The sequence below is a fragment of the Polycladospora coralii genome (genome assembly GCF_014773435.2).
GTDB lineage: Bacteria > Bacillota > Bacilli > Thermoactinomycetales > Thermoactinomycetaceae > Polycladospora > Polycladospora coralii.
The window spans coordinates 57,672-115,342 of sequence record NZ_JACXAG020000003.1 but is presented as its reverse complement, the minus strand read 5'-3'; the positions used below and the strand labels follow the sequence as shown (position 1 = coordinate 115,342).

Genomic DNA, 57,671 nt, shown 5'->3' with positions numbered 1-57,671 from the left:
GTAGAGCGCTCTATGGAAGCGCTGATGGACAAAGGATTAATTGATATTTCATATATTAATGAACGCGAATTTCCCTCTTTCTATATGGTGCGCGTGAAAGAAGTATTTACGAATTATGAGCTACCTGAACAAATTGAAGCAAAATATACCCATAGCTAAAAATGAGACAGCCTTCTCAATAATGAAGGCTGTCTCATTTTTGTTGTTGTATCCGCTTATAAATCTCTTCTACGAAATAGGAGGCGACACCCGGTGCAAGTGTGCCGGGTCCAAAACCGGCATCATAACCTAATTCCAGTGCTAACTCGTGATTAATACGCGGGCCACCACATATTAGGATGAGTCGTTCACGTATCCCCTCTGCTTCCACGATCTCTACTAGCTCGGTTAAATTCGTAATATGAACCCCTTTTTGTGTGACCACTTGTGAGACTAACAAAACATCTGCATCCATTTCGATCGCTTTAGCTACCATCGTTTCATTTTCCACTTGAGAGCCTAAGTTATACGCATCGATCTCAGGATAGCGCTCTAAGCCGTATTCAAAATTGTACCCCTTCATATTCATAATCGCATCAATGCCAACTGTATGTGCATCTGTACCCGTACAAGCACCGAGAACAACGAGTTTACGCCCAATTTTTTCTCGAATAAATGCATTAATTTCATAGAAATTCATCACACTACTCTCTACTTTAGGAACGCGAATATTGGAGAAATCAACTGTATGCTCACACTTCCCATATACGATAAAAAAAGTATAACCCTCACCTAAATCTTTCATGTGATACACTTGCGGTTCCACAATTCCCATTTGCGCCGTCAATTGTTTAGCCGCTTCTTTTGCTTCATCACCACTGGGCACAGGAAGTGAGAAACTAAACTGTATCGCTCCATCATTAAGCGTATCTCCATATGGCTTTACTCGACTCAAATCAATACTCATGACGAATCCCCCCTTCTTTTTAATCCGAGACGCTCTCTTAAAGCATCTTCTAACGGATTAAAATAATAGGCATTTTTTACAAATACGCCATGTAGCCCTTTACCACCCGTTAGAGCGCGTTTCACATCCGCCAGCATCCCGCGTTCTAATGTTTGAAAGAGACCAATTTCTTTTACTTCTTCTAGCATCTCTACAGCTTTAGCTAATACATCTTGCGCACGTTTTTCAATAAGTCCATCTTGCTTAAAGGTGATCTCATCGCTTAAATTACGTACATTATTAAAGATGTACTTTGCATTCTCGACGGCTAATTGCCGATCTTGGATGTGTGGCGTATGCATCGCTTCTGTCATCATACCTAATAGCTGAATCCCTTGCCCCGTTATGATACTTACCATATTAAACAGTGCATCTTGGATATGTCCTTTGAAGATATTGCCTGTCATATGTTTTGTAGGAGGCATATATTTTAGTGGCGCTTCTGGAAATATTTGTCTGGACATTTGTGCTTGCGCTAACTCCATTAAAAACCCATTCTCTAAATTCGGATTGATCTCAAAGGCATGCCCAAGTCCCATCTGGCGAGGAGGGAGCCCTGAAAGTAGTGCCAGTTGCTCATTAATAAATTGAGAGGCGAGTACGGTATGTGCTGCTTCTACTGCATCTGCTGTCGTTAAATAATTATCTTCCCCTGTGTTTATTACGATACCAGCGTAACTATTAATCATTCGGGAAAAGGATTGATCGATCAATGTTCTCTGCATATTAATATCGCGAAATAAGATGCCATATAAAGCGTCATTTAACATCATATCTAATCGCTCTAGTGCACCCATTGCCGCAATTTCTGGCATACATAATCCAGAGCAGTAGTTGCACAAGTGGATATAACGTCCCACTTCTTCGCCTACTTCATCCAATGCTTGTCGCATAATGCGAAAATTTTCTTGTGTGGCATACGTTCCCCCAAACCCTTCACGTGTTGCCCCATAGGGAACATAATCAATTAAGCTCTGTCCTGTACTTCGTATGACCGCCACGATATCAGCACCCTGACGTGCTGCCGATTTTCCCTGAATGGCATCTTCATAAATATCTCCAGTTGCAACAATGACATACAATTGAGGTGCTTTCCCCTCTCCCAATCGCCTGATCAACGCTGTCCGCTTTTGCCGTACGTTTTGAATATGATCTAAGCTCGTTCTGGCCCATTTTTCTCCTTCCGCGATTAATTGGTTTTCATCAATCCACGGTAGATCGGTCAAGCGGAATGATCCGTTAGCCACACGTTCAGCTACTTCTTGTGGTGTAAGCTTCAGTTGCACAACCGCATTGATCATCCATTTCGTTACGCCAATATCGAGCACATTTTGTTCAAGTAAATGCTCTACGACAACATTGGGTAGCGGTACATATTCTGCATCTACGCCATCTATCCCCAATAAACGTAACACCGTTCTTTCCACCGCTATCGTAGATCGATTTTTGATGTAGCTATCTACCCCGTGAGCAATCTGACTTGCTGCTTCGCGCGCTCGGTCAATCTGTGCCTGATCTAATAATAGTTTAGGGTTCATCCTACTCCTCCTCTCTTTGTTTACACATGAGCCGTCTAGCCATAGCTGTGATTGGAGTCGGTAACCCCAATTGTTCTGCCACCATAATAGCCTGATGCGGAATTTGGTCCCCGGCTTGTAAGGGTAAAATGCGATAATCCATATGTCGCTTTATAATATCTCCAAAAGACTCATGTGTCGCACGATCAAAGCGGCGCAAACCAACTACTTGATATTTCCGAATATTTTCTAATTTAATTACCGCTGAGTAGTGCGTAACGTGTACCGCCCACGCTGTATGTGTGGCCAAATAATGCGATATGGACACCGCAAGTGCCGAACCTTCTACCGGGTTGGTACCGCGTCCAATCTCATCTAGTAATAATAAACCCTCCTCTTTTCGTTTTAATCCGTCCGACAAACGCACCATTTCACCACCAAAACTACTAAGCCCCACATCTACTTCTTGATAGTCACCGATTAGACTGGTTATCCATTGAAACAAAGGGACTTTGCAAGTCTTAGCGGGTACAAAGAACCCCATTTGGGCAAGTAAGGCCATTAACCCGATTGTTCTTAGCGCAACCGTTTTCCCTCCCATATTGGGCCCTACAATGACTGTCATCCCTTTTACGATCGTAATATCGATAGGCGTAAATGCGTGGTTTTGCGTCATTACAGGATGAACGCCTTGCTTTATCACAAAGCAAGTAGGATCATAGACCGGCTTCACCCCTTGATAGCTGTGCGCCAGGCGAACTTTTGCCCACTGTAAATCAAAATGAGCAATCTGATTCTGCCATTTTTGCAAAGGTTTGACATATAAAGCGAATTGCTTACTTAAAGCATGACAAACTTCTGCTTCACATTCCTGAATCTGTTTTGTTAAGTCCTGACAAGCTGTCCATCGTTCGTTATCCAACTGCCTATCATCTAATTCATACAGTGCATCATAAATCGTTTCTCGAATTTTTCTACAAGTAGGTTCTTGTTCGAGTTGTTGTTCAACTTGTGATCCCTTTTTTACTACCCATTCACCTAGACGATTTCTCTTCACCAGGTAAGTTTTTTCAATATACACTACCCTTTGATGACGCAGATCGTTCAACATCTTCTCGCTTTCTTTAAGTCGGTCTCGTAATTTTTTTAAGGTAGGATCAAATCCATCTTCTAAATGAAAAGAAGCTCGCAACGGTAACGTCGGGTTTAACTCCTTCAGTAAACTTCTACAAAGTTTTCGCTCTGTCTGGGATAAATAAAAAGTTTCTGTAAATTCAGTTTGCTCCATCCAATGGATCCAATCCGCTATGTGGTAAAGAAATTGTTTTAATTGAAAAAGATCAGTTAAAGATAACCTTTGCTGTTTCGTCAATTTATTTAATATTTGCTCCAATTCTGGGATATGAATCAAGATATTCTTCAGGGAAGACAGCCGCTCTCTTCTCCTTTGTAATTCTTGTGCCATGCATTCCTGCTCATCTAATACCTGCATCCATTTCTCTTTGTCCACGACATGAAACGGTTTTAACATCTGCTTTAACTTCTCCCCTATAGGGGAGTAGGGGTTAAGATTGGTCATCAATTTGTCCCAAAGTAAACTTTCCCTCGTTCTTTCATCTATGAACACGAATCAGAATCCACCTCCTGTTCGATATCATGTACCCAATCCCAAACCGGGATCGAGCCACTCATCGCTTTCACTTTGTGTTTCATCTCACGCGCGTCAAATCCATATCCATCTGGTGAAGTTGGGTTAATCGCAATCCCCAGTATGGGAATCCGTGCTAACACCATCAGCTTTCCACCTATTTGATAAAACTGACGCAAGATTTCAAGGGTGATAAATAGATGGGTCGCATCCCGTACCACAATGGTAATCCCTGCTTTCTGCCTGATAAACAAGCGGAGTGTCTGATTGGTAAGGGCCCCTGGTAGAAAAAGTGTAGAACTATTGAGTAAAACAGATTCTTCTGATGCGGATACTTGCAACACAGACGAAAAAGGTAGGGAGACAGCTTGATTATTTTGTACAATCCAGAGTGATTGCTGATTTTCTGGAGTTTGAAAGCGCGTTGCCCATTTATCTTCATATCGTGGCAACTGAAAGAGATGGCTCCATTCTTGCCATTTTTTTAAAACCGTTTGCAGGGAACGAGCCAAACTGGCTCCGATCACAACGATCATTCCATCCGCTACTGTTGTGCATGCTGCTGCCATCCGATCATAGGCACCATCAATCAAAATGCGATGAACACCTAGAGACTTCATCATTTGAATGACTTGGCGTATACTTTCCTTTCTTTGCACGCCATCGAGCTTCACCTTCGTAGTACAGAGTGCTCGTGCAATAAACACACTGCCAAGGGACGATGAAACACGTGTATTTTTTAATATTTCCCAGTTACCCGGAAGTTGTTCATAGTGAACACCTGTTGTGGCAACAAAAGTTCCCGCTGGTACTTGAATGGCAGGTTTGGGACGAGCGCTCCATGCATCAACAGCTTCGCCATCGACGCCAATACTGAGAATACCTAGTGAAGCTACGCGTGCGTATTGCTGAATTAAACCATTTAGAACCGTTGTTTTTCCAGCATTTTTAGAAAGCCCTACCACAGCTAGCGTGTGGTAGGGAGTTTGTTTCTCTTTACTCATTGTTGTTTTTCAAGTGAAGCCGCTGTTTCAACAGCAGCACGACGATCTTCGCGTGATAACTGTTTAGGTTCTAAATTGATCCGCTCATCACTCATCAACGCAGCTACACCAACTTGGTCCCCTGCTTTTTGGCAATATTCACAAGTACTTGCTTCATGTTCTTTATAGTTTTGTGGCTCTGGATAGCTCGTGATAACCCCTTCAAAATTGCGTAAAATGGTTTTAGATGAGCTTTGTGAAATCAAGTAATTGGGATTAAGCGGTATCTTACCGCCACCTCCTGGCGCGTCCACAACAAAGGTTGGAATCGCATAGCCCGAAGTATGACCGCGCAAGTACTCAATAATCTCAATTCCTTTTGATACGGGCGCTCGAAAGTGACCAATTCCTTCGGATAAGTCACACTGATAAATGTAGTAAGGTCTAACTCGCGTCATCACTAACTCATGCATCAGCTTCTTCATTGTGTGTGGACAGTCATTTACTCCGGCCAATATAACGGATTGATTTCCAAGTGGTACACCCGCATCTGCTAGCATATGACAAGCTTTACGTGCTTCAGGTGTTAACTCTTTAGGATGATTAAAATGTGTGTTAATCCATACCGGATGATACTTTTTTAAAATATTGCACAAATTTTCTGTAATACGTTGTGGAAATACAACCGGTGCTCTTGTACCAATCCGTACAATTTCTACATGCGGAATGCTACTCAATTCTTTCATTAAATACTCTACGATGCGATCATTTACAAGTAATCCGTCTCCACCTGATAATAATACATCGCGAATTTGTGGATGATTGCGAATATAATCAATACACGCATCCATTTGTTTTTTAGGAACGCCCATGCCTACCTGACCCGAAAAACGTCTACGTGTGCAATAGCGACAATACATCGAACACTGATTGGTGATTAAAAACAAAACACGGTCTGGATAGCGATGCGTAAGACCAGGTACAGGTGAATCCGTGTCTTCAAGTAAGGGATCCTCCATATCATAGATCGTTTGATTTAACTCCGATGCGATCGGAACCGATTGCATCCGAATCGGATCAGAAGGATCATTTTGATCCATGAGCAGCGCATAATAGGGAGTGATATTGAGAGGAATCGTTTGATCAGAGATATCCACGCCACCCGTTTCCAAGTCAGTTAAATTGATTACCTTACTTAAATCTTCAATCGTGCGTATCGTGTTAGTCAGCTGCCACAACCAATCATTCCATTGCTCATCCGTCACATCTTTCCATAATTCTACTTCTGTCCAATGTCTTTGCATAGGCATGAACCCTCTCCATTCTATTTAATTTGGTCATCACCATAACGTTGTAAGAAAATATCATATAGAGGTTTAAAGGACCGCAATGTATCGAGTGCGAGGTCAGCGTGTCCAGGAGTATAACCATTACCAATCACCATCTGTACATCTTTACCCAGCCCTTCTGCCCCCAGAGAAGCTGCTGTAAACTGTACAGCAGTGCTAAAAAAGTAGACCAATCCTCGATCCCGTGTAGCTAAGATGGATGATAATTCTGAATAGGGTACATTAACACAGTTAATGGTGAGATCCACCATGCTACCATCCGTTATTTCTTTTACCCTTTGGTACACATGAACGGGATCAGTAGCATCGATTTGCACCACATGGTGAGCCAATCCTAGCTGTTCTAGTTCATAACAGACGGCTTCATTCGACTCCATCGCAATTACTTGACCGTTTTTCCCAGCTCGTTGCCAGGCATGATATAAGCTGAGTAGTCCAGCTTTCCCTCCTGCCCCCAGTAGAAGGACTCGATCGTCCGGTTTTACGATGCGGGCGGTTTGAGCAGGAGCTCCACAAACATCTAAAGCTGCCAAAGCGATAGTTTCTGGTAGATCTGGTGGTAATACAGCATATAATCCACTTGCAAATAATACAGCCGTACCTGTTACTTCAATTTGCCCAGTCTTCATATTCACCGAATGAATAGCCTCTAGCTTGAGTGGCGTCAAGGTAAGCGATACCAATGAAGCCACTTTTTCATTTTTACGTAAGGATTGATTGGGAAATTGCTTTCCTACATACTGAATCGATCCGATCAACATGCCCCCCGAACCTGTCACAGGGTTATGCATTTTACCTCTTTCATGAACAATCGATAATATTCTGTTTTTAAGCTGTTCTTCATCCTGTTTACATTCCTCTTTTAACTGTGCAAAAGAGGCTGAATCAATATTTAAACATGTGACTTGAATAAACAATTCATTCTCGTACACATCAGATTCGACATCTAACTTCCATGCCGGCTGTGGAAGAACACCTTGTGGCGTTACGACGCGATGTAGTCCATAGGGATTCCCCATCCTACTTTCGGCTCCCACTTGCAAATGGCGTTCACCTCCTTCATACTCTCACTTTAACAATTAAGCAATTTTAATGCCAATTCATGAAACACATTTAATTCGGTTTATTTTGTGTTTCATTTAGGATAGCCTGCCAAATTTTGAGCATATCTACTTTTTCTTCAGTTTATACTGTAAAGTTTGGCGTGGAATTCCTAAATATTCTGCTGCTTGCTTTACGTTTCCACGGGTAGCTTCCATCGCTTCTGTAATCATTTTCAATTCATAATCGAGTAAAGCATCTCGCAAAGAACGCTTTTCTATTTGATGTGGAGATATGTTTAGCATATAGCTTGGCAAATCCTTTAGGGCGATCGCATCTCCATCAGCGATCAACATTGCACCTTCAATCGCATTTTCTAACTCACGCACGTTGCCCGGCCAATGATAGCTAGCAAAGATATTTAACACCTCTTTCGTCATATGTGTCACATGCGATGAAGTTTTTCGTTTTACCTTCTCAATAAAGTGAATGCATAAGGGCATAAGGTCCTGTTTGCGTTTACGCAATGGGGGCAAATATATCCCTACCACATGAATGCGATAATATAAATCTTCTCGTAGTGCGCCTTCTCGAATACTGGTTAATGGATCTTGATTTGTGGCTACTAAAACACGCACATTAACCGAGCGTGTTTGGGTGCTCCCTACCCGCCGAATGCTTCCATCTTCTAAGACACGTAGTAACTTCGCTTGGAGGTCAATGGGCATGGCATGTATTTCATCTAGGAATAAGGTTCCTCCATCCGCCAATTCAAATAAACCTGGACGATCTTCTGCACCTGTAAATGCACCTTTGGCTGTACCAAAAAGAACCCCTTCTAGCAAAGTAGCGGGGATAGCAGCACAATTTTGCACGATAAAGCCTGCTTGTTTTCTCGTAGAAAATTGATGTATTGCTTGGACAACTAACTCCTTCCCCGTACCCGTTTCTCCTATCACTAAAACAGGAGCCGTAGACTTGGCGACTTGCTTAGCTCGCTCTAGTTCTCGTAGCAGTATCGGATCATTTGTAATAATGTCTTCAAAACGATAAAAAGCTTGTGTTTCTTGCGTTTTTTTATGTTTTGGACGATTGACTTGTTCTTGTAGCTTTAAAACAAGTTCTGACATCGCTTTAACATGTGTAATATCTCTAGACAATTCAATCGCACCCACGATTTTTTGATCAAGCTTAATGGGAAGTGTCTTATTTATGGTTGTAATTTTTTTGCCTGCACGGTTCTTAAAGGTTTGCTGTTGATCTTCTATCTCTTTCCCCGTTTGAATCACATTCATCAACGTACTGGTTTTTGTCGTTAGAGATGGAAAGGCATCAAGCACATGAACACCAAGTACATCACGCTGACTTAAACCATCTAATTCAGCCGCTTTCTTATTGTAAAAAATGGTTTTTCCATCTAAATTGATAATATGAATGCCGTCATCCAGTGTCTCTAAAATCGGATACAACCAATCTGCAGATTTCACGACCATACACTCCTTTTATAGTGCCGAAAAATGAGCATATAATGCCGAATAACAGGCCTTATGCTTGACTCACCATCTTAGTTGAGAATAAGCTTTAGTTGAAAAAGTAAAAATAGTCAGGAAAGATATTCTATGCCAGGTTCCTTCAGTTTTAAAGGTTTACTTTTGTCTGCTATCGTACTTATCATTCTTTTCTTTTTGTTACGTAGCATTATGAAACGTCTCAAAGGAAGATGATGGTCCACGCCTCCATTAGCATCACCATTTGAGGGGTAGACCATCGTCGGGCTTTGATGATGCGCCCATTCCAGTCGCGGGAAGACACGACTTACTTCCTTAGCATGAGTTGTTGTACTTCTTTGGTTTGAATTAAGCCAGTAGGATCTGATGCTGTCTTATACCGACAAAAGTCTTCTGCCCAAGCCGATGTACGCATTCTCAAAGGGAGAGGATGAGCAGACAATTGTTTTACAACCACTTCTGCTACTTGCTCAGATGTTTGCATGATCTCAGGTGGAAAATGTTCCCTACTTCCCAAATATGCATTTAATAATGGTTCATACTCATCTTTGTAGAAACCGCCTGATTCACTTACTTGTTTCATTACATGATTGGCAAATGCAGATGAAATGCCTGCTGGTTCAACAATCATAAATTCGATACCAAATTCAGGCGTGACATAAGTAGCCAAACTTTCGAAATACCCTTCCACTGCAAATTTTGTAGCACAATAAATTTCATTAAATGGTTGGCCCACGAGTCCACCAATAGATGAAATTGTCACCACTCTACCCTGCTTTCGTTCACGCATATGCGGTAAGACTGCTTTCGTACAACGAATGACACCAAAAACATTAATATCAAATACATTTTTATATGCTTCTTCAGTCGCTTGTTCAGTTGTGCGAATATAACCAATACCCGCATTGTTAACGAGTAGGTCGATAGTTTCCTCTCGCTTCATAATCGCAGCAATTGCATGATCAACTGATTCTTGTAATTGTACGTCTAGTTGTAAGCATTCGATATCTAATCCCTTATCTTGTAAATCTCGAACAGCTTCTCCTCTATCTAAATTGCGCATGGTAGCGTATACTTTCCATCCAGATTGCGCTAGTGCTTCACTTAAAGCAAGCCCTACACCTGATGAGGTTCCCGTTACTACAGCGACCTGTTTCTTCAAAGTAAACCCTCATTCCCGTTATATGATATCGTCATATTCACAACGATGGATAAACATCAATATAAGAAAAATAGAGACCTTAATCTTTAAGATCTCTATTTCCTTACCGCGTTATTCATCACAGAAGTGGGAGGAATGCTTTAATCGTATCTTAAACAGTCGATCGGATGTAACTTAGATGCTTTATTAGCTGGTAAAATGCCAAATACAACACCAAATAACATGGAGAAAAGCACACCACCGATAGCTACCCAAATCGACACACTAGCTGGGAAAATGCCGAGTAAACGAATCGTATAGATCACAAATGCACCCAGTAATATGCCCATTGCTCCACCAATGGAGGTTAGCGTAACAGATTCAATTAAGAATTGCATTAAGATATTTCGTCTCGTTGCACCAAGTGACTTACGAATTCCAATTTCACGGGTGCGCTCCGTTACGGATACCAGCATAATATTCATCACACCGATACCCCCAACGAGTAAGGATATACTACCGATGCTACCGATGACTAATGTCATGATGTCCGTTACTTTACTAATCATTTCTGTAAATGACTCAAAATTTTGTACCTCGTATTCTTGCTGGCCGGAATGGTTGTCATTCAATAAACTTATCGCCGACTCTCCCGCTACCTGAATTTGCTCTGCACTTTCAACTTGGACATCTATTTGACTTACATCGAGTGACCCAAAAATGTTTTGCCACGTTGGAGCTGGAATATATGCATTGGGGAAGTCAAACATCCCCTGTAAACCTGTCGGTTTTTGCAGAACGCCAATCACTTGAAGCGGTTGCGCGTGCACCCGCAAAATCTTTCCAACTGGTTCTTCGTCCTCGAACAGATCTTCCGCTACATTTTGGGAAATGATAATGCCATTACCACCACTCTGATAATCAGCGTCGGTAAACAAGGTTCCTTTGTCCACTATCGCCCCATATGTATCAAATGCACGATTACTATTCACACCAAAAACCATGGCACCTTCTACTGTTTTATCTTTATTTTGAATGGATCCGCTTTGCATACTACTATAGACGACTTCTTTTATTTCCGGAATTCGCTTTAGCCCTTCCAAGTCTGCAGGCGTAAAATACTGCACAGACTCATCGGGTATATACATTTCATTCTCATCAAATTTAGGAACGATCGTAATGCTATTTCCGCTGCCTGTAACGGATTCTGTCAGTTGTTCTTTCCCACCTTGTCCAATTCCGACAATAATAATCACCGAGGAAACGCCTATAACGATTCCTAGCATAGTCAGGATAGAACGTAGTTTATGGGCCCAGATGGAGTCGAGTGCCATGCGTATGCTTTCCCAAATATTCACGGCATCTCCCCCTCTACTGGTCGCCTTTTCTCCTCGATAATTTCTCCATCCCGTATGATAATTTGTCGCTGCGCTCGCGTTGCAACCTCTGCATCATGCGTAATCATGACAATCGTTTTACCTTCTTGATGTAACTGATCAAACAAATCAAGTACAACTGCACCAGATTGGGTATCCAATGCTCCTGTCGGTTCATCCGCAAGAAGTAGGGTCGGCTCCGTTACCATAGCACGTGCAATCGCTACGCGCTGTTGCTGTCCACCTGATAAGGCAGAGGGTAAATGATGCATCCGGTCTTCCAATCCCACTTTACGTAAGCTTTCGATTGCCCGCTCTTCCCGCTTCTTGGCAGGCAAACCTGCATAAATTAATGGAAGCTCTACATTACGTTTAGCTGTTAAACGCGGGAGTAGCTGAAATTGCTGAAAAATAAACCCAATCATGCGATTACGTAGTTGCGCAGTTTGTGGATCATCTAGCGACAGGACATCTACACCATCTATCCAGTAAGAGCCTTCCGAAGGATGATCGAGACATCCTAATATATTCATCAAGGTTGACTTACCCGATCCAGATTGCCCCATAATCGCTACATACTCACCTTGATTAACCGTAAAGTTAATATCCTGTAAGACGGTCATTTCTGACTCACCAGCTTGATAACGCTTATAAATTTGCTTTAATTGAATCATTGGACTTTCACTTCCGCCCCATTTGTTAATGTGGTAGAAGGGTTTTGGATCACTTTTTCTTCTTTATCTATTCCTGACGTAATCATTACGTTTTGATTATCTTGTTTGCCCATCTTCACTTCTTTTTGTACGGCTTTACCACTTTGAACCACATATACGATATCTTTATCCCCAGCTTTCTTTACAGCCGAACGTGGTAAAGTGAGTCCTTCCTCGGTATCTGTTACCACTTCAACGATTAATTTGGAACCAATTTTGAGTATCACTTCATCTTCAAGTCGGAGGGTTAACGGATATTTCACTTGCCCCCCTCCTCCTTGTGCTTGTTCCATCGGATTCTGGAGAGGAAGTTCGCCTACTTTCGTCACGACTGCACGCCAGCTCTTGTCTGCGATGGCGTCTGATTTAATAACAGCACTTTGATCTACTTTTACATCCATCACTTGATACTCAGACACACTCGATTCAATAACCATATTCTTGGGATCTACGATTACAATTACAGGTTCTTGTGATTGGCTTTGCTCAAGATCTTCTGCAATCTGGATCACTTTACCCGCAATCTTACTCTTGATCACCAAATCACTCTTTTTATCGCGCGCCAATGCCAACTGTTTGTCACTTTGTTCCTTTTCAATTTCGGCTAATTGAATTTGTTGTTTATAATCTTCGACAGTTGCTTTAGCAGCGGTTCGTTCCATTTCTGACTCTCCGCTATTTGCTTCTTTTTGTGCTTCTTTTTTCTTTTTATATAGATTATCTAATTGTATTTTTACGGTTTTTACTTGTAACTTCGCTTGTTCAATCTCACTATCCGTCACTGGGCTTTCATATTCAATAAGTGGATCGCCTACTTTGATATCCTGACCTTCTTCTACCAGGATATCCTTGATCTCTCCAAGCTCCATTTTGCGATAAATATTTTGTCTATTTTTAACGTTTAGTGTGCCCGAGAGTACAATTTTCTCATTCATGCGCTCCTTCTTAAGCTTTGTCACTTGTACGACTTCAGGGCCTGCATTTTTGTTTATAGCTACCGTAATCAATATCGCGATTACGATCACGATACCAATCCCTATACCGATCTTCTTTTTCATAAGAACCTCCACGACATGATTAAATACGGTTACATACCACCTGTTAGAGAGCTTACCATATCCGCTAGTTTTGTTACCGCAATAATAAACAATATTTGTAAGGTAAAACTGATTCCTACAATTGTCAACGCTTTTCCTTTAGAAAGATGAGCTAATATAATCAGACCTAGCGATGTAATAAAGAGCCCCCATAGATTAAACACATCAAACAAGCTTAGTATATTTTTCAACATACCCGGCTCACTGACGAATACTGCTAAACTAGCCAAACCCTCTCCATAAATGTCAGCTACAAATAGCAATACAGTCCCTATCAGTGTGCTTAGCACAGCAAATAGTAACAAATGGGCTTGTAATGCAAACATTTGCTTAAAAGTTGCTTTTCCACCAAATATTTTTTGCATCAACCAGTAAAAAAACGCCACAAACAACGGTACCACTGCAAATACAATAGGTGAAACAATAGCGCTGCCTATAAATTGCATATTTTTCATACTTTCATTCATTAAGTTTTGTGATTGTGAAACAGATTCCCGTTGCTCTGCTGGTAAGGTTTGTAAAATGACATCCGGGTTCTCATAGAGTGTGTAATAACTCTGGGCGATACTGAGTGCACTTAGTATTACGACATATATGATTAATGGTAACCAAAACGTAGGCTTTACTTTTAAACGTTCTAACTGTTCCTTCGGACTAGTCAAAAACCCAAGCATCGACGGCTTTTGCTCTTGTACTTGTGTATTTGTTTCCATGAAGACACCCTCTTTAGTTAAAATTTTAAATTTGAACCCAGTCGGCTTTACACTATTGTTGAAATTTATGTTCGACGTCATTTTATCAATATCGCGCTAGATCGTAAAGCTTAATTATTTATATCTAAAATAGAAAAAGTCTAATTTTTACGATTAAATGGGAATGATAGCTTAATTGATCGATGGGTATGTATGATGCTTTATTTCTATTCGAGTATCTTTGCTTTAATTTCCGCTTTAGATTTTCCATTAACCTCTTGTTTAAGCTTGTCACTATGATCATATCCATTCTGTGTAATTTCAATATTAGTTTTACTTACTTTCCCCTCTTTAATGATAGGTACGGTTTGTGTTTCTAATCGCAGGTCAAATTTGACCCATTCTGTTTTTCCCTCATCGGTAATCAAAATTTCACCGGGATAAATACTTGGAACATACACCCCTGGATGCTCTATAGATTTCTCTAGAAATAAGAAGCGGACGAATATAATACGGATGAACTGTACCTAAGTTCCATCTCGTTTTATGACGACCCCCCCACTAAAATCACGCTTTTTCTCAAGTCTCCTGTAAGAATCTCATTCACCTTAAACTCCCATGTTTCATTTAATTCGTCTGATTGTACAGATTCTTTCTTTCGTACGAGTAGACCTTCAACCACAACGGAAGCACGATCCGTCATATCATTCACTTGAGTTGCTGGAATAGGATAGCTTGTGATTGTAATTTTATTCGTAGATCATACTAATTCATACAGCACATACACAAAGATAACAATGCATATCCATCCTTCTAAATTTACAGATTTGTATCCATATAACTTTGTATGCTTCCATACGTCAATTACTTAAAAAAGAATAAAAATAATTGATTTATTGGCATTTATTTTGAATGTATAATTTTATAAAATTCAACTCATAAACAGTGTGACACTATAATTCAAATTGTAAGTAAATTCTATTGGGATTCTCTTTACATGCGAAAGGAGGAATTATCGAGCTGTATATATACTTATACACAGCTATTCGATCTATTTATAAGAAAAAATATATTTTTGCGAGGAGAGTTATTTTATGAAACAGCTCTGGATATCTATATTTACAATAACGGTGATCTTTAATTTGATTAGTACTAATAGTGTGAGTGCATTTACTGGAGATACTGTGATTATCAAAAGAATAAACAATACAAATGAGCAACTTATATCAAATACACCAGTATATGCAGAACCCAATCAAGATATTTGCTTAGAGGTGGCAAAAAGCAACTTTGCCAATCCTATTACAAGAGAAGTTTTTAATTTTTGTCGTAACAATATCTATTGGAGTAGCTTCACCTTTAAAGATGAAGGACTTACCCCTTCCTATCATCTTCACGAAAAAAAGACAGTAGAATATGATATTAATAAGACTGATCAAACGCATCTATATAGCATGTTACAAGGCCAAACACGAAAAATAACAACCACGTTAGAAAGCAGCGGAACAACCGTATATAGAGGAAACCTTTCGATCTCTGGTGAATTACAGCAAATCATTAATGCCAGTTTTGGTGCAGAGTTTTCAAAAACAGGTTCATGGAGAAAATCTACTCAAATTACCGAAACATTTTTAGGCCCTAAAGATCCATATCAAATACGTGATTATTATACTGCAACAGGTTGGGATTTAGTAAAAGTAAGCTATAGAGAAATGCAACGCTATAAATTGGGATTTGGTCATCATGGATTGAATATCATCGTTAAGGTGTTAGATGATAATGAGAAAAATATATATGTGGAGAAGCCTAAACAAATTCTGTACTATATTGATAGAAATCCTAATCTTCCCAATTAAAATGTAACAATTTGTAGTGAGCCACAATCCACGCTATAGCCTAAAGGTTTAGCGTGGATTGTTTTTTGGTTTACCCTTAAACGGCTCTATATGGTCGTAGAAACGCTATTTCTTATACATAACCATCACTTTTGTATTCTTCTTTTCAACGACAGGTTGTAAAAACAAAAATCCTTTCTTTTTAATAAGTATTAGAAGTGTTTTATAAGAAAAAATAGAAAAAACATAATTTTATTATAAATATTTTTACACAATGACTCTACTTAATAAAAGATCCAATTATTACTCTTCTACTATCTACTACTGTGCTTTAGTCAATCCAAAACTTTTCTCGCCATCGATTGCTTTGATTCTGCCATTGTAGCTAACTTCTGTTCACCCGGCCACTTCTCATTCTCTCTGTAAGATTCCCTTGCTACTCTAGCCAGTTTCTTTTCCTCGTCGTCCAATTTTTTTGGCTGTAATATTGACTACTTTCTCACTAAGTTTCGGCTGTTTTTCTAGTTCTTTTTCAAACTAAAATACCGGTGATCTCTTTGTTTTTCCATTTTTTTATACATAGATGTTTCCATCTCATGTTTTTCGTCGATCTGCGATCGGTCTTCCTTTTCCGCCTTTTCGTTTAGGTAAATAGGGTTCTATTTTCTGCCATTGCTTATCTGTAAGTTCATGTCTATCCATAATTTATAGCATACTCTATTTCTGATATTTCTCACCAAAATGTATATTTATGATTTTTGAAATGAGGCTCTAGCGACTCATCAAATGTTTAGCTCATACAACTAGTCATTTTTTGATTTTGAAACGATTTTAGGCTTACTCATTAAAGATTCCATAATGTACTATCCAATAAAAAGGATAGAAAAAATATAATATATATTCTTTTTTTGTTTTATGATTCTATATAACCTAAGTACGAAAGCAAATAAAATAAAGATAAGGAGGGGTATTTTCATCGAAGATGCGTACAATCAAATATTTTTTATTAAAAAATTATTTTAAAAGGAGAATTTATATGAATATAACCTTTAGTTATCAACGAGTATTAAAAAATTTGTTCATATCGACATTCGCATTAGCTATTGTAATGGTAGCATTCTCCTCAACTGCTTTTGCCGATACACGTAGCCTCCATGGTTACTATGATAGGACTACAGACGAAGGAAACTCTATCAGTACTTGGTTTAATTCAACTGTTAATATGAATTATTGGCAGAATGCTTCTGTTAATGGTTCAAGCTCCGCTTTTGCCTACGGGCCTTATCCTGATGAAATTGAATTATCAACCAAGTTTCAGTTTATAGGATTTACTCTGCAGATTGCGGCACCTAGTGTAGTCACATTGAACCAGGCAGAAGAATCAGCTACCTATAAAACGAAGGTTACCAATCGGAGGGAGAACGTCCAAGATTACAATAATATTACGGTAACCGGTAACGTAACAGGATATAAACAAGCCGTATATGCTTCCTTTAAATATGGCGGTAATTTTTACAATTTGAGTGCAGAAGATTCCTACTAGAATTAAATGAGCGCTGTGTGGCTGGGGTTGCAACTACTGAGTATGCTCCCAGCCATATGGTTTTCTGTAATAAATGACGGATATACAGTAATAGCTATTTAATCCGGAGGGAGAATAACATGTACAAAAAAATTATTATCGTTTATTTCTGTTTTTTTTTGTTGTTTAGTTTATTTACCGGATGTAATAGTAAAGATCATTCAAATAAAAACCAAATCTATCAAACGCTATTGGAGAAAGGGTATTTCGAAGAAAAAAGTAAAGCATTTTTTTACGATAACTTTGGTAATATACTGACGAATACTATTGATCCATATAAAGTATATTGGAACATAAAATTGAGTCAAAGTTTAGGAATAGATATAAATACTGGTTCTATGAACATGATTAAAGATAAGCTACAAAATCAAGAAAGAATATCTCAAGAGACAAATTTATACGATATTTATGTAGGTGCTTCTTTAGATAAACTTATAATGAAGGAGCCCAATAAAAAAAATAGAGATGCATATACTCAGGTTTTATTTGACAATCATTATGATCAAGAAGATGGTCTATTTTATTGGAAGTCAAAAAATGAATCAGTCGAAGACAAAATTACAGCTACAACACTGGCTGTAACGATAATTAAACAATTAGATACAACAGATATAGAGTTAGATAAAACGAGAACAACACTTGAAAAACTGTTTTTAGACGATGCCTATTTTACTAACAAGACCAGTGAAATGCAAAAGAACCTACTTAATAGAGGTGGAGCAATACTAAAGAGCTTGCAAGACTTGAATGTCTCACATGATCGCTTTCCACATTCAAAAGTAGAGCAACGCAAGAAGTGGGTGGATCATTGGTTAAATGAGATAAATCAAAAAAAAGAATTTGCAGATATTTTTGCTAAAAATGAAATGATTATTAATCTTTATCATGCTACTACGTATATGGAAATAAGATCAAAATTTAGTGAAAATTTATATAACGATTCAATTATATCTATTGTATCTACTCATAAGGATCCCCAGCTTCTATACAAGACTATATATGTAAATGCTCTAATCAAAACAAAAGAACTAACCGATGAAGAATTAAAAATTATAAATAAAATGAGAAAGAATTGGGTGTATAAAGGGAATATTCAATTTACATTAAAGGATAATTATTATGGTCTTATGACCGCTCAGAGCATAAATTTTCCGTTCAACAGGAAAAAATTATTAAACACCATTGACACATATACAAAAAACAGAGAGTTAACTGTAAGAGAAACTTTTTTCTGGGTACTTACTTTAGATGAACTAAATGAATTAGAAAAGAATAAAAGAAAGATATTAGATTCCTATAGGAAGATATCCTCCAAAGGCGAAGAAAGATTGGAAGATCAGTATTATTTAACATATATTTACCATATACTCAAAAAAAAGTTTAAAGATGTGGATATTAAAAAAATAAAAATTAATAAGGAAAAAATCAACGATTTCATACTGAACAGCAAGAATTCAAAAGAACTGTTTTACGCTTTTATGATTTATCATTACCATTATCCCAACATAAAGATAGAGAATATAGAAAGTCATGTTCATCAATATCGAGATGATAAAACAGGAGGGTATTACTTTAATAATGAGAACAGGATTACAAATATCATATCCATATACGACATGATACTTTTAAAAAAGCATAACGGTTTACATCTAAACCAACGTGAATTAAATCATCTAGAGAGCCTATTGAAGCAACACCAAGAAAAACATGGAGCCACTTTTATGACCATCCCCAGCTATAACACCAAAAATTTACAATTATATTATCAAAGCCAACTAACCCTAGAAACCATTTACTATGGTATTTTTATTAATCAATATATACTAGAAAATTTGTAGCCTTGCTTCGTTATGTATATGGCAAACCAATTTGAAATTCATCACATGAGTAGCTTAGTGAGAAACAAAATCGATGTTATGACCATCCAAAAAAACGACTCCTTAACATGTGAGGAGCCGTTTTACTTATTTATGTTTATACAGGTGTTTTTGTAAGTTTTATAGGCTAGTTCTATAGGAAAAACATTTTACTCACATCACATGGATAAATTCACTAACAAAAATTTCCAAATGAGTTGAAATATCTTTTAAAACATAGCATCTAAGCGAAGCATGGTAGATCTGAACACAGCTTCCTACGGTAATGACAACATGTGCGCATTTTAAACATAGACAAAACCAAGCCTGATCATTAACCAGAATATTTAATTTGAATAACGACGATTTTTTAATTCTAAAGGATTACAGAAAGGCTATTATACCTGAAAACCTAAGTTATACGCCTATAGTTAGAATGATGCAAATTATACAAAAAGAAGTCGCCAATCATCTCGACGACTTCTTTTTCTTTAAATAACTCATTTTGATTCAATAATAGTTAGAAATATGTTAGCCGTTAGTGGATCTAGAAGATCCTCTAACGGCTAACAAAAATCCTATATTTACAATTGGCGGAGAGGGTGGGATTTGAACCCACGGTGCGGGGGATACCCACACAACGGTTTTCGAGACCGTCACCTTAAGCCACTCAGACACCTCTCCCTATCACATTGATGAAATCCCTATCTATTATAGTCTACAATGATACAAAAATCAAGATTGCTCCCGCAAAGCTTGTTTTCTCCGTTTTCGGGTGATACGTATTTGTCGAAAAAATTGCGTTAAGATTTGGCTACAAGCCTCTTCACGTATACCGGAAATTACCTCGGTCTGATGATTAAATCGTGGGTCATTTAATAAATTCATTAGTGTTCCTGCACAGCCCGCTTTTGGATCCTTCGCACCATAGATAACCCGCTTTACCCTTGATTGTACGATAGCGCCAGCGCACATGGGACACGGCTCTAGTGTAACATATAAATCACAGTCGTTTAGTCGCCACCCACCGACTGCTTCCGATGCTTCTTTGATCGCAATCAGTTCTGCATGTGCCAGGGGATCTTGATCCGTTTCTCTTAGATTATATCCCCTCCCGATTACCTTTCCATCTAATACAACAACAGCACCAATGGGGACTTCGCCCCTTATTTCAGCTTGTCTCGCTTCAGCTATCGCCATATCCATATATACTTCCAACTGCATCATTTACACACCTCTATACTTCAAGACAGTAGTCTCTCTTGTCAATATTTCACAGTTTTTGGGATTTGCGAATGATGAGCTATTTTACCAGTTAAACAAGCAACACTATTCGTTTGGAAAGCGCCAAGCATTATGAATGAAAAATCGCTTGCTGAATTCAGCTTATGGCTTATACTTCAAGACAGGTGGTACAACGTCCATATACCTCAAATTTATGACCCGTTATGTGAAAATCAGATGGTTGTTCTATCACGGTATCCATCGGACAAGCATGTATAGTTTTCGTAATTCCACATCTTGTACATATGAGGTGATGGTGGTGCGTTTGACCATCACAATGTAGACGGTATTTACGCTCACCATCCCATTCTGTCCCTTCGATAATCTCCAACGTTTCAAATAACGAGAGATTGCGATAGATTGTATCAAAGCTCAAATCAGGATAAGCTTCTTGCATCGCTTCTAAAATTTCTTTAGCAGATAAATATCGCCCTTCTACGAGAAAAATATCGAGTAACCTTTTTCTTTTTCCCGTATACTTATATCCCTTATCCTTAAGAATGTCTAATGCTCGCTCTAAGTTCATCGCATTTCCCTCCAAACTCGAAAGATCGACTACACTTATTCCATTCTAAAATAACCAACCGATCTGATCAAGAAACAAACTTCATTCGTAGGCGCTTGATCAAAAAACCACTAAGAAGTAAAACGATTGCGACCAAAACAATAGTCCCACCAGAAGCCCAGTCTAAATAATAAGCTCCGAGCAATCCCATCAGCACGGAAAATTCCGCAAACACTATCGACCAAAACATCGTTTGTTTAAAACTATTACAAAATTGTAAGCTGGTAGCGACTGGTAAAGTCATTAAAGCAGAAACGAGCAGGATTCCGACTACACGCATCGATACCGCAATGACAATTGCAACGATAAGAGAGAATCCCAATTGAATCATCCGTTGCCGTACACCTGAGAGAATGGCATGCTCTTCATCAAAGGAAACAGCAAACATCTCTTTATAAAAGAGTGTAAAGAAGATCAGAACCAAACCACCTACTATAAAAATGGTGTTTAATTCGACCCGGCCTACAGCTAATATATTTCCAAATAAATAACCTGCAATATCTACATTAAAGCCGTCGGTAGCACTAATTAAGACTACACCCAAGGCAATACCACCTGATAATAGAATGGGAATCGCTAACTCTTGGTATGATGGATACCGTTTTCGTATCTGCTCGGTAAATAAGGAGCCCCCGACGGCAAACAACATTCCAGTATACAGGGGCTGCACCGCTAGTCCAAACTGCTTTTGTATAAATAGGCCGGCAGCTATTCCCGACAGTGTAACATGTGAGAGTGCATCTGCGATTAGTGACAATCGCTTCACGACGAGATAAATGCCAACTAATGGAGAGATCAAACCAATCATTAAACCGGCAAATAATGCATTTTGCATAAATTCATATTGAAAAAGATCCAACATGCTTATGATCCTTCTTTCTGCGAACACGAAGTCATCCTATCTTATTCATGCTGATGTAAGACCATCTGCACTTCATGTCCATATGTGTTAGTAAATATGGTTTCTTTATTATGATCAAATTCTGCTGGTGTTCCGTGAAAATGAAGTTTTTTATTTAAACACACCACGCGATCCACATAATGGGTTATAGCTCCGATGTCATGTGTCACCAAAATAATGGTTAGCCCTAGCTTTTGATGGAGTTCTTGTAGTAAGGCATAAAATTGATGAGAAGAGGATGCATCTACTCCAACTGTAGGTTCATCTAACACCAATAATTGCGGATCACTCACCAGTGCACGAGCAATAAAAGCACGCTGTTGCTGCCCACCAGAAAGCTTACCTATATTTTGATCTTGAAGAGATGCCAACCCCACTTTTGTAATCACTTCTTCTACCTTCTGCCAATCGCGTGCTTGCATCATACGAAATAAACCTTTCATCCCATATCGCCCTGATGCTACGACTTCTCTTACTGTGGCTGGGAATCCACGATTAAAACTATTTGCTTTTTGCGATACATAACCAATTTGTGCTTTTTTTTGTGCGATCTTGGGGGATTCCCCGAATATTTGAATCGTACCGGATTGCGGTTTTAATAAGCCAAGTATCAACTTCGTCAATGTCGATTTGCCTGAGCCATTCGGACCCATTAAGGCTAAAAATTCGCCTTGATAAACCGTTAAATCAATCGATTCTAATACAGGTTGTGTTTCATACACAAAGTTTAAATCCGTAATGTCAATCACTTTCTTATTCATGGCTTGACACCTAACCCTTGCATGAGATGCTCTTTATTTCTACGCATAACGGTAAAATAGTCATCTTCATTTGCCATCTCTATTTCTGTCAAACCTTCTAACGGATTTAATACACTTGGTGTTAACTTCAGCTCGTTTTGAACAACTTCAGCTAGTTTTCCACTAACCAATGTTTCCAAATAGATCACACCAATCTTTTTCTTGTCGGCTTCTTCAATAATTTTCTTCAATGCTTGTGGGCTTGGTTCATCAGATGGTGAAAGCCCTGAAACCGAGATTTGCTCTAAACCATACCGATCAGCTAAATGTGTGAACGCCGCATGAGAAACTAGAAAAGATTTTTGAGTCGCCCTCTGGACCATATCGAAATACTCCTGATCTAATTGATCCAATTCTGCACCTAGCTGTTCATAATTCTTATCATAAGTTGATTGATGTGTTGGATCACGTGCCACAAAAGCATCTTTTATCACTTCAGCTTGTTTCTTAGCAAGCAATGGATTAAGCCATATATGCGGATCATCAAGTGCTTTGATATCTTGACTTGTGTTTATCACTTCAACTTGGTTATGATCGATAGACTCAATATTTTTTTCTAACCACGGCTCCAAGTTTCGACCATTGTACAAGACCATATCTGCCTCATTTAATTGAATTACATCTTTTGCCGACAATTCAAAGTCATGCGGCTCCACACCGGGCGGTACAATCGTGTGCACATCCACTTCCTCACCACCAATGCGCTCCGCAAAGTACTGCAATGGATAAATACTACTATATACTTGAAGGCGTTTACTCTCCATTTTATCCGCAGGGACACATCCTGTTATAATTAAAATAGAACATATCACCCCGACTATAGAGAAAACAGCTGTCCTTTTCATTCTTTTCTCTCCCCTCTCACTTACGATCTTAATTATAGTCAAGAGTGGAGAGGTTGTAAATCGTAAATATTACGTTTTATGTTTCTTGTATCTATAAAAAAAGAGCGATTAATTAAAATCGCTCAAATCACTTCACTTCATATGTCATTAAAAGTCGCTCCGTTTCGCAACTAGTAACTGCGCTTTTTTATGCGGCAAACTCAAAATATCTCCTTTTCTAAAGCCAGCGGCATTTGCGGATGGAATAATGATTTTGTTACGTTCATCAGGTTCTCCAATTATTTTATTTGTGTCTCTATACCGATCGAATACAAAACCCAGTCCAAATTTAAAATATGGGACTGTATACTTCTCATCAATATATTTTCGTTCCCCAATGACAATATGTACACCAATATCTTCTTCTTCGAAGTCTTCATAAAAATCCTTTAATATTTCATTGTTAACTTTATAGGTAAGTAAGAAGCTAAATGGCTCACCATCTAATTCAAACATAAAATGCTCTCTATCAGGCATACTCATCGTACGAGCCAAATAACGATCAAAATCTTCGGTTGATATATCCATTTTCCAAAATTTAGAAATGTATGGCCTTTTCATCCAATCATGTAATACATCAAAATCTCGTTCTTTCGTTAGATATCTCACCGTAATGTTTTTATCAATCCCTTCCAAGTATGCACTTCTCAAAATTTCATTTGATCCTGTCATAAATATCCCTACCTTAAATTGATAATGATAATCTTTTTCATTTAATTGAATTATAGAAGAGTTGAATGAGAACTTCAATAGAAAGTTTAACGAAGTATAGGCTATTATCATCTTAATAGTGAAATGGATCTTTCAACTTTTGATATATCCTCATATATTCCTGCTCTTTATTAGCGTCAATTCCGATATAGCACATAGATAGTTTAAAATACACCTCAACATATTCAAGTTTGAGGCGATTTTTATGTTTAATAATATAATTTACTTCTTCAAAGTACTGAATGGCTTTCTGCGATTCTTTCATTCTATACATCAAATCTCCTATAGCGACTAATAGTTCGATATACTTACCACCAGAGTATTTTTTTTCCATACAAATATTCGTGCCACTTTGATAATATTCCATGGCTTTACCAAACTCACCTTGTTTGAACATCAGTTTCCCTAATGAAACATAAGCGTGGACTGTATTAGATATATATTGTTCGTCAAGCGCACTCGATAATTCAATAACAGCTTTATAACTAGACTCCGCTAAATCTAAATCATTTACTTCCATAAGTATGTTTCCTAAAACATTACATATTGACAAGTATTTCCTAAAATGTGAAGAGCATAATGCATATGAAATACCCAATAAGGAGGATTCAACCGCAGACTCGTAGTGTTTACGCCGATATTCGAGCTTCGCTTTTAACTCGTATACGCCTGTTTTATATTTATCTATCATTAGGTCAATATGCGTTATCAGACGATTAATTACCTCATCACATTCATAGTAGCGCTTTAGCTCCTCCAAATAAGAGGCCTTGTTAATCAATATCGCCCAGTAAGTAGAGGTTCGTTGTAATGGTGGAGCATCTTCTGCTTTACTTTCATATTCATAACCAAGTAATGCTTTTTCAATCTCCTCTAATGCACTTTCTATGTCTCCCTTATAATACATAATTTGACTAATTGTATGATGACAAACCGCTGTCATATTTAAGTACTGAAAATCAGGATAATGTTTGTTTATATTCAAGGCTTTCATCAGTTCATTCTCTGCTCGTTCATAATTCCCTTTGTGATATTGAAAAAGCCCTCGTAAGTAGAAATACATAATGCCATAACCCGAGTTACGATTAAAATCTAATTTATCCAGTTGTTCCATGCTATGTAAGTTGATTCCCATCTGATGTTCCAATTCAATCTTATGTTCAATCGAATTAAACAAATATTCTGTTTTAGTTCGATCTTTAGTATTAAAAACTTTAAAGTTAATATGATCGATTTCAGTAATGCCAAGGCTTTGAATATCCCCTCCTAAAACATTGGCAAACTGCGTGATGTGATGCAAGTATCCGTCATCACTACGCCCGACTTTATGTCCATGTTCAATACGATTTAGTTTATTTCGATTTATATCTGTCAATTTCGCAACTTGATCAAGAGACAATTTCTGTTCATCTCGCAACTGTCTAAGATACTGACCAATTTTTTGACGAATAACACTATGAAATGTTTTCATTTTCCCTCATCACCCTCAATTTGAAGTTCTTATTCTATTTGTGTCTAAATTGTCACACCATAATAAACAAAATACTTCTCATCTTATATCTCGCTTTTATTTTAATCTAAAATATCCTAAATAACAGCAGTTAAACAAAATCAGTCAAAATTGAATTGAGATGTAAGATGAATCATGTATCAATTCTCTTTAATTTATGTTTTTAAATATGATATGTAAATATTTACTGTTGATCCATCTCTTTTTATTCACTACTATATAAAAAAATAGGATATAAAGCATCATTTGTTTGCCATGAACGAATGATACATGTATGAAATCTAATTACTATATCGTTTTTAGGATTAGGATGCGTCTTGAAAAAATAGGTATGAATGGATCTCACATCAATTTCTATCCACAGTTACTTTTTATCACGATTTTAAATCGGATTTTCTTATTTACAATTTAAATTATATATATATTTATATTTTTTAAAAATCGGAGTGGACACTATTATGACAAATGAGAAAATCCCACAATGGAAGCCTTGGATGCCTAGGAAATGGAAGACGCGTTATGTGCGAGGTGAACCCGAAAGGTTTACCGCCCAAATGTCAGTGGGGTCTTCAGTAAAGAATACCGATATAGTTCATTACAATGGCGCTTTATACAGAATCATTTCTATTCAGCAAATTATAAATAGACGCTCTATTGTAGAAATAGAAGGGGTTTGGCAACGCCTAAGCGAAGAAGAGTATTGTATACATGAATATGAGCAACGCATTAATTACAGTGTTACAGGGGTAAGATCATAATTTATAAATCTCCATCACTTATTGGAAAATAGCCAAGTATATCCTATACATTTTTAATGATCGTATTTACTATGTAATAAGATCATTAAAAGTATACAGAAAGAAGGGTTCAGATGGTCGTTCATAAGGATAATTGGAAAGAAGTTAGCGCTGGCACGTTAGGAGAAGCTTTGGGGATTGAATGGGTATCCGCCACCGATGACGAAATCATATTTAAGATGCCAGTGGGACCGAATACGCGCCAACCTATGGGATTATTACATGGCGGAGCATCCGTAGCACTTGCTGAAACCGTAGCTAGTATTGGTGGCGTAAATAAAGTAGCTCCTTTAGGTAAGACTGCGGTTGGACTTGAAATTAACGCCAACCACATCCGCTCTAAGCGTGATGGAATGGTAACGGCAATTGGCTCTCTGATTCATGAAGGTCGTACTACCATGATCTGGGAAGTAAAGATTGTAGATGAATCAGATAAATTAATTTGCATCTCTCGTTGTACACTAGCTATTGTAGATGTGAGATGATAGTGGTTAGGAAATACACCCCCGCCACCACTTAGGTTTGAACTGGGAACGCCGCAAGGTTTTAGTGAGAGGTGTGTATTTTGAATAATCTACACCACTGTTAGTGAGGCTTTAGTCAGGTGGAGATTCCACTCCACCTGACTCCCCGCTGTCTTAGCCTTTGTTAAAACACATTCACTGTTTTCTTAATTTCAACTTGCTCATCTGCTTCTGAAGCATCGGCTTTACCAACCGCAAGTGAATCCGTGTAATTGAAAACGAACCAATCATAAAACCAATTAATATATACGCGTCTTGTACTACTGCTGCTGTATCTCCACTAGATATGATCGCACGTAGCCCATGAATCGAATAAGTCATCGGTACATAGTCATGTATAGCCTTAAATAGATCAGGCAGCAGTTCAACCGGATAGGTTCCGCCACTTGAAGTCAATTGCAACATGAGAAGAATGATTGCAAAGAAGCGGCCTGCATTTCCTAGTGTAGCGACTAACATCTGATTAATTGCAATAAAGGTAATCGATAGTAAAATAGCAAATAAAAATAATATCCATGGTAGCTCCGGCTCAATCGGAATGCCGACAATAAGGATCGAAATGAGAATAATCGCCTGCCCAACTCCGATTAATGCACCTGAAGTAAGGGATAGTGGAGCCCCATTAGGCTTATCTAATACCCCATATAAATCAACAATGGTAAAGAGTAGCATAGCCCCAACCCATAATGACAGCGAGATAAAATACGGTGCAAATCCAGTCGCATAGTTGGGAACGGAATGAATGCGTTTTTTATCTACATCTACTGGGTTTGCGATCATTTCTTCTTTTTCCTTACTACCTTCTAACCCCTGTTTAGCTTCATCTACACCTTTTCCTAGTTCTTCCGCTAATTTAGATTGGCCATCAGCCAATTGATCTAAACCGCTTTGAAGCTGATTTCCACCTGCCAATAATTTTTGTAGTCCTTGTAGTAGTTGTGATTGGCCGTCAACAAGCTGTTTGGCACCATCTACGGCTTTACCAACATCTTTGAGTTTGTCATCTAATTTAGCGAGTGAATTCATCCCACTATTTAACGTGTTTGTGTATTGATTGGCTTGTGATGCAACTAACTTTCTTTCCTCTTCATATTTTTTCAGATTAGCCTCAACTTGAACTACACCATCAAGCGACTTTTCATTTAATTCAATTGTCTTTGCGAGATTATCATTGCTTTCTTTTAATAAATCATATAATTTTTGTGTTGCAGCATGATCTGATACACCTTCAACTTGCTTCTCCAAATCGTTCAGTAACATGGGGGCTTGTTCTAGCTTCTCTTTTGTTGGAACTAATCGATCTTGTTCGGTTCCTAATAAATTCTTTAAATCTGCTACTGTAGTAGCCAAGTCAATGTTTACAGGTTCTCCCTTAGCCCATTTTTGAAAGTCACGGTTAAGGTCGTTTACCTTTTTCTGAATCTCTTTCGCTTTGTCATATTCATCCATATAAGCACTTTTTTTATTTCGGATTTCTTGATTGGCTTTATCCAGTTCATTCGCCATCTGCTGATTACCAGCTAGAAGTTTTTCTGCACCACTTTCTGCTACTCCAATTCCTTTAGTGAGTTCTTCTGCTCCCTGTCCAGCTTTCTCTGCACCCTCAGCAAGCTTTTCTGCACCTTCAACTGCTTCAGCCATTTTTTGAGTAGACTCATCTAATTTCTCAAAAATTTGTTCGACATATATTTGCGTCAATTTTTCTTGTAAATTATTTTCAATTCCCGTGATAATGGATTCTCCCATTTGACTACTAATGTAATTGTTACTTTCATCCACGATATAGTCTAAGTGCCCTTTTAACGGTTTGGAATCACTTACTGAAATCGCCTTCTCAGAAAAATCTTCAGGAATAACCACCCCCAGATAATAATCCCCTTCTTGTAAACCTTTATTAAACGCTGCGCGCGATACGAATTCCCATTTCAGCTTATCGTCTTCTTTTAATTTCTCAACCAATTCATTACCTACTTGGATCTCTTCATCATGAAATGTAACGCCCTTATCTTCGTTTATAATGGGTACAGGGAGATGTTTCATATTTTCGTAGGGGTCATAAAAGGCACTTAAATAGATAAAGCTATAGATCAGTGGTATGAGCAAAAGCCCAGCAATCGCTATTCTCATCGGCTTATATGACCATATCTGATAGATGTCTCCAAAGCCGAAGTTATAGTTTGAAAACTTGTCTTTCACCCTGCTAATTCGTTTCATATACACACCTCCGATACATGAATTGAAAAGATAAGAACTGACCAGTCAGTACAATTGATATTATAAACATTCCTCGTGTATTTACAACGATAGCTATTTCATTTTAATGACACTCTTCATAATCATTTCTAAGGTACTCAGAATTGCAGGAGTTTGCGCCTGCAGTTCTTCCTGCTTATCTATATCATGTGCATAAATTTTATGCAAAACCATCACACTGGCAGCACCGAACAAAGCGACAGCCAGTTCTTGCGAATGCTTCACTTCAAACTCTCCGTTGCGTACACCAGTCTGAATAACTTGATCAATGACAGAAATATAATTTCTCACTTTAGCTCGAAATTGCAATTGGCGCTCTTGGGTGTCGAAAGCCTCATTAAGTAACAGCTTGGCTAGCTTACCATTTTCGACAAAAAACTGAACATGCGCCTCTATAATGGCATATAGTTGATCTGAAGCCGTAAAAGCCCCTTCTAGATTTCTTTCAACATATTGTGTCAATTGTGAAAGGCCTTCATTCATCAACCCAACAAACAAATCTTCTTTGCTATCAAAGTGATAATAAATCGTTCCTTTAGCTACACCTGCCGCCTGTGCAATTTCATCCATTTTGGCTTGATCAAATCCTCGATCAGAAAAAATTTGAACAGCCGCTTGAAAGATGAGGTCGACTTTCTCATGACGCATATATGCATAATCCCCCATTCAAATCGATTTAATCTTTATTATTGTACAATTTCGATCTAAAAATGAACATACATAAATTTCACATAAAAGTTGATACTCCTAGTAAGGAGGGATCGTCATGCCCGAAGACAAATCAAAATCTAGCGCAAATCATATCGACGGCACAATGCCTCATCAAATTCACTCACCTGATTTTAAGCGTTCTCAGCGCAAAATAGAGCCTTCATTTGTAAATGAACACGGGATTGTGATTGGCGATAGTCACTATGATTCTCCAAATTCCCCTCTTAATCAATGGGACTTAGATACAGATCCAGCGATTATGGCTGGTCCTGAGTGGATCCACCCTACAAATGATATTGGTTGGAATACGAGTGAGAACAGAGAACTACTAGAAGATATTCCTCCAACGGAGCCCTTTAGCCACCCTACTCGTGATGCCGGATACAAGAGCGATTAAAGAGTGGCCAGCTTATGCTACACCACTCTACAGACGCACCCGAGAGGAATCGAACCTCCGACACGCGGTTTAGGAAACCACTGCTCTATCCACTGAGCTACGGGCGCAAACTAACCTATAGGATAACAAAGTTAGAAATCAAAGTAAATAGAACGAGTCCCTTATAAGACTCGTTTTATTTACTTACTTAGTTACGGCTTACACGTAAGGTAAGTAACCCCACAAGCACGATAACAAATCCAATTAACATTGCTGTTGGATAAGTATTTGCTGTTGTAGGTAATTTACCACCTTTTAATTGTTTTACTGTTTCGACAGATCCCTTAGCTGTTTCAGAGTCTACTTTTTCAGTAGGATTTGGATTGGTATCATCACCTGGTACATACTCCTCATCTTCAACTAGAAAATCAGTGTATCCTTCACGCAAAACACAATCTTTATCATCGATTTGACCTACAAAATACACGTAAAACTCATAAGCTTTTCCATTCTTTAGCTTTACCTTATCCTCACTTAATACATAAGTTAAAGCATTGCCATTACTTTCTATTTCTTCATAAACGACTTCAGTAATTCCCTCAATGGAATCAATATCAGTATTCTTCTCAAATTCACTGAAATCAAGATTAGGATCTACTTCATGACCAAAGATTAACCAAATACCGTTTACGTTTTTACCATCTGTTTTAGCTGTTAATTCAATATCGCCATTGTCAAGCTGTTTGGTATCGACATCAATTTTAGCCACTTCATTATCAGATATACATTCCTCTAAAAGCTCTTCATTAGTTAGATCTTCTTCAGTCGTGTTTTCTGTTTCTTTCTTTTCTTCAGTTGTGCTTCCAGTACCTTGGTCTTTTGTTTCTTCAGTTGTATTCCCAGTACCTTGGTCTTTTGTTTCTTCAGTTGTATTTTCAGTACCTTGGTCTTTCTTTTCTTCAGATGTATTCCCAGTACCTTGGTCTTTCTTTTCTTCAGTTGTATTCCCAGTACCTTGGTCTTTTGTTTCTTCAGCTGTGCTTCCAGCGCCTTGGTCTCCAGGTGTATTCCCTTCCGCAAATGCAGTTACACTTGGCGATACTGTAAATACAAGTGCAAAAATCATCATCATGGAAAAAAACTTTTTCAAATCCTTCCACTCCTCAGTTCCTATCGATTATAGATTACATATTATAATTCGAGTTTTATTTTTAATGTTAGGGTACGATTTTGCTTCTATTTGTGTCTGATTTGTGAATGAATGAGTGAGTGAGTGTAGACTTTTTTACCTACCTATTTTATTTCAACCTGATATTGAATGAGCCATTGATTGAGCTGTACCCAGTATGCGAGCAGTGCGGGCACATTCATTAACTGACCAAACCAAGGGAAATGTTTTTTCGATAAATCCTGCTCCAAAAAAGCAATTACTTGCTTACGATCGACCAATTGGAAAAGAGGTGCGTTTTTGTGCTCGACTAGTTTTTTGACACGATTAGTCATTAACTTTAAGTAATCAGGATGGTGCGTTTTGGGGTATGGACTTTTTTTGCGATCAATCACTTCTTGGGGTAATAAATCTTGCAGGGCATAGCGTAGTAACCCTTTCTCACGATTTCCGTGTGCTTTCATTGACCAGGGAATGTTCCAAGCATATTCCACTAAATGATGATCACAGAAAGGAACACGTACTTCTAAGCCAAAAGCCATACTCATGCGATCTTTTCGATCTAATAGCGTAGGCATCCAACGCGTCAAGTTTAAATAAAACATTTCCCGCATACGCGCCTCAATGGTACTCTCTTCTGACAGACGGGGCACTTCAGATAAAGTATCTTGATAACGGCTCTCTAAGTAGTCCAGCGGGTGAATACGACGAATGATCTCTGGTGAAATAAATGGCACTCGATCTGCAGCCAATCGTGCCCAAGGAAATGTATCTGCATTGATTAACTCCTCTCGATGAAACCACGGATATCCTCCAAACACTTCATCGGCACATTCACCAGATAATACCACGGTCATTTCTTTCTTAATTTCACGAGCAAATAAGAGTAGTGAAGCGTCAATATCTGTCATCCCCGGCAAATCTCGCGCTACCAGGGCCCGATCGATATGATCGAAAAGTTCATGGTTATCAATTAAGATGCGATGATGCTTTGACTCGATATATTCGGACATAAGCTGTACCCATGGTGCATCATTATTGGGTTGAAACTCGTTTTCATGAAAATATTTTTCATTATCATGATAATCAATTGAATAGGTGTGTAATGGGCCACGTCCGTCTCTTTTAAAAATATGTGCTGCCCATGATGAAATGGCACTTGAGTCTAGCCCGCCTGAAAGCATTGTACCTAGAGGCACATCGGAAACCAACTGTCTCTCAACGGCTTGCTGAAATAAGGTTCGCACACGCTCTACTGTGGTATCAAAATCATCTTCATGATATGTGCTCTCTAATTCCCAATACGGCTTTATATCAAGGTCTTGAGATTTAAATTTCAAAATATGTCCGGGCTTAAGTTCTTTAATATCCTTAAAGACACCTACACCCGGAGTTCGCGCTGGTCCAATCATCATGAGTTCTGCAATACCCTCTTCATCAATCACAGGAGCTACATATGGATGGGCAAGTAACGATTTCATTTCCGACCCAAATATAAAGGAAGTACCTATACGAGCAAAAAACAGTGGTTTTACACCAATCCGATCACGTGCTACAAAGAGCATCTGTTCTTTTTCATCCCAAATCGCAAAAGCAAATATGCCATTTAAATACTTCGGGCATGCTTCTCCCCACTCCAAATAAGCTGCCAGAATAAGCTCAGTATCTGATCTCGTTGTAAGATGATGTCCACATGAGCGCAATTGATTACGGAGCTCTTCGATATTGTAGAGTTCTCCATTGTAGACAATCACTGTCTTGTAAGCACCTCTATGCTTAATCATAGGTTGCACACCACCTTCCGGATCAATCACAATAAGCCTTCGATGTGCAAGTGCTGCATGAGCTGACACCCAAATCCCATCAGCATCTGGACCCCTATCGATCTGTGTTTGATTCATGTGATTTAAAATAGCAACTTCTCTACTTAAGTCTTGGTCAAAGTCGACCCACCCCGTAATTCCACACACAGATCCTCGCCGCCTTCCGGTTTAATTTAAAGCCAAGAACAATAGGCATTTATCTCACTTCTCATCCTATGACTCAACCTAAAAAAAGGTGTCCTGTTCCGCTAAATAGATGCATATGTTAAACTCACTGTACAAATTCACATAAACAAAGTGTGGTGAGTACGAATGAGCATGATCGAACAAGTCGACACACGATTTACCGTATCAGACTGTCTTAAACGGCCTCTTTTTGAAGGTGCTCGCATTTTAGCGGGTCATTCAGGGTTGCAAAGGCAAGTCCGGTGGGTACATGTACTTGAAATTATGGATGGCTCTTCTTATGTGCATGGCGAAGAATTGGTATTAATGACTGGTGTAGGGGTCGGCGAAAGAAGACAACTTTCCGTGTCCTATATCGCTCAATTAGTTGAGAGTAATGTATCTGCTTTATGTATCGAAATGGTGCATCATTACGTAAACTTATCTGATTCAGTCAAAAGTTATGCGGATTCCTGTCACTTTCCTATTATTTTATTTGAGAAGCCTGTCTCCTTTATCGATATTACACAAGATATTCATACCTTTCTCATTCATCGCCACCATGATCAGCTGGTTGCACTGGAGAAAATATCTTCACAGTTTCTCAACCTAACTCTACAACAACGAGGGTTGGCGAAAATTCTTACTCTACTAGAGCATGAGCTCCAGACAACGGTATGGTTAAAAGATTATTTACAGGGAACACCACTTATCCATGCAAAAGAACCCGAGAAACCAGAGGCGTGTAATTCTTATGCCATTACCGTTCTAGATGTCCATGTGGGCGACTTATTTGTAATGGAAAATGATTTTTTTTCCGAGTTCCATCGACTCATTATAGATCGCGCAATCACTGCGATTGCTCAAGAACTGTTACGTCGATTTTCGCTTGAAGAACGCCGTTTTCGCTCCTCTCAAAAGTGGATGCATGATTTAGCTACTTCAAAGTCAGGTAATCTCCCCCGAGAAGTTGAAATAAAAGCACAAGGAGATACCCCTTTATTTTGGTGTGCGTTTCAGTCTGATACACCTCATTTGTATGACTTAGACACGACTTCAGATTCTCTTTTTCTTTCTTTTTTTCAAAAGCTGAAAAAGCTTCAATTTATGTTAGGGCAAAATGGCATTCAGTCTTGGATCACTACTTATCGTCATCAATGGATGCTACTAGGTATAGATCTAATGAACACCCCTACTTCATATATGAATCGACTTGAAGAAGTGTGGACACAAATGACAAAAAATCATTCTACCTGGCAAATGGGTGTAAGTCGCACTTTTACTTCCCTGAAAGATGCGCACCTTTATTGGAAGCAAGCCGAGCTCGCTCTATCTATTCAGGCCATCCCTTCTCATACCATAGAAGGAAAGCAAATACAACGAAAAGAGCTGATTCATTACGACCAATTAGGCCCATGGCAACTTTATGGACAAGTAGAGCCCACCATCTTAAAACAGTACTATAAAGATCAATTAAATCCATTACTCACTTATGATCAAAAACATGGTACTGATTTACGTCATACATTAGATCTTTATTTGGAAACGGAGCAAAACAAACAAGCTACTGCAAAAAAACTATTTATTCATCGCCAAACCTTATATTATCGGTTAAACAAAATAAATCGTTTGCTTGGTACGGATTGGGAATCTGCAAACCGCCTGCTTGCCTTGAAGCAAGCACTATCCATTTTTCATTTTATACAGTTACGTCAGGGAGAGGATGAACAATGAACAAGATCTTACTTACAGCTATGAAACAGATCCCCCTATTAAAACCTAACCAGAGATTTATATTCGGTGTAGATGGTCTAAGTCGTGCAGGGAAGACCACTTTTGTTAAGCGGTTCATCCCCTTTTTAGAAAGTCACGCACTGCGCGTATGTGCAATTCATATGGATGATCATATCGTCTCCTATCATCAACGTTATCACACGGGCCATCCCGAATGGGTTGAGTATTACCGTATGCAATGGCATGTGGATGGGTTAAGTAGCCAGCTTTTTCAACCGCTACGGGCGGAAGATACGCTTGTACTCCCTTTTTATGACAAAGAATCGGATTTACACCATACCCAAACCATTCATCTCCCCCAAACGGGCGTTGTGATTGTGGAAGGAATTTTCCTGCAACGACCTGAGTGGCGATCTTACTTTGATTTCGTGCTATATCTCGATTGTGCAAGAGAAAAAAGATTTTCCCGAGAGAATAAAACGGAACAAAAAAACCGTACCAAATTTGAGAATCGATATTGGAAAGCAGAAGATTACTATATCGATTCGGTCAACCCTACAAAAACAGCTGATCTAGTCTTTCAAATATAGTCACGTATCGCGCTATCATATGCTTGTTAAATATAGTAGGTGTTAGACTGCTGTAAAACACTTTCTGGTGCAGTGTAGGGGAATGAAAAAGCTTCCGCAACCCCTTTACAAGTGATATGCCCATCTATGACATTAAACCCTGCTAATAACGCTTTGGTAAGGTCACCTTTTGCTAATTTTAATATATAAGGTAAGGTCTGATTGTTTAAGGCAATTGTAGATGTGCGTGGAACCGCACCTGGGATATTGGCTACTGCATAATGAACGACACCATCAACCATGTATGTAGGCTGATCATGTGTCGTAACATGGTCAGCAGTCTCAATACACCCACCTTGATCAATCGCTACATCTACAATGACTGATCCTGACCGCATACGTGTGACCATATCACGTGTAACTAGTCTAGGTGCTTTTTTACCTGGTATGAGGACTGCACCAATCACCAGATCTGCTTGCTGAATTTCTTCAGTCAGCGCATATTTAGTCGACATCAGTGTTCGTGTACGTCCATTAAACAAATCATCTAATTGCCTCAATCGATTGGCATTCACATCAAAAATAGAAACTTCAGCCCCCATCCCTACGGCGACTTTAGCTGCTTGTGTCCCTACAACACCACCACCTACGATCATCACGCGTGCAGGCTTAACTCCTGGTACACCCCCAAGTACAATCCCGCTACCTCCCATTCTTTTCTCAAGACATTGTGCTCCTACTTGAATAGACATCCTTCCTGCTACCTCACTCATAGGTGCCAATAAAGGAAGGGTGCCCTTTTCGGTTTGTACAGTTTCATAAGCAACAGCTGTCACTTTTTCTTTTTTTAATGCTTTTGTGAGCATCTCATTGGCTGCTAAATGGAGATAAGTGAACAATTTTAAACCCTCTCTGAAATATGAATATTCTGTTGGTATAGGTTCTTTTACTTTAATGACAAGTTCAGCTTCCCATGCATCGATCGCGCGTCCGATTTGTGCTCCTGCTTTCAAGTATTCAAGATCGAAAAAACCACTACCTTCACCAGCACCCTCTTCAATGACCACTTGATGACCTGCCTCTATCAATGCATCCACAGCAGCCGGTGTTAATCCGACTCGATACTCGTTATTTTTGACTTCTTTAGGTACACCTATTTTCATTTTAGTTCCACTACACCCTCTAGGAGCAGTAGTGGATACACCTCCTATTCACCTCATTTACGCATAGTCTAACAAATTTTGAAAACGCTTCCATCTTACATTATGTCTAAGTTTATCATCTATGATTTAGACAGTTGCCTGAGGTACCAGATTCCCCTTCAGTTTAAAATCATTCTTTGCAGATGGATATTTATATTTTTGTCCAGTAGTATCGATTAACCCAAATGATGAAGTGTGTTGTGAGCGAAAATGCATGGAAAGCTGAGTTGAAAAATCACGCAAATTGACACGGCCTGATTTTTGTCATGAAACTGGAACACCTCTAACCAAGCTGTTTTTTTGAATATGTTAGAATAAGGCTATTCAAGTACCCCTGCGATTATATTCCAATCTATGGAATATAGCAGTTCTCACATGTGAATAAATAATACATAAAGAAGGCTATCTCAAGCTGTATGAACTTAGTAGAACAAGCACATTTATGTATAAGAGAAGAATGGAAGTGAGTGATAGACCATGAAACCTTTTAATGATGTATTTTTACGTGCATGTCGCGGTGAAGAAACACCCTATGTGCCAGTTTGGTATATGAGACAAGCTGGAAGATACCAACCAGAATATCGCGCAATCCGAAAAAAATATACATTCTTTGAAATGAGTGAAATACCTGAGGTATGTGCAGAAGTGACCCGATTACCGGTTGAACAGCTAGGTGTAGACGCGGCTATTTTGTTTGCTGACATTATGACACCCCTTCAGCATATCGGCATCGATGTCGAAATAAAATCTGGAGTAGGGCCTGTCATTTCTAACCCGATTCGCTCTAAGCGAGACGTTGATCTACTTGGTGAGATCGAACCTGAAAAAGATGTCCACACCACATTAGAAGCGATTCGTCTACTTCGTCAACAACTATCTGTACCACTAATCGGATTTGCTGGCGCTCCCTTCACACTAGCTAGTTATATGATTGAAGGTGGACCTTCCAAAGGTTATCATATGACCAAAAGTATGATGCATGCGGATCCCAAAACATGGCGTTTACTAATGGAAAAACTAGGTAAAATGACGATCGACTATTTAAAAGCACAAGTGGCAGCTGGAGCACAAGCCTTACAAGTATTCGATTCTTGGGTTGGATCAGTTAATGCACAAGATTATCAAACCTTTATTTTACCCATTATGGAAGAGATTTTTAGCGAATTGAAAAAAACTGGTGTTCCTTTAATTTATTTTGGAATCGGAACGGGACATTTATTAAATGAATGGAATAAGCTACCCGTTGATGTGATTGGATTGGATTGGCGTACCTCGATTGATCAAGCGCGTAACATGGGGATTACCAAAACACTACAAGGAAATCTAGATCCCTCCCTTTTACTTGCTTCTTGGGAAGCAATCGAAAAAAACACGAAACAAATATTAGATCAAGGAATCAAAAAACCTGGCTACATCTTTAATCTAGGACATGGGATTTTCCCTGATGTACAAGTTGAGACTTTACAAAAATTAACAGCTTATGTACATAAATATACGCAAGTACAAACTGTGAAATAACGCTTATCCACAACCCTATGAGGTGATAAAAAATGACCAAGCCAAAAGTTGGACTACTGGTGATGGCTTATGGAACACCCCGTAAGCCGGAAGAAATTGAGCCTTATTATACACATATCCGTCGTGGAAAAAAACCTCCTACTGAACTTCTAGACGATTTAAAACATCGCTATGAAATGATTGGTGGTATATCTCCATTAGCTCGTATTACAGAGGAGCAACAAAAAGCGCTTGAACAGAGCCTGAATGATCGTTTTCCTCAGCTACAGTTTCAATCTTACTTGGGACTGAAGCATATTGATCCTTTTATCGAAGATGCTGTACAGCAAATGCATAATGACGGAATTGAGCATGCGATTAGTCTCGTTTTAGCACCACACTATTCAACTTTTAGTGTTAAATCTTATAATGGTCGTGCACAAGAAGCCGCAAAACAAACAGGTAACCTAACCATTCACACAATAGATAGTTGGCATGATCATCCTAAGTTTATTCAATACTGGGTAGAAAAATTGAAACATACGTTTTCAACTATACCTGCGGTAGATCAAGACAAAGCCGTTGTTATTTTCTCTGCCCATAGTCTGCCAGAGAAAATATTACAAACAGGTGATCCTTATCCAGAACAACTAGCTGAATCTGCTCGCTTAATCGCAGAACAAGCAGGAATTACGCAATACGCCATCGGTTGGCAAAGTGCAGGCAACACACCCGAACCATGGATTGGTCCCGATGTTCAAGATCTGACACGTAACTTATACCATGATAAAGGATATACATCATTTATCTACTGCCCGATCGGTTTTATCTCAAATCATTTAGAAGTGCTATACGATAATGATTATGAATGTAAAGTCGTGACAGATGAATTAGGTGCTCATTATTACCGTCCAGATATGCCGAACACAAATCCTTTGTTTATCGAAGCCCTAACTGATATTGTGGCCAATCGTTTAACTGAATCATTTGAGGGATTAAAATGACGCGTTCAAAACGGCATATTGTCCTTGTAGGTGGTGGAATCACCGGTTTATCTACTGCCTACTATCTCCAAGCAGAGATTCGTAAGCAAAACTTACCCTATCAAATCACTTTACTTGAATCATCTCACCGCCTAGGTGGCAAAATTGAAACCATATACCGTGATGGCTTTGTTATGGAGCGCGGGCCCGACTCATTTCTGGAACGTAAACCAAGTGCAAAACAATTAGCTGTAGATCTAGGGCTAGAGGAAGAACTGGTTCGAAATGAAACTGGACAAGCTTATATTTTACATCACAATAAATTAGAGCCCATTCCAGACGGTGCTGTTATGGGTGTACCCACTAAACTGACGCCTTTTGCACGAACAGGACTTATTTCATTGCTCGGCAAAGCACGTGCTGCTGCTGATTTATTACTCCCGCGTGTCAAACAAAATCATGAGCAAGATCAGTCCGTTGGCTATTATTTTCGTAATCGCTTAGGAGACGAGGTTGTAGATCACATCATTGAGCCTCTTTTATCGGGAGTTTACGCTGGCAATATCGATAAGATGAGTCTACAAACGACTTTTCCACAATTTGCAGAACTAGGAAGACAGAATCGAAGTTTAATCCTAGGGATGAAAAAAATGCGTCCAGCCAAGCCCTCATCTGAAAAAGCAAAAGGCATTTTTTTTACTTTAAAGAGAGGTTTAGGGTCACTCATTGATGCACTTGAAACCCAATTAACGGATGTTCATATCCAGACAGGGGTTTCCGTACAACAAATTACAAAAAAAGAGGAAGAGTATCTACTTACCCTTCATAACGGTGACACACTTACCGCCGATGCACTTGTTATGACTACTCCTTATCCAATAGCAAAAAATATATTAAACGAAGTTAAATCACTACAACCTTTACCACTGCCAGCAACATCAGTTGCTACAGTCATTTTTGCATTTCCGCAAGAAGCCGTCACCCTGTCAAAGCCTGGTACGGGATTTCTTATCCCTAAGACGGAGGATTATCAAATAACAGCATGTACTTGGACACATCTCAAATGGCCACACACTACACCAGCAGGTAAAGTATTAATTCGTTGCTATGTAGGTCGAGCCGGTGATCAAGCCATTGTTGAACAACCTGATGAAGTGATTCAAAACATTGCCTTACAAGATATGCGACGCATCTTTCCGATAACCAGTGGACCTGAATTTGCTTATGTCACACGTTGGCACCATGCCATGTCTCAATTTGCTGTCGGTCACCTCGAATGGTTAGCTCGTACGCGTCATACGCTTACCACGCAGTATCCTGGCGTATTTCTAGCTGGATCGTCTTATGCTGGTTCAGGAATTCCAGACTGCATTGATCAAGGAAAACAAGCTGTACAAGATGTTTTAGATTATCTTTAAAAGCCGCTACCAAAGCGGCTTTTACATTGGCTTTATTGAATACCTATTAATCTTACTGTGTGAGAAATTTAACTTCAAAAATATTTGATAATTATCATTCTATTTATTATAATTGGAAATAAGTAAGTATTTACTAATTTAGTTAGGAGTGACTGTGGATGATGCATTTACAAATAACAGGGACTTCTCCACAAGTACAAACGTTCCTATGTGATCTAGAACATCGTAAGCAGGTTGAAGTGGTTGAAAAATCATGTCCTTCATTTATTGATGACAAACATCGCTTAGTGCGAATCGATTGTCACATAAAACATCTACCTGCCCGAAGACAGACCAACATTACACTACGTACAACCGACGGCAAATCTATTCATTTTCCGCTTCTAGATGTTATTCAAGTAGAGATCTCACCAGGAGTTAAGCTTTTAACTGGACGTGTAACAGATGTCTTTAGTTAAATCTGTGCGTAAAAATCATTTAGGTGATATAAAAAACTGACATCCTCAATATATAGTCAGAATTTTATTTCAATATATTGCTTGATGATATTGTACAAGCATATAAAAAGGAGGATACCCTGATGAGTGGGCATCCTCTATTTTTAGGACTTGCGAGCGAGAATCTCCTCGAGTATTCTTTGGTACCCTGCTTTTAGCTCTGCTCTAATAAGTCTCATAGTTGTAAAGCTATAAAAATTGTGATCGCATCTAACTAAATCATACCCGTTTGGTCGGGAGAAACAGTCCGATCAAACGGGTATGATTCCTTTGTAGCAAATCGACACTTCTAACTTTTTGGGCATGGAATATGCCTTTGTGAATGGATGTAGGATGGCTACGCCAGATGAAGGAAGAAGCTCAACCACATTTAGTGGTGAGCCGTTCATTCTCTACATTTGCTCTGGCGCCTGTACACCTACGATATGCAACCCGTTTCGAATGACTTGTGCAACCGATGTGAGTAATGCTAGTCTAGCTGCTGCGAGCAATTTGTCATCCGTTACCACGCGGTGTGCATTGTAATAGCTGTGGAACTGAGCAGCTAACTCTGATAAGTAGCGAATAATACGATACGGAGCTAGCTGGTTAGCTGCCTCATTGATTTCATGTGGAAATTCTGCTAACTTTTGTAGCAAATCGTATTCTTGCTCCTCTTTTAGCCGTGCTAGTACCTCTTTTTCAAAGGAAGGTTTTATTCCCTTCTCCTCCGCCATTTTGAATACACTATGCACACGAGCATGTGCATACTGAACATAATATACTGGGTTATCATTAGATTTTGATACAGCTAGATCCATATCGAAATCTAAATGAGAATCTGCACTTCGCATGGTAAAGAAATAACGAGCCGCATCTGTTCCCACTTCTTCCAGAAGCTCCACTAATGTGATCGCTTTGCCCGTTCGTTTTGACATTTTGACCAGCTCGCCACCTTGATAAAGCTTCACCATCTGCGTAATGATTACTTCAAGTTGATTTTCCGCATAACCAAGTGCAGTCAAAGCGGCCTTCATTCGTGCGATATAACCGTGGTGATCGGCACCCCAGATATTAATGGCACGATTAAAACCGCGATGAAATTTATTGCGATGATAAGCTATATCTGGTGTCAAATAAGTATAAGAACCGTCTTGCTTGACCAATACTCGGTCTTTATCGTCACCGAACGCAGTCGATTTAAGCCAGAGTGCTCCATCTTTCTCATATGTAAACCCTTTTTCTGTGAGCTCAGTAAGGGTTTGTTCGATCGCTCCTGATTCATATAGGGACGACTCACTAAACCAAACTGCAAACTCTACTCCATACGACTTCAGGTCAGCTTCAATTTTATCTAACAATCTTTGCTTTCCGTATGCACGAAAATAGGCAATACGCTCTTCTGCTGGAAGTGCGAGTAGACGATCTCCTTCTTTTTCCGATAAAGCTTTAGCCATGTCAATGATTTCACGCCCACGATAGCCATCTTCCGGAAATGTATAGGCTTTGCCTAGCACTTCTAAATAACGTGCTTCGATTGAAAGTGCCATCATATGCATTTGATTGCCCGCGTCATTAATGTAATATTCAGCCGTCACATCAAATCCAGCCCGATCTAGTACATTACATAAACTACTTCCAACTGCGGACCCACGTGCATGACCTAAGTGAAGATGCCCAGTTGGATTAGCACTACAAAACTCTACATTAATTTTCTCGCCTTGTCCGTAATCCGTCCGACCATACGTCTCTTTAGCTTGCTTTACTTCTTCAATTATCCCTCTTAAAAAAGAACGATCCATAAAGAAGTTGATAAATCCAGGTCCAGCAATTTCAATATCAAGTATGGCTGCTTTTTCTTGATTTATCTCAGCCACGATAGAATTGGCAATCTCTCTCGGATTACGACGAGCAATTTTAGTCAATTTCATCGCGATATTCGTTGCCCAATCTCCATGCTCTTTTTCACGGGGCACCTCTAACACAAAGTCGGGAATATCTGCACTTTGTACAAATCCTGTGCGTACCACTGCTGCTCTAATCTCATCTTTCAAAGCCGTGGTCATTCTCTCAAGCAGATTCATCCTCTACTCCCTCCAACCATTTAATACTGAGTCGATATTTTCCTAGTCTTTCCTGAGCATTATCTAAATAAAAACTTAGTTCAATTTCTCCTTGGTTACCTACACGCTGGCGATCATAGGATAAGGTTTGTACAACCATTTCTGTTTCTCCTGCCATCGTATGGATTAAACTAGTGGTCTGTCGATCAAGTCTGTATACTTGACGATATGAAATCGCACCTTTACGTACAACAGTAACTTGTGAGGGATTAGATTTCACTGAAGTTCGTACCTCTTCATCTGTTCCTGCAAATTCTAGATAACGCAAAATCCACTCATCATCTTGAATCGTTAAATGACCGGTCATCTCTTGTTTAATGACCTCAGGGTTTACTGCTTCATCAGATTCAATGACGGATTCTATCATTAATTTCACTGGAATCAATCGCTCTCTCCCTCTTTTCTCTTTTACTCATGATTTAATAAATCCGAGTAACATTTCACGAATCAATTTCGCTGCTAACACTGGTGTTTGCTCAGTTGGATCGTAAGCAGGTGCCACTTCCACCACATCAGCACCCACCACTTTTACCTGTGATGCTGCGATGGCATGAATAGAAGCTAACATCTCCTTCGTCGTGATCCCACCCGGCTCTGGCGTACCCGTTCCAGGCGCATGAGCCGGGTCCAAAGCATCAATATCAACCGTGACATATACTGGACGTCCAGCTAATTGTGGCAAACAGGCTTGAAGTGGCGCTAGTACATCAAATGGATAAAAATGGATGCCAACCTCTTCGGTATACATCACTTCTTCTTTGGTCATCGAGCGAATACCAAACTGATAAACATTTTGACCACCAATTCGTTCGGAAATTTTACGCAATGGCGTAGAATGTGAAAGCGGTTCTCCTTCATAATCCGTTCGTAAATCAGCATGCGCATCAATATGAATAACAGCTAAATCCGGATAATGCTTGTACATTTCCTGTACGACAGGCCATGTAACCAAATGCTCTCCCCCCATTCCTAAGGGGAACTTGCCTTTCTCCAACACTTGTCCGACAAAAGCACCAATTTGCGCTAAACTCTTGGTCGGGTTACCAAATGCAAGTGGAATATCTCCTGCATCAAAGTACCGGATTTCAGTAAGATCTCGTTTGAGATAGTGGCTATACTCTTCGTGAACTAACGAAGCTTCCCGGATACGCGTTGGACCGAAACGTGAACCCGGGCGAAAGCTGACGGTCCAATCCATAGGCATACCATACAACACTGCTTTTGCTTCCTCAAAGTGAGGACTTGCTCCAATAAACACATTGCCGGAGTAAGCATCATCAAATCGCATGCATTACTCTCCTTTCTTGATTAGTAAGTCTTGAACAAATTGAGGTAATTGAAATAATGCTTTATGCATATCTGGATGATAATACTTCGTATCATGCTTTATCAGTTTAGACTCGTCTACATGTAGGGGATCGTATTTCTTCGATCCAATTGTAAAGCTCCACAAACCACTTGGATATGTAGGAATACTTGCAGTATAGAGGCGAGCAATTGAAAATGTATTAGAAATATCTTGAAATACTTGGCTAATAAGTTCTTGGTTAAACCATGGCGATTCTGTTTGCGCAACCATAATCCCATCTTCTTTTAGAGCCTCAAAAATCCCTTCGTAAAATGGCTTTTGAAACAACCCTACAGCAGGGCCAACTGGTTCAGTAGAATCAACGAGAATGACATCATATTTCCCTTTATTCTCTTGAATATGACGTATGCCATCTGCAACCTGAATGTCCACCCTTGGATCACTTAATCCACTTGCGATTTTTGGAAAATATTTTTGAGATGCTTCGATTACTTTACCATCAATTTCGGCCAGTACGGCCTTCTCTACTGATGGATAGCGTAGAATTTCACGAATAGCCCCACCATCACCACCACCTACGACTAAAACACTTTTAGGGTTTGGGTGTGTATTCATAGCAATATGCGTAATCATTTCATGATAGACAAATTCATCCCGATCTGTTGTCATAACCATTCCATCTAGTACCAACAAATTTCCAAATTCAGCTGTTTCCATAACATCTAATGTCTGAAACGCTGATTGATCATGATAAATGGATTTATTTACCTTAGTTGTAATACCATGATTTTTCGTTTGTTTTTCTGTATACCATAACTCTGTATTCATATTCCTTACCCCTTCCTGGCCTATACATAAGAATAATGCATGTTGTCGTGCTATACAATCATTTTTATACTTCCAAAATCCTTTCTCATTCTATAGGTATATTCTTCCTGTTTACTTCGCATAATATTCTTGCTCATGATTTTAATGGAATCAAAAGGGGAGCCACATGATGCGAGAACAGCCACCACGTCCAAGTATGTTTGCTTTACATCCTATTGAAAAAATTCGTCTTGTCAAAATGACATGGCATCTATTGCGTTTGCTTTTTTTCTCGATGTTGATTTTGTCTTTACTTGCCAGTATTGCATTAGTCTTTCTGAAAATACGTCCACTCCCTCCCCCCGAGATACATGCTACATCTATGCTATTTGGAGTCAATGGAGAAAGTATGGGACCACTTGATATGAGAGAACAACGTGATCCGATCCATCTGAATGAAGTACCACAGCACCTCATAAAAGCAACACTTGCAGCAGAAGATAAAACCTTTTATGAACATGGCGGCTTTTCTGTTACAGGTATTATGCGGGCTGTATTCCATAATCTAAAAAGCAGACAAGCCCTACAAGGAGCGAGTACAATTACCCAACAATTAGCTCGCAATCTTTACCTAACGCATGATCGCACTTGGTCACGCAAGTGGAAAGAAGCCTTATATACCGTTCAACTAGAACTTCATTATTCAAAAGATGAAATACTAGAAATGTATTTAAATAAAATTTACTATGGTCACGGTGTATATGGAATTAAGCGCGCAGCCCAAGTATATTTTGATAAACCCGTTGAAAAATTAACGATAGCGGAGTCAGCTTTTTTAGTGGGGATTCCACGCGGACCCCAATACTACTCCCCTTATCATCATTTAGATCATGCAATTAAAAGACAACAACATATTCTTGATCTCATGGCGGAAAATCATTACATATCAGTAGCTGAAGCTACAGCAGCTAAAAAATATGACATTGTAATTGCTCCACAAAAACCAACAACAGGCTTGAACGCGCCTTATTTTCGTGACTATGTCATTCAAACTGCTGTAAATCGTTATGGTTTAGATGAGTCACTTGTCCGCCATGGCGGCTTAAAAATTTATACAACCTTACATCCTCAGCTACAAAAAGTGGCTGAAGAAAGTGTAAAGCAAACACTCCCTAACCCATCAAACCTGCAGACCGCTCTTTTATCTGTAGATCCGCATACCGGTCATATAAAAGCGATGATTGGCGGTAAAAGCTATCCAGATTCACAGTACAATCGTATCTTTGCCAAAAGACAACCTGGCTCTACTTTTAAGCCTTTTGTTTATTTAACTGCTTTACAGCATGGATTTACACCTCTTACGAAAATCGAAAGTAGACCTACTACCTTTATTTATAAAGGTCAAGAATATAAACCCCGTAACTATCAAAATCTATATGCAAATCGGCCGATCACCATGCGCGAGGCCATTGCTAAATCAGATAATATTTACGCTGTCCGTACACAATTTCAGGTTGGCATTCCCTCTGTTATCGAAACAGCAAAGCGTCTAGGGATACAGAGCGACATTCGTGCAACCCCTTCTGTTGCATTAGGCAGCTATACGGTATCACCTTACGAACTCACACAAGCTTATGCGACCTTAGCTAACGGTGGTATCCATCGTCCTCTTACGGGCATCTTAAAGATTGTAGATTCCCAAGGAAATGTTTTGGTTGAAGAAAAGTCAGTAGCAAAACGGGTCATCCCTACAGCTCCTACATTTGTGCTGACACAGATGTTGCGAGGTGTCCTAGATTCTGGTGGAACAGGACGTCGAGCCGGTCAAATTTTTCAATATCCTGCTGCTGCCAAAACGGGCACCACAGATTATGACGGTTGGTTAGCGGCATATACACCTCAATTAGCAACTACAGTTTGGGTGGGTTACGACCAAGGTGAAAAAATTGCACATCGGGAGACTAGACTCGCCCAATTTATCTGGGGACGCTATATGAATCAATCAACCACCATTGTGAAACCGAGCAGTTTTCAAGTCCCGGCCGGGGTAACAAGTAAATATATCGACCCGACCAGCCACCACGTAGCCACCAATCAATGTCCTTCATCACAGCTTGAATACTTTGTAGAGGGAACTGAACCTACTCAATTATGTCCGCTTCACCCAGAACCAGAAAAACTGCCGATAGATCTTCCATCTTTATGGGACAAGTTTAAAAGTTGGTGGGATCGTTTTTAGCGTGATCTTTGGAATGGAAGCCTTGGCTGAAAAGAGTTCACACAGACCACACAGAAACAGCGTAAAAAAAAGGTGCTGACCCGTATGAGTCAGCACCATTTTTAACAAGATTGACTACCTCCGATTTCTCCCTCACCATCAGAGAGAATACCATCATTAATGATCGTAATCATTAATTCCGATTCTAATTGTTTCATCACTTCATACATACTTTCTTTTTTCTCTGGAGGAAGGTCGTTCACATATTGATTAATTTCATCTGCGGAAACATTTGTTTTAAATTTGGTACCACCGTGTTTGGCAAAGTGCTCCATTTGATTTTTATTAGATTGATTCATGCAAATAACCTCCTTGGGGTTTATTTCTAGCTTGTACGAAAGGAGATCAAAATAAACAAAAATGGCAGACCATTAATGGTCTGCCATTTTTGTGTCCTAGCAAAAGGTTCCGAAACCATATTTAGTGTACTCTTGGTATGCGAATAGGGGCAAGGTATAAACCTATTTGTTCACACAGGTTTCAATTTTAACCAAGTTGCTCTTTTATTTTTTCATTTGCCAGTTGCCACATTTCTTCATTATATTCCTGCAAAAATTTCTTTAACCGTCCTTTATCTGTTTCTGATAGGTTGGCTAGCTTTACTCTCCGCTTCAAAGCATCATCTAATCGATTGACATGCTCTGCTAAGTTTTTATAACCCTTACGACTGTCACGATCAATTTTCATAAAGCACGCTGTAGCACCAGCATAGTACGCTCCTTCTTCTTTTCTGTCAACCGCGATCCACACAACCCAATAAGACTTTCCATCTATTACTTCCTCTTGCTTACTAGTAAACTTTATCCCACGCTCGACAGCACTTTTCCCATGAATAAGTCCTAAATCAATCTTCACTTGTTCATCATCTATCAAGATAGCAGATAGGTTATTTAAACTAATGGTTCCAGTATGATAAGCGCCGTGAGTAGTCGATTGATTACTTATAATATTAAACTGTGTTTGTTTCTTTTTTTCGCTCATGGCTATCCCCCCTTCCCTTATATTACCTCACCTCTTCGGTTACGTGCAAAAGTTGAAGAGACTTCCTGTACGAACTCCAAGCTATCCATCATTTTTTGCTCCGAATCTGAGTCTTCTCTTTGCACATCCCTTTGATTAAGGGGTAATGTAAGATGAAAGATCGTGCCTCTACCTGGTTGACTAGAAACGTGAATCTGTCCCTTGTGTTCTGTCACAATACGATGACAGACGGACAGCCCCATACCTGTTCCATCTCCTTTTGTGGAGAAGAAAGGCTCAAAAATTTTTGTTAAATTTTCTGGTTTGATACCAGTTCCATTATCTCGAATTTCAATTCGTACTTCCTGATCAATCTGTCGCCAATGTACCTCAACAACCCCCTTCTCTTGAAAAGATTCGAGTGCGTTCTGAATAAGGTTAATCAAAATTTGCTTAATCTGTTCCGCATCAGCTTCCATATCAAGTTGCTCCGCACATGACCTTGGAACAAGATCATGTCCCATTAATGTCGCTTTAGGCTGCATAAGGCTTAACACATCATAAATCACTTGCTCTAAATTAAAATAGGCGTAGTGGGCAGGTCTAGACTCACTCAAATTTAAAAATTGCTTCAACAACTGATTAATCCGATCGATTTCCGGCAAAATAATAGACTCCCACTTCTTAACAGACTCTGATTCTGCCGCTGAGATTTGAACAAACCCTCTAATAGAGGTTAAGGGATTGCGTATTTCGTGTGCTAACCCCGCCGCCAACTGACCCACGGCCGATAACTTCTCTAGATGCTTTTTATGTTCTTCTTCCTGATTTCTTATCCGTCTTTGTTGAATCGTTAAACGTTGTTCAGCCAATCGAATCAACTCCGCTCCACAGCTAGCCTCTTCAGGATAGCTTGCACTACCTAAACAATAATTTAGCAAAAAATGCTCTGTTTGAATTTCCTTCATTACGGCTTCAATCGATTCAAGTAGTCGGCGTAAAATGAGTTGATTCCCTATCATACCAATCGCAAATTGGTCTCCATCATAACGGGCAATAATAGCAGATGATGGCAGGGCTTCTTTTAGTCGATTTGCAATTTCTACTAATACTTGATCACCTACATCTATTCCTTCTTTAATATTAATCTGTTGAAAATCGGTTAAGTCCATACATATCACATGAAAAGAATGATCTTTAGATAATCTAGTCAACCCATAAATGACTTGCTCTTGGAAAGCACCAAAGTTATATAAGGCGGTTAAGTAGTCTCGTCTGTACGTCTCTTCAATTTCTTCATTGTATTCAAGGATACGATTTTGAGCTTCATTCATTCTTATAGTCATATATTTTTGACGTTCTTTTAAGCGGCTTTTTTCAAAGAAAGCTTGTTTCACCTGCAAAGCAAGCCAACTAATCCACAAAAACAATGCAGCGTGACTCACTAACTCTAAGATATGCATGGTGTCATAAGGAAATGTTAAGATATCCACAAGTAAGTAAGTAGCAGTAAAAAGGATAGTAATAATTGCAGAATTTTCTTCAACTGATCGAAATTGCATATAACCTAGTAAGATTAAAAACACAGACAAAGGAGAAACTGATTTGGTCATGGCATCTAAAATAGCCACACATATCAAAATTCCCAACACATAGGCGTACGGTGGGAGTTTTTCTATATGCTTTTGTTTTAAAAGTACGAGCGTAACCAGCAGTAGGATCGTTATACCCACAACGAATCCATACATGATCTCGGATTGTTCGGAAAAATGCTCAATCCACTCTCCGACTAAAGAATTTGAAATCATATCCACATCATCCATATAGTTTCCCTTCTTATCATATCAAAAAAGTTCTTCCATCTAACTTCGTGATATTGTAGTATAAAGGGTATTCATTTTTAAATTTTCTCTGCATTTCAATGAATTTGATTTATTTCATAAGAACCTTCTATATTTACAAAAAAATAAAGGAGCCCTTCTGATAATAGGACTCCGCCTCATCCTTGATCATTTTTTCAGTTCTCGCTTGTAAGGTCTCTCATATCTATTGGTAATCACACTTATTCAATGAAATATGGAAACTCATCCTAACCGAGATAATTGACCAAATGGCTGACCCCTTTAGGTTTCGCTTGATTTTCAACGCGATCTTCTTCAACTTGTCCATTCTCTTTTTTCAACAAAGTTAACTTCTGAGGATCTTCGATGTATGATGCTTGTCCCATTCCATGCACTGGAATAATCGGTTGATCATTTAACAGTGTATGTACAACCGTCTCCTTCAGAATATTCTTAATTTCTTCGCTGCGATAGCCACTTTCTAAGGATTTAATCCACTGATATATCGGACCATCTTCAGAAGTAAAAGTGACATTTCTTTGCGTAGGGGCGTATTCATTTTTTTGTTGGATTTGCTCTTTTAATACTTCAGCATCACATATGGATTGAAGAGGGAAAAAATTGCTTCTCAAATATGATTGTATACAATACTTCACGAGCATGGGGAACTGACCTTTTGGTAAAATTTCGTACCAATACCGCACCAAGCGATCTTTCTTTCCTAGATAGACACCAACTGTAATAGAAGACATGTCATGCACCTCCGTAATATAGTGAAAAATTTAAAGTCGTTTGAATTAATTTAATGGTAACAGCTTTATTTAGAAAGCGTCAATAGAAGACTTTGTCGAAACATGTTATATATGCTCGGAAATGAAAAAAACATGCTTTAAGCATGTTAAAGTTATGCTATTCTAATCATTATTATTTCAATTTTTGTGATCTCATCTTTTTATCCATGAGAAATGCGCTCTCTTCTAGGCTTAAACTTTATAATGCGTTGATACATTTCCAAGTTTGGCAGCTTACGAAACATAGTAGGATCAGGTCTCGTATTCACTTCTAAGACCCATATATTCTCAGAGGTATCAACTGCAAGATCAATACCTAAATCTCTTAAGGCTGTAAACTTATGATTTAGTGTGCTAGCAATTACTAACGATAAGTCTTGCATGTGTCGAGTCAATTTTTTCGTTCTAAATGAGTTAGATTGGCAAACCTCAGATAACGCTTGGTGCAAAAATATGGGTTTCGCTCCTTTGCAGTGGTTGGTTACAATCTTTCCTGGCAATCCTAGTTTGGCACACATTCCCACTATCGTCCAATTTCCTTTTATTTTATTTAGATGTACACGGATGTCGTATGGCCGCTTCTTAAGTTGAGCTAAATTTATGCCCTTCTGTATAATATAGATCTTCTCTCTATATAACTTTGATGCAACCCATTGCTCCATTTGTTCCTCATTACAATTTTTACGCTCATAGACACTCTTACATTCATAGTTTCCATCGGTAAATTCCTTCACTCGAATAGCACCACCCCCGCCGCCACCTTTATCCGGTTTTATGAAAACCGCGGGATAACGATCTAACATGAGCTTCAGATTCGTAATGGAATACCATCTTGTTTCCGGAATGTATGGAATCAAATCTTTGTTTTTTGTAAGGATCATGGTTTTATACGCCTTACTGGCAACTTCTTTTAGTGGGACTGGCTTCATTCCTTCCCCTCCTTTAACATCCCATTATTCTATTCGGGTTGGAATAAGTGCGATTGCCCATTTTTTTGGATCAACCAAACCTCTCCATTTGTTGTCTTGTCTTATAAATTATGAGAAAATGGTGAGAATCGAGTGGTACCATCCTTATTTAAAACTGATCTTCCTTTCATTTTTCATTAGATTTTGCAACTAACACATTTTAACGAATATCCATACACCTGATATGAACCATATAAAATAGAAAACATGGGGGTTATAAAATTGAATGCGAATATTTATGTTGTTGAAGATGAAAAACCGATTGCTGATATTATTCAATTTAATTTACAAAAAGAAGGCTTCTCGGTCACCTGTATTCATGATGGTAATGAAGCGATTGAGCAGGCACTTGCCAATCCGCCTGATTTGATGATTCTCGATTTAATGCTCCCTGGATCTGATGGAATTGAAGTTTGTAGAACGATCCGAAGACAGTATCAATTTCCCATTATCATGTTAACAGCTAAAGATTCTGAGCTAGATAAAGTGTTGGGTCTTGAAATTGGAGCGGATGATTATGTAACGAAACCATTTAGTAACCGTGAGTTACTTGCTCGTGTGAAAGCAAATTTACGCCGTATTAAAGCAGCTACCACGCCTCATACAACTCAGGAATCCAACCAAGACACTATTCAAATCGGAGAGATATCCATTGATTCCACAAGTTACATCGTAAACAAACGTTCCCAGCCCATTGATTTAACTCACCGTGAGTTTGAATTACTACTTTATTTAGCCAAACATGTTAATCAAGTATTGACGCGCGAACACCTTTTACAATCCGTCTGGGGTTATGATTATTTCGGAGATGTGCGAACAGTAGATGTCACCATTCGAAGACTTCGAGAAAAAATAGAAGATGATCCAGGAGCCCCTCAGTATATTATTACACGTCGTGGAATCGGCTACACGATGCGTGATTCTCAAAGCTAAAAAGGTGATGATATGAAAAAGTGGAATCAAATATTTAATAGTGTCATGTGGAAGTTAGTCATTATTTATCTGTTGTTAATGACCATGGCTATGCAAATTATTAGTGTCTTTTTTTTAGATCGTCTAGAGGAAAGATTTATTTCAGAAATGAAAGAGTCAGTGAAGAAACAAGCAGCCTTCATTAAAGGAAGTTTAGTAGATGAGCTTTCTAGCTCTTCAAATATAGAAACACAAAAGAAACAAATGAATCAGATCCTTAATCAGCGCTCTATTTTAAATAAAGAGAGTGAACCCATTATCAGTGTTGCTGATGATAAAGGAATTATCATCACTTCGACACAACCTGTGTACAATACGTTTGAGAAATTGAGCTTACCGGACCATTATCTTGAGAAAAAAGGAAATGACCAATATTTTTTAAAGAAAGTGAAAGACGCAGAAGGTAGAACCGTCCAACCCTATATGATGCCTTTAAAAGACGATAAGAATGGTCGTCTTTTAGGATACTTATATATCGAGGTACCGCTACACACCATATACAACAAAACGAAAACGATAAGTAAAACATTGACTAAAATTACAGCAGTTGCTTTCTTCATCACAGGTATTCTCATGATTATTCTCGCACGTACGATATCATTACCTGTAAAAGCGATTACATTGCAGTCAACTGCCATGACTGCTGGAGATTTCGAACGCAGGGTTCCAGTCAAAAGTAAAGACGAAATTGGTTTACTTGCACAATCTTTTAATGATTTAGCTGCTCATCTCAGAGTTGCTTTAAAAGAGAAAGAAGAGGAAAAATTAAAGTTAGAATCCGTGCTTGCTCATATGAGTGATGGTGTGATTGCTAGTAACAGCTTTGGAAAAGTGATCGTAAAAAACCAACGTGCAGAGCAATTGTTAGAAAAAAACATTGAACTAGGAGAGCATTTAGAATCTGTACTATCACTTCGCTCACCTATTGCATTTCCTATGTTGTCAGAATCCCATCAATATATGAGTTTACATGATGATGACCCGGAATTACAAACCACACTCAAACTTACCTTTACACCTACTAAACTTCTAGGCGAAGAGCGTCACGGTCTTGTGGTCGTCATTGTTGATGTTACGGAACAAGAAAAATTAGAGCGTCAGCGAAAAGACTTTGTTGCCAATGTATCACATGAACTGCGCACGCCACTTACAACCATAAAAAGTTATTTAGAAGCGCTAGATGACGGAGTTGTTGAAGAACCTGAATTAGCTAGACGATTCCTTAGTGTTACACAACAAGAGGCGGAACGAATGACCCGGCTCATCACCGATTTGTTACAATTAACGCGCTTAGACGCCAAAAAGTCCAAATTTGTCAAACAACAGATCGAAACAAAGGAGCTAATCACTGATGCTTATCAGCGCTTCTTTTATCAATGTAAACAGCACCATATTATGTTTTCTCTCTATACAGCCAAAGAAATAGACTTCATATACGGCGATCGCGACAAGTTAAATCAAGTGCTTGATAACCTGATATCCAACGCCATAAAATATACACCTGATGGTGGCTCTATTGCGCTAATAGCGGATCTTCGTTGGGACGGATTGATCGAAATCGGGATCGCAGATACTGGAATTGGAATTCCGCAGAAGGACTTAGGTCGTATTTTTGAACGCTTCTACCGGGTTGATAAAGCTCGTTCGCGTAGTTTAGGTGGAACTGGATTGGGACTATCAATTGCACGTGAAATCATTCACGCACACCATGGGGAGATTGAGATGGATAGTGTATATCAAAAAGGGACACTTGTCTCTTTCACTTTACCCCCTTCTAATAGGAGGTAGTAGCATGAATTTCAACAAAACCAAATGGAAAGAGTTCACGAAAACCATTACACTAATCGGCCTGGTTACACTTAGTTTTGGGCTCACTTTTTATCTGTGGTCTAATGATCCTACTTATGATGAAAAAATGGTAAAAAAATTGGATCAGCCCCACTACCTAAATCCGCAATATCAAAACCAAGAAATTTATCAGCTGGTAGCACCTTCATCTGTTATTCTACACCGACAGAATAACAAAAACTGGGTTCCAATAGACTCGAGTGACTTTCAAAAATTAATTCTATTTATTCATGATGCGTCCATTTCAAATCCGAAAGAAATCGAACCTACAGCCGAAGAGTGGGAGAAGATGTACTTTAATACAATTGGAATTGAACTACAATACACACAAGATATTACACCAGAACGATTGAGTGCTTTTTTTTCTTCACTGAAAACCTTACCTCAACCTTGGTTAAGTGAAATGAAATCGATAAGTAAAATCTGGTTCTATATTGATGATGATTCAAACGCTGTCTCGGCATGGATTATCTCAGACCACGATCAAAAAATTAAGAAAGTACGTACACAATTAAGTATAAAAGCTTTTACCGATATACTAAGCGAAGTGCAAACAAATCAAATCAATATTATACCTACCACCGTGGATGGTGAAGCACCGTGGACGGATAAAGAAGTTGATGAAAAATCTGAAACTGTTCCTACTGAAACATCTTTTTCCTTCCCACGCATTTTTTATCTACCCACTACTTCTTTTGAAATGAAAAAATTGTATTATCCTTATCAAGAAATGAATGTAGATACAATATTGGAATGGATGTTTAAAAACCCGATTTCTCTCTTTGATAATCATGACGAAAAAATTTATGAAGAAGGAGATCAATTCCTTTTCTATAACAAAAAAGAAAAATCGGTTATCTATGAAGACAGCAATACAAAACCAACTGCCAAAGATATGACAATGGCGGATGATATGAATCATATTCAAGCTTTCGTAAATCGCCATCATGGTTGGACCAATCAATATATGCTAGACACTTTTCAAAATGAGAATCTAGATAATCGCTATCGATTTCGATTATTTAGTAATGGACTACCCGTATATTGGAAAAGTAATGAGGTACATCAACCTGATAAAATTGAATTAACACCCGAATTTAATGGCATCAAAGCGTACTCCAGATCCTTATATTATTTAGATGAAACAGAAGTGATCTCGACTGCCTCTAGTTTTTTATCTGGGAAAGAAAATTTAGTCAATCAACTGACGGCCAAAAAAGTTGAGCTAGCTAGTATTACGCATATTTATCTCGGGTATGCCGGCAGTTTTGAGCAAATACAAAATAAGAAGTCGATCTTGTTACAGCCTTCTTGGATCATCAAGACCAAACAAAATGAAAAAATAATGGTCTCACTGGAGGATTAAGCCATGGATTGGAGCCGAGCAAAATCAATTCTTATTTTAACTTTTATCTTTCTAAACCTTTATCTGGGCTCACAAGTGTTTCAAACCTTACAAGAAAAAGTACCTGACATCCCTTCAGAGAAGCGAATAAGCGAAGCCCTTCGTTCACAAAAAATCAAGTACTACTATGGCCAATCATCGCCAGAATCCGTTGTAACATTTAACGGTTCTATTACCGAGCTACCCGAAAAGGAAGGTTGGAAAAAAGAGATATCAAATGGAAACATTGTCTATACCAAAAAGCTTAAAAAATCGATTCCTTTTCAAGAAAAAAATTTATACAAGTGGATATCAGAGGAAGTACCGTTTGGTCAAGACTTTGAAATGAGTACGATGCAAAGATCAAAGGATTCAGTTTCTGTTTATCAAAAATATGAAGGTAAAATCGTATTTGATGGTATGCTTAAGTTAGGGATTCAGGATAACCAGATTATCTCTATAGCGGTTACTCATTTTGACATACAAGCTGGACCCGAACAAGAAATTATAAGCTATAAAAAAGCAATGTACGCCCTTCTCGTTCAAAAAGGAATTTATGATACCAAGCTATCTCAGATTAATTTGGGCTATCTCACTTTAACAAATCCAAATGGAAGATATACTGGTATTCCCTATTGGTATTTTTTAGATGAAAAAAATAGGAAGATTTATTATGTCAGTGCCAAATCAAATAAACAAAACCTTGACGTTGAGGT

General features: G+C 38.8%; 53 protein-coding genes and 2 tRNA genes (2 of these 55 cut by a window edge). 18 read left to right on the top strand and 37 right to left on the bottom strand.

The genetic code is table 11. The features are described from left to right. Window positions 1-159 carry the final stretch of a hypothetical protein gene (locus IC619_RS08690; RefSeq protein WP_191139488.1) on the top strand. 213 nt of this gene lie to the left of the window's left edge, so the window shows 159 of its 372 coding nt (coding positions 214-372); the start codon falls outside the window, past its left edge; the stop codon is at window positions 157-159. Window positions 160-193: 34 nt separating this feature from the next. Here IC619_RS08690 and kamE read toward each other — a convergent pair whose 3' ends face one another. The 14 genes from kamE to IC619_RS08620 form a co-directional block, all read right to left on the bottom strand. After that, a complete protein-coding gene (gene kamE, locus IC619_RS08685; protein ID WP_191139487.1) occupies window positions 194-946 on the bottom strand; it encodes a lysine 5,6-aminomutase subunit beta in 753 nt (250 codons plus the stop codon). Continuing rightward, a complete protein-coding gene (gene kamD, locus IC619_RS08680) occupies window positions 943-2,523 on the bottom strand; it encodes a lysine 5,6-aminomutase subunit alpha (RefSeq protein ID WP_191139486.1) in 1,581 nt (526 codons plus the stop codon). Before kamD ends, kamE begins: the two co-directional genes overlap by 4 nt. Window position 2,524: 1 nt before the next feature. Further along, window positions 2,525-4,129: a lysine 5,6-aminomutase reactivase ATPase KamC gene (kamC, locus tag IC619_RS17205; protein WP_191139485.1), complete on the bottom strand. Its 1,605-nt coding sequence runs from the start codon at window positions 4,127-4,129 to the stop codon at window positions 2,525-2,527. Further along, window positions 4,120-5,154 (bottom strand): lysine 5,6-aminomutase reactivase subunit KamB, encoded by a 1,035-nt coding sequence (gene kamB, locus IC619_RS08670; protein ID WP_191139484.1) that lies wholly within the window; start codon window positions 5,152-5,154, stop codon window positions 4,120-4,122. The genes kamC and kamB overlap by 10 nt, the downstream gene beginning before the upstream one ends. Then, window positions 5,151-6,437 (bottom strand): lysine 2,3-aminomutase, encoded by a 1,287-nt coding sequence (gene kamA, locus IC619_RS08665; protein WP_191139677.1) that lies wholly within the window; start codon window positions 6,435-6,437, stop codon window positions 5,151-5,153. The genes kamB and kamA overlap by 4 nt, the downstream gene beginning before the upstream one ends. Window positions 6,438-6,457: 20 nt before the next feature. Continuing rightward, entirely contained in the window at window positions 6,458-7,519 is a 1,062-nt protein-coding gene (gene kdd / locus IC619_RS08660) for an L-erythro-3,5-diaminohexanoate dehydrogenase (protein WP_347239784.1), read from the bottom strand. Window positions 7,520-7,651: 132 nt separating this feature from the next. Beyond that, window positions 7,652-9,010, bottom strand: coding sequence for a sigma-54 interaction domain-containing protein (locus tag IC619_RS08655; protein ID WP_430624109.1), 1,359 nt, complete (start codon window positions 9,008-9,010; stop codon window positions 7,652-7,654). Between the two features lie 328 nt (window positions 9,011-9,338). Continuing rightward, the gene (locus tag IC619_RS08650; protein ID WP_191139482.1) at window positions 9,339-10,193 is read right to left on the bottom strand and encodes an SDR family oxidoreductase; all 855 of its coding nucleotides are present in this window, start codon (window positions 10,191-10,193) and stop codon (window positions 9,339-9,341) included. 140 nt (window positions 10,194-10,333) lie between these two features. Further along, window positions 10,334-11,530 (bottom strand): ABC transporter permease, encoded by a 1,197-nt coding sequence (locus tag IC619_RS08645; protein WP_191139481.1) that lies wholly within the window; start codon window positions 11,528-11,530, stop codon window positions 10,334-10,336. Next, complete coding sequence (locus IC619_RS08640; protein ID WP_191139480.1) at window positions 11,527-12,222, bottom strand: ABC transporter ATP-binding protein; 696 nt, start codon at window positions 12,220-12,222, stop codon at window positions 11,527-11,529. Before IC619_RS08640 ends, IC619_RS08645 begins: the two co-directional genes overlap by 4 nt. Next, window positions 12,219-13,319 (bottom strand): efflux RND transporter periplasmic adaptor subunit, encoded by a 1,101-nt coding sequence (locus IC619_RS08635; RefSeq protein WP_191139479.1) that lies wholly within the window; start codon window positions 13,317-13,319, stop codon window positions 12,219-12,221. Before IC619_RS08635 ends, IC619_RS08640 begins: the two co-directional genes overlap by 4 nt. Before the next feature lie 29 nt (window positions 13,320-13,348). Beyond that, complete coding sequence (gene yknW / locus IC619_RS08630; RefSeq protein ID WP_191139478.1) at window positions 13,349-14,071, bottom strand: YknW family membrane protein; 723 nt, start codon at window positions 14,069-14,071, stop codon at window positions 13,349-13,351. 206 nt (window positions 14,072-14,277) lie between these two features. Continuing rightward, window positions 14,278-14,511 carry a hypothetical protein gene (locus tag IC619_RS08625; RefSeq protein WP_191139477.1) on the bottom strand — a complete coding sequence of 78 codons (234 nt, stop codon included), beginning with the start codon at window positions 14,509-14,511 and terminating at the stop codon, window positions 14,278-14,280. 83 nt (window positions 14,512-14,594) lie between these two features. Then, window positions 14,595-14,753: a hypothetical protein gene (locus IC619_RS08620; protein ID WP_191139476.1), complete on the bottom strand. Its 159-nt coding sequence runs from the start codon at window positions 14,751-14,753 to the stop codon at window positions 14,595-14,597. Between the two features lie 391 nt (window positions 14,754-15,144). Between IC619_RS08620 and IC619_RS08615 the strand changes: the two genes are divergently transcribed. The 3 genes from IC619_RS08615 to IC619_RS08605 all read left to right on the top strand — a co-directional run bounded on the left by IC619_RS08615 (window position 15,145) and on the right by IC619_RS08605 (window position 19,305). After that, window positions 15,145-15,906, top strand: a complete 762-nt coding sequence (locus IC619_RS08615) for a hypothetical protein (protein ID WP_191139475.1) — start codon at window positions 15,145-15,147, stop codon at window positions 15,904-15,906. Window positions 15,907-16,921: 1,015 nt separating this feature from the next. Beyond that, window positions 16,922-17,428 (top strand): hypothetical protein, encoded by a 507-nt coding sequence (locus IC619_RS08610; RefSeq protein WP_191139474.1) that lies wholly within the window; start codon window positions 16,922-16,924, stop codon window positions 17,426-17,428. Window positions 17,429-17,547: 119 nt separating this feature from the next. Beyond that, a complete protein-coding gene (locus IC619_RS08605; RefSeq protein ID WP_191139473.1) occupies window positions 17,548-19,305 on the top strand; it encodes a hypothetical protein in 1,758 nt (585 codons plus the stop codon). Between the two features lie 609 nt (window positions 19,306-19,914). On the opposite strand, the gene IC619_RS08600 is transcribed toward IC619_RS08605, so the two are convergent. The 8 genes from IC619_RS08600 to IC619_RS08565 form a co-directional block, all read right to left on the bottom strand. Then, window positions 19,915-20,007, bottom strand: a tRNA-Ser gene (locus tag IC619_RS08600). Window positions 20,008-20,058: 51 nt separating this feature from the next. Beyond that, window positions 20,059-20,550, bottom strand: coding sequence for a tRNA adenosine(34) deaminase TadA (gene tadA, locus IC619_RS08595; RefSeq protein WP_191139472.1), 492 nt, complete (start codon window positions 20,548-20,550; stop codon window positions 20,059-20,061). Between the two features lie 166 nt (window positions 20,551-20,716). Beyond that, a complete protein-coding gene (locus IC619_RS08590; RefSeq protein WP_191139471.1) occupies window positions 20,717-21,133 on the bottom strand; it encodes a Fur family transcriptional regulator in 417 nt (138 codons plus the stop codon). A 67-nt stretch (window positions 21,134-21,200) separates the two neighbouring features. After that, complete coding sequence (locus tag IC619_RS08585; RefSeq protein ID WP_191139470.1) at window positions 21,201-22,034, bottom strand: metal ABC transporter permease; 834 nt, start codon at window positions 22,032-22,034, stop codon at window positions 21,201-21,203. 41 nt (window positions 22,035-22,075) lie between these two features. Beyond that, a complete protein-coding gene (locus IC619_RS08580) occupies window positions 22,076-22,834 on the bottom strand; it encodes a metal ABC transporter ATP-binding protein (RefSeq protein ID WP_191139469.1) in 759 nt (252 codons plus the stop codon). Then, entirely contained in the window at window positions 22,831-23,718 is an 888-nt protein-coding gene (locus IC619_RS08575; protein WP_191139468.1) for a metal ABC transporter substrate-binding protein, read from the bottom strand. The genes IC619_RS08580 and IC619_RS08575 overlap by 4 nt, the downstream gene beginning before the upstream one ends. 147 nt (window positions 23,719-23,865) lie before the next feature. Then, on the bottom strand, window positions 23,866-24,429 hold the full coding sequence (locus tag IC619_RS08570; protein WP_191139467.1) for a GNAT family N-acetyltransferase: 564 nt from the start codon (window positions 24,427-24,429) through the stop codon (window positions 23,866-23,868). Between the two features lie 112 nt (window positions 24,430-24,541). After that, window positions 24,542-25,939, bottom strand: a complete 1,398-nt coding sequence (locus IC619_RS08565) for a helix-turn-helix domain-containing protein (protein WP_191139466.1) — start codon at window positions 25,937-25,939, stop codon at window positions 24,542-24,544. A 497-nt stretch (window positions 25,940-26,436) separates the two neighbouring features. Between IC619_RS08565 and IC619_RS08560 the strand changes: the two genes are divergently transcribed. Next, window positions 26,437-26,736: a hypothetical protein gene (locus tag IC619_RS08560; protein WP_191139465.1), complete on the top strand. Its 300-nt coding sequence runs from the start codon at window positions 26,437-26,439 to the stop codon at window positions 26,734-26,736. A 113-nt stretch (window positions 26,737-26,849) separates the two neighbouring features. Continuing rightward, window positions 26,850-27,260: a hotdog fold thioesterase gene (locus tag IC619_RS08555; RefSeq protein ID WP_191139464.1), complete on the top strand. Its 411-nt coding sequence runs from the start codon at window positions 26,850-26,852 to the stop codon at window positions 27,258-27,260. Between the two features lie 174 nt (window positions 27,261-27,434). Here the strand turns inward: IC619_RS08555 and IC619_RS08550 are convergent, their stop codons facing one another. Together IC619_RS08550 and IC619_RS08545 are read right to left on the bottom strand one after the other, a co-directional pair. Continuing rightward, window positions 27,435-29,513: a YhgE/Pip domain-containing protein gene (locus IC619_RS08550; protein ID WP_191139463.1), complete on the bottom strand. Its 2,079-nt coding sequence runs from the start codon at window positions 29,511-29,513 to the stop codon at window positions 27,435-27,437. Window positions 29,514-29,606: 93 nt separating this feature from the next. Further along, window positions 29,607-30,200: a TetR/AcrR family transcriptional regulator gene (locus IC619_RS08545; RefSeq protein WP_191139462.1), complete on the bottom strand. Its 594-nt coding sequence runs from the start codon at window positions 30,198-30,200 to the stop codon at window positions 29,607-29,609. Window positions 30,201-30,318: 118 nt separating this feature from the next. Here IC619_RS08545 and IC619_RS08540 point away from each other — a divergent pair, with 118 nt between their 5' ends. After that, window positions 30,319-30,660, top strand: coding sequence for a DUF3905 domain-containing protein (locus tag IC619_RS08540; protein ID WP_191139461.1), 342 nt, complete (start codon window positions 30,319-30,321; stop codon window positions 30,658-30,660). Between the two features lie 34 nt (window positions 30,661-30,694). On the opposite strand, the gene IC619_RS08535 is transcribed toward IC619_RS08540, so the two are convergent. The 3 genes from IC619_RS08535 to asnB form a co-directional block, all read right to left on the bottom strand. Next, window positions 30,695-30,767, bottom strand: a tRNA-Arg gene (locus tag IC619_RS08535). 80 nt (window positions 30,768-30,847) lie between these two features. After that, complete coding sequence (locus tag IC619_RS08530; protein ID WP_191139460.1) at window positions 30,848-31,789, bottom strand: ICP22 family protein; 942 nt, start codon at window positions 31,787-31,789, stop codon at window positions 30,848-30,850. 143 nt (window positions 31,790-31,932) lie between these two features. After that, window positions 31,933-33,777 carry an asparagine synthase (glutamine-hydrolyzing) gene (gene asnB, locus IC619_RS08525; RefSeq protein ID WP_191139459.1) on the bottom strand — a complete coding sequence of 615 codons (1,845 nt, stop codon included), beginning with the start codon at window positions 33,775-33,777 and terminating at the stop codon, window positions 31,933-31,935. A gap of 165 nt (window positions 33,778-33,942) precedes the next feature. On the opposite strand from asnB, the gene IC619_RS08520 reads away from it, so the two are divergent. Both IC619_RS08520 and IC619_RS08515 read left to right on the top strand, forming a co-directional pair. Then, window positions 33,943-35,529, top strand: a complete 1,587-nt coding sequence (locus IC619_RS08520; RefSeq protein ID WP_191139458.1) for a PucR family transcriptional regulator — start codon at window positions 33,943-33,945, stop codon at window positions 35,527-35,529. After that, window positions 35,526-36,119, top strand: coding sequence for a kinase (locus IC619_RS08515; protein ID WP_191139457.1), 594 nt, complete (start codon window positions 35,526-35,528; stop codon window positions 36,117-36,119). The genes IC619_RS08520 and IC619_RS08515 overlap by 4 nt, the downstream gene beginning before the upstream one ends. Window positions 36,120-36,145: 26 nt before the next feature. Here the strand turns inward: IC619_RS08515 and ald are convergent, their stop codons facing one another. Further along, entirely contained in the window at window positions 36,146-37,261 is a 1,116-nt protein-coding gene (ald, locus tag IC619_RS08510; RefSeq protein ID WP_191139456.1) for an alanine dehydrogenase, read from the bottom strand. A gap of 516 nt (window positions 37,262-37,777) precedes the next feature. On the opposite strand from ald, the gene hemE reads away from it, so the two are divergent. The 4 genes from hemE (at window position 37,778) to IC619_RS08490 (ending at window position 41,656) form a co-directional block, all read left to right on the top strand. Continuing rightward, window positions 37,778-38,818: a uroporphyrinogen decarboxylase gene (gene hemE / locus IC619_RS08505; protein ID WP_191139455.1), complete on the top strand. Its 1,041-nt coding sequence runs from the start codon at window positions 37,778-37,780 to the stop codon at window positions 38,816-38,818. Between the two features lie 32 nt (window positions 38,819-38,850). Beyond that, the gene (hemH, locus tag IC619_RS08500; protein ID WP_191139454.1) at window positions 38,851-39,801 is read left to right on the top strand and encodes a ferrochelatase; all 951 of its coding nucleotides are present in this window, start codon (window positions 38,851-38,853) and stop codon (window positions 39,799-39,801) included. Beyond that, window positions 39,798-41,198 carry a protoporphyrinogen oxidase gene (gene hemY, locus IC619_RS08495; RefSeq protein ID WP_191139453.1) on the top strand — a complete coding sequence of 467 codons (1,401 nt, stop codon included), beginning with the start codon at window positions 39,798-39,800 and terminating at the stop codon, window positions 41,196-41,198. Before hemH ends, hemY begins: the two co-directional genes overlap by 4 nt. Before the next feature lie 158 nt (window positions 41,199-41,356). Then, the gene (locus IC619_RS08490; protein WP_191139452.1) at window positions 41,357-41,656 is read left to right on the top strand and encodes a hypothetical protein; all 300 of its coding nucleotides are present in this window, start codon (window positions 41,357-41,359) and stop codon (window positions 41,654-41,656) included. A gap of 431 nt (window positions 41,657-42,087) precedes the next feature. Here the strand turns inward: IC619_RS08490 and argS are convergent, their stop codons facing one another. Genes argS through speE form a run of 4 tightly spaced genes read right to left on the bottom strand, consistent with a single transcriptional unit; the run spans window position 42,088 to window position 45,934 of the window. Beyond that, window positions 42,088-43,758 carry an arginine--tRNA ligase gene (gene argS, locus IC619_RS08485; RefSeq protein ID WP_191139451.1) on the bottom strand — a complete coding sequence of 557 codons (1,671 nt, stop codon included), beginning with the start codon at window positions 43,756-43,758 and terminating at the stop codon, window positions 42,088-42,090. Next, window positions 43,745-44,173, bottom strand: coding sequence for a YwiB family protein (locus tag IC619_RS08480; RefSeq protein WP_347239783.1), 429 nt, complete (start codon window positions 44,171-44,173; stop codon window positions 43,745-43,747). The genes argS and IC619_RS08480 overlap by 14 nt, the downstream gene beginning before the upstream one ends. 36 nt (window positions 44,174-44,209) lie before the next feature. Beyond that, on the bottom strand, window positions 44,210-45,085 hold the full coding sequence (gene speB / locus IC619_RS08475; protein ID WP_191139449.1) for an agmatinase: 876 nt from the start codon (window positions 45,083-45,085) through the stop codon (window positions 44,210-44,212). A gap of 3 nt (window positions 45,086-45,088) precedes the next feature. Beyond that, the gene (speE, locus tag IC619_RS08470; RefSeq protein WP_191139448.1) at window positions 45,089-45,934 is read right to left on the bottom strand and encodes a polyamine aminopropyltransferase; all 846 of its coding nucleotides are present in this window, start codon (window positions 45,932-45,934) and stop codon (window positions 45,089-45,091) included. Between the two features lie 166 nt (window positions 45,935-46,100). On the opposite strand from speE, the gene IC619_RS08465 reads away from it, so the two are divergent. Beyond that, entirely contained in the window at window positions 46,101-48,152 is a 2,052-nt protein-coding gene (locus tag IC619_RS08465) for a transglycosylase domain-containing protein (RefSeq protein WP_191139447.1), read from the top strand. Window positions 48,153-48,253: 101 nt separating this feature from the next. Here the strand turns inward: IC619_RS08465 and IC619_RS08460 are convergent, their stop codons facing one another. The 5 genes from IC619_RS08460 to IC619_RS08440 all read right to left on the bottom strand — a co-directional run bounded on the left by IC619_RS08460 (window position 48,254) and on the right by IC619_RS08440 (window position 52,712). Continuing rightward, entirely contained in the window at window positions 48,254-48,490 is a 237-nt protein-coding gene (locus IC619_RS08460; RefSeq protein WP_191139446.1) for a hypothetical protein, read from the bottom strand. A gap of 187 nt (window positions 48,491-48,677) precedes the next feature. Further along, on the bottom strand, window positions 48,678-49,172 hold the full coding sequence (locus tag IC619_RS08455; protein WP_191139445.1) for a YwhD family protein: 495 nt from the start codon (window positions 49,170-49,172) through the stop codon (window positions 48,678-48,680). Between the two features lie 17 nt (window positions 49,173-49,189). Continuing rightward, a complete protein-coding gene (locus IC619_RS08450) occupies window positions 49,190-50,974 on the bottom strand; it encodes a sensor histidine kinase (protein ID WP_191139444.1) in 1,785 nt (594 codons plus the stop codon). Between the two features lie 266 nt (window positions 50,975-51,240). Next, the gene (locus IC619_RS08445) at window positions 51,241-51,744 is read right to left on the bottom strand and encodes a hypothetical protein (RefSeq protein WP_191139443.1); all 504 of its coding nucleotides are present in this window, start codon (window positions 51,742-51,744) and stop codon (window positions 51,241-51,243) included. A 200-nt stretch (window positions 51,745-51,944) separates the two neighbouring features. Continuing rightward, window positions 51,945-52,712 (bottom strand): YheC/YheD family protein, encoded by a 768-nt coding sequence (locus IC619_RS08440; protein ID WP_191139442.1) that lies wholly within the window; start codon window positions 52,710-52,712, stop codon window positions 51,945-51,947. 261 nt (window positions 52,713-52,973) lie between these two features. Here IC619_RS08440 and yycF point away from each other — a divergent pair, with 261 nt between their 5' ends. The 4 genes in view from yycF to yycI are tightly spaced (at most 12 nt apart) and all read left to right on the top strand, a layout consistent with a single transcriptional unit that may run on beyond the window. Beyond that, entirely contained in the window at window positions 52,974-53,684 is a 711-nt protein-coding gene (yycF, locus tag IC619_RS08435; RefSeq protein WP_191139441.1) for a response regulator YycF, read from the top strand. 12 nt (window positions 53,685-53,696) lie between these two features. Next, window positions 53,697-55,511 (top strand): ATP-binding protein, encoded by a 1,815-nt coding sequence (locus tag IC619_RS08430; RefSeq protein WP_191139440.1) that lies wholly within the window; start codon window positions 53,697-53,699, stop codon window positions 55,509-55,511. A gap of 4 nt (window positions 55,512-55,515) precedes the next feature. Beyond that, window positions 55,516-56,937, top strand: coding sequence for a two-component system activity regulator YycH (gene yycH / locus IC619_RS08425; RefSeq protein ID WP_191139439.1), 1,422 nt, complete (start codon window positions 55,516-55,518; stop codon window positions 56,935-56,937). Window positions 56,938-56,940: 3 nt separating this feature from the next. After that, window positions 56,941-57,671 carry the 5' portion of a two-component system regulatory protein YycI gene (gene yycI / locus IC619_RS08420; protein WP_191139438.1) on the top strand. 19 nt of this gene lie beyond the right edge of the window, so 731 of the gene's 750 nt are visible here — the first part of the coding sequence; its start codon is at window positions 56,941-56,943; the stop codon falls past the right edge of the window.

Coding starts and splice junctions, on each gene's coding strand:
- IC619_RS08565 (WP_191139466.1), bottom strand. CDS start 25,939: ATGAAAACATTTCATAGTGTTATTCGTCAAAAAATTGGTCAGTATCTT.
- tadA (WP_191139472.1), bottom strand. CDS start 20,550: ATGATGCAGTTGGAAGTATATATGGATATGGCGATAGCTGAAGCGAGA.
- IC619_RS08445 (WP_191139443.1), bottom strand. CDS start 51,744: ATGTCTTCTATTACAGTTGGTGTCTATCTAGGAAAGAAAGATCGCTTG.
- IC619_RS08640 (WP_191139480.1), bottom strand. CDS start 12,222: ATGATTCAATTAAAGCAAATTTATAAGCGTTATCAAGCTGGTGAGTCA.
- IC619_RS08620 (WP_191139476.1), bottom strand. CDS start 14,753: ATGACGGATCGTGCTTCCGTTGTGGTTGAAGGTCTACTCGTACGAAAG.
- IC619_RS08455 (WP_191139445.1), bottom strand. CDS start 49,172: ATGAGCGAAAAAAAGAAACAAACACAGTTTAATATTATAAGTAATCAA.
- IC619_RS08550 (WP_191139463.1), bottom strand. CDS start 29,513: ATGAAACGAATTAGCAGGGTGAAAGACAAGTTTTCAAACTATAACTTC.
- IC619_RS08540 (WP_191139461.1), top strand. CDS start 30,319: ATGCCCGAAGACAAATCAAAATCTAGCGCAAATCATATCGACGGCACA.
- IC619_RS08450 (WP_191139444.1), bottom strand. CDS start 50,974: ATGGATGATGTGGATATGATTTCAAATTCTTTAGTCGGAGAGTGGATT.
- kamA (WP_191139677.1), bottom strand. CDS start 6,437: ATGCAAAGACATTGGACAGAAGTAGAATTATGGAAAGATGTGACGGAT.
- yknW (WP_191139478.1), bottom strand. CDS start 14,071: ATGGAAACAAATACACAAGTACAAGAGCAAAAGCCGTCGATGCTTGGG.
- IC619_RS08635 (WP_191139479.1), bottom strand. CDS start 13,319: ATGAAAAAGAAGATCGGTATAGGGATTGGTATCGTGATCGTAATCGCG.
- IC619_RS08590 (WP_191139471.1), bottom strand. CDS start 21,133: ATGAACTTAGAGCGAGCATTAGACATTCTTAAGGATAAGGGATATAAG.
- IC619_RS08430 (WP_191139440.1), top strand. CDS start 53,697: ATGAAAAAGTGGAATCAAATATTTAATAGTGTCATGTGGAAGTTAGTC.
- IC619_RS08615 (WP_191139475.1), top strand. CDS start 15,145: ATGAAACAGCTCTGGATATCTATATTTACAATAACGGTGATCTTTAAT.
- IC619_RS08440 (WP_191139442.1), bottom strand. CDS start 52,712: ATGAAGCCAGTCCCACTAAAAGAAGTTGCCAGTAAGGCGTATAAAACC.
- hemE (WP_191139455.1), top strand. CDS start 37,778: ATGAAACCTTTTAATGATGTATTTTTACGTGCATGTCGCGGTGAAGAA.
- IC619_RS08555 (WP_191139464.1), top strand. CDS start 26,850: ATGGTCGTTCATAAGGATAATTGGAAAGAAGTTAGCGCTGGCACGTTA.
- speB (WP_191139449.1), bottom strand. CDS start 45,085: ATGCGATTTGATGATGCTTACTCCGGCAATGTGTTTATTGGAGCAAGT.
- IC619_RS08560 (WP_191139465.1), top strand. CDS start 26,437: ATGACAAATGAGAAAATCCCACAATGGAAGCCTTGGATGCCTAGGAAA.
- kamB (WP_191139484.1), bottom strand. CDS start 5,154: ATGAGTAAAGAGAAACAAACTCCCTACCACACGCTAGCTGTGGTAGGG.
- kamD (WP_191139486.1), bottom strand. CDS start 2,523: ATGAACCCTAAACTATTATTAGATCAGGCACAGATTGACCGAGCGCGC.
- IC619_RS08580 (WP_191139469.1), bottom strand. CDS start 22,834: ATGAATAAGAAAGTGATTGACATTACGGATTTAAACTTTGTGTATGAA.
- IC619_RS08585 (WP_191139470.1), bottom strand. CDS start 22,034: ATGTTGGATCTTTTTCAATATGAATTTATGCAAAATGCATTATTTGCC.
- ald (WP_191139456.1), bottom strand. CDS start 37,261: ATGAAAATAGGTGTACCTAAAGAAGTCAAAAATAACGAGTATCGAGTC.
- IC619_RS08605 (WP_191139473.1), top strand. CDS start 17,548: ATGTACAAAAAAATTATTATCGTTTATTTCTGTTTTTTTTTGTTGTTT.
- IC619_RS08460 (WP_191139446.1), bottom strand. CDS start 48,490: ATGAATCAATCTAATAAAAATCAAATGGAGCACTTTGCCAAACACGGT.
- IC619_RS08610 (WP_191139474.1), top strand. CDS start 16,922: ATGAATATAACCTTTAGTTATCAACGAGTATTAAAAAATTTGTTCATA.
- hemH (WP_191139454.1), top strand. CDS start 38,851: ATGACCAAGCCAAAAGTTGGACTACTGGTGATGGCTTATGGAACACCC.
- IC619_RS08490 (WP_191139452.1), top strand. CDS start 41,357: ATGATGCATTTACAAATAACAGGGACTTCTCCACAAGTACAAACGTTC.
- IC619_RS08575 (WP_191139468.1), bottom strand. CDS start 23,718: ATGAAAAGGACAGCTGTTTTCTCTATAGTCGGGGTGATATGTTCTATT.
- IC619_RS08520 (WP_191139458.1), top strand. CDS start 33,943: ATGAGCATGATCGAACAAGTCGACACACGATTTACCGTATCAGACTGT.
- argS (WP_191139451.1), bottom strand. CDS start 43,758: ATGAATCTGCTTGAGAGAATGACCACGGCTTTGAAAGATGAGATTAGA.
- kamE (WP_191139487.1), bottom strand. CDS start 946: ATGAGTATTGATTTGAGTCGAGTAAAGCCATATGGAGATACGCTTAAT.
- hemY (WP_191139453.1), top strand. CDS start 39,798: ATGACGCGTTCAAAACGGCATATTGTCCTTGTAGGTGGTGGAATCACC.
- yycH (WP_191139439.1), top strand. CDS start 55,516: ATGAATTTCAACAAAACCAAATGGAAAGAGTTCACGAAAACCATTACA.
- IC619_RS08545 (WP_191139462.1), bottom strand. CDS start 30,200: ATGCGTCATGAGAAAGTCGACCTCATCTTTCAAGCGGCTGTTCAAATT.
- IC619_RS08515 (WP_191139457.1), top strand. CDS start 35,526: ATGAACAAGATCTTACTTACAGCTATGAAACAGATCCCCCTATTAAAA.
- IC619_RS08465 (WP_191139447.1), top strand. CDS start 46,101: ATGATGCGAGAACAGCCACCACGTCCAAGTATGTTTGCTTTACATCCT.
- speE (WP_191139448.1), bottom strand. CDS start 45,934: ATGAATACAGAGTTATGGTATACAGAAAAACAAACGAAAAATCATGGT.
- IC619_RS08570 (WP_191139467.1), bottom strand. CDS start 24,429: ATGACAGGATCAAATGAAATTTTGAGAAGTGCATACTTGGAAGGGATT.